The sequence below is a fragment of the Deltaproteobacteria bacterium genome (assembly GCA_013151235.1).
Classification (GTDB): Bacteria; CG2-30-53-67; CG2-30-53-67; order CG2-30-53-67; family CG2-30-53-67; genus JAADIO01.
The window spans coordinates 1-57,671 of the sequence record JAADIO010000022.1; the positions used below are offsets into that span (position 1 = coordinate 1).

Genomic DNA, 57,671 nt, shown 5'->3' on the forward strand with positions numbered 1-57,671 from the left:
TCGTCCCGATATTGACGTGGGGCTTCGTCCGCTCATATTTTGCCTTTGCCATCGGTCTTCCTCCTTATTCAAATCAAACCGTTCAAACCGTTTAAACGGCTTGAACTATCTTAATGGTTATGGAGCCCACGACCGGGATCGAACCGGTGAACCTCATCCTTACCAAGGATGCGCTCTACCGACTGAGCTACGTGGGCCGGAAAAGTCAGAAACCGGAAATCCGGAATTGGAAATTCATCTAAAAGATCTCCTGTTGCCGATGCCTTCCGGAGCCAGCGTTCTCCTGTTCGCTGTTTCCCAAACACCCCATTTCCAAATTCCATTTTCTGATTCCCAATGACTGTCTGCTATCTGGAGCGGGAGACGGGATTCGAACCCGCGACCCTCAGCTTGGAAGGCTGACGCTCTAGCCAACTGAGCTACTCCCGCAATTCATTGTGAAAACGGTTCAAATATTTTTGACCCGTTTTCACAATGAATAATGGTGGGGAGGGGAGGATTCGAACCTCCGTAGGCTTCGCCGACAGATTTACAGTCTGTTCCCTTTGGCCGCTCGGGAACCTCCCCGACGATCATTTAGAAATTGGAAATCAGGAATTAAGAAGATAGCGGAACCTTTTCTTAACTGCGAATTTGTCTCTCCGCATTTATCAGACGAATGTCCCGTCTCACAGGTTTCTAATTTCTATTTTCCAGTTTCCAATCACCCGATTACCTGGAGCCGATGGCCGGAATTGAACCGACAACCTACTGATTACAAATCAGTTGCTCTACCGGGTTGAGCTACATCGGCAATCGACACTTGCCTTACGTGGCCCTCTTCATATTACGGCAGGTTGCAATCCGATCGCAGCAGGCGGTCGGATCACCCCGGCATTTCGGTGCCGCAACGCTGCCTCCTTTGAAAACATGCCTCCCTTGGAGACAATTTCTCAAAGTAAATTGGTAAAATAGACTAATTCAAGTTCGATTTCAAGGAAAAAATCAAAGAATACTCATTTTTTTTCCAGCCGGTTCCGGCACACCTCATAGAGCATCAATCCCGCCGCAACAGAGAGATTCAACGATTCGACTCCCGCTTCCATCGGGATTGAGACCACCCGGTCACAGACATCGAGAACCAGCCTGCGCACCCCTCGTTCCCCGCCAACCACCAGCGCCACGGGCCCGGAAAGATCGACATCACGGTAGCACTCCTGCCCGGCCGCGCCCGTTCCGATCACCCAAACCCCCTGTTTTTTAAGGACTTCAATCGTTCGAACAAGATTGGTAACCCTCGTCACGGCGAGCCGTTCCAGGGCGCCGGCCGATCGTTTGAAGGCCACACCACCCAGGGGAGCCGCCCCTTTTTTCGGCACGATCAGACCGTGCACACCCGCGGCCACGGCCGTCCGGGCCACGGCACCCAAATTCCCGGGATCTTCCACGCTGTCCAGAATCAGAAAAAAAGGGTCTTCCCCTTTCCGGGCAGGGAGTGCAAGCAGATCTTCCAGAGGAAGTGTCGTCTTTTCACCACAGCGGGCGATCACCCCTTGGTGTATCCCTCCGGGGACAAGACGATCGAGACGAGTCCGTTCTTCGTAATGGAGTTTCAGGGAGCGTCGGCGCGCCTCCTCCCCGATCCGCCGGATCTTCGGGTTTCTCGACCCCTTCCGGATCCAGACCTCTTCAATGGCCCGATCCGGCAAGCAATTCTTCCACGGGATGAATCCCGAAGATATATTCCACCATTTACCGTTCCCACTCCCAGTCCGTTGTCCCGTCGGGCCGATCCTTCAGCCGAACCCCCCGGGCCGCCAACTCATCCCGAATCCGGTCCGCAGCCGCCCAGTCCCTGTTCTTCCGGGCCGCAAGACGCTCTTCGATCATCGTCTCGATCCGGTGGGAGGATTCGTCGGCGTTCCCTTTCAGAACGGATTCGGGCGCCTCCCGGAAGAGGCCGAGTACCGCGCCGATCTTTTCCATGTTTTCCCGGAAGTTGCGGAGCAAAGGCATCAGGGCCGTACCCTGTAAAGAAGTGAGGTCCTGCACGGCCCCGTTCAGCACCCGGACCACTTCGAAGAGATTTCCCAGGGCTTTGGCCGTATTAAAATCGTCGTCCATGGCCTCCTCGAACCGGGGGAACATCGCCTCCACCTCCCGGCGCACCTCGGCTGTACCGTCGTCCCTTTCTGCCGTGCATTCCTTCCCCCCATCGGCCAGAAGGCGATCCACGGTCTGAAGCAAATTATAGATCCGGCGGCGGGCCCGATCGGCATCCTGGAGGTTCCGGTCGGAAAAATCGATCGGGCTCCGGTAGTGGGTGGTCAGCAGGAAGAGGCGGACCGCCTCGGGATTGAACTTCTCCAGAACCTCCTTGATCGTGAAGAAGTTCCCTAACGATTTCGACATCTTCTCCTGGTCGATATTGACAAAACCGTTATGGAGCCAGTAGCGGACAAAGGGTTTCCCCGTGGCCGCCTCGCTTTGGGCGATTTCGTTCTCGTGGTGGGGAAAAATCAGGTCCTTGCCGCCGCCGTGAATGTCGATCGACTCCCCGAGGTGGGCCTGGCTCATGGCCGAACATTCGATATGCCAACCGGGGCGGCCCGGCCCCCAGGGACTCTCCCAGGCGGGCTCCCCCTCCTTCGAGGCCTTCCAGAGGACAAAATCGAGGGGACTTCTCTTTTTCTCGTCCACCTCGACACGGGCACCGGCCTGGAGTTCGTCGAGTTTCCGCTTCGAAAGTTTCCCGTAGGCAGGAAGGGTTGCAACCTCGAAGAGGACATCGCCCCCGGCCTCGTAAGCATGTCCCTTCTCCACCAGCTTCTTCACCAGATCAATGATCTCCTTGATATGCTCCGTTGCCTTCGGCTCGATGTCGGCCCGTTCCACTCCCAGGGCCGCCATATCCTTCCGGTACTCTTCAATATACCGCTCGGCGATCTCTCCGGCGGCAACCCCTTCCTCGTTGGATCGTTTAATGATCTTATCGTCCACGTCGGTAAAGTTGCGGACATAGGTCACGGAAAACCCACGGTAGGCCAGATAACGGCGGATCATGTCGAAGACCACCGCCCCCCGGGCATGGCCGATATGGCTGTGATCGTAGACCGTAACACCACAGGCGTACATCTTCACTTCCCCGGGATGGATCGGCCGGAACTCCTCCTTGCCGTCGGTCAGGGTATTATAGACGCGGAGCATCTTTTTCTTCCTCCGTTACGATGATCGCCCCCACGGCGCAGACACCAAGACAGGCGCCACATTCGATGCAGGCATCAAGGACCCGGAAGACCTCCCCCTCCTCGATGGCATCAACGGGACAGGTGGCCTGACAGGCACCGCAACCGACGCATTCCGTGGTGATGATAAAAGACATAACAAGTTTACGGCTTCACAAAAAATCCATCCACTGCGTTGATCAGGTTTTGAGTTCGCTACGGCACACAAGCCAGAACGCCTCTCTCGTCGTCAAAACCTTCGCGCCTTGTATCCGGATACTGTTTACTTCGCCGTTCATGAGATCCGCAAAATTTACTTTCAAAAAATTCCAACATATGATAATGATTGAAAAAATAATATAACATCCTGAAAATCCGGAAGGCAAGGATTAAAAATGCAACTGTTCCTGAACACCTTATTCGTCGGTTTCGGCGGCTTTTTCGGTGCCATCCTCCGCTATCTCGCGAGCGCCTGGATCGGTCAGCGCTGGGGCAGAGCCTTCCCCCTCGGAACCTTCTTCGTTAATGTGGCCGGCTGCTTCCTCATCGGCCTGCTCATGACCCTGTTCGCGGAGAGGGTCATGGCCAGTCCGCAACTCCGGTTCTTCCTGACCGTCGGATTCTTAGGCGCTTTTACGACCTTCTCTACATTCGAATACGAAACGGGGGCGCTTCTCTTCGACGGAGAGTTTATACTGGCCTCGCTGAATGTCTTCCTGAGCCTGATCATCGGCTTCGGCGCCCTCAAGTTAGGCGAATCACTGGCACGGAAACTTTAAGCATGGAGAAATTATGGTTAAAAAAGGTCCGGCAAAGAAACTGACCATCTACGTGGATGAATCGGACAGTCATGGCAACAAACCGGTCCACGAAGCGGTGGTCGACATTCTTCACCGAAAGAAGGTAGCCGGCGTGAGCGTCTTCCGTGGATCGGCAGGCTTCGGAAGCAAGGGGGTCTATCATTCGTCCAAGATGCTCACCCTTTCCGGGGATATGCCGGTCAAGATCGAGGTCGTCGATTCGGAGGAGATGATCAACCGGGTTCTCCCGGACATCTACCAGATCGTTGAAAAAGGTCTCGTCGAAATCAGCGACACGGAAGTAATCAAGTGCTGCAAAAACGCCCAGGAAAGCAACGAGGAGGTAAAAAAACGAATGAAACTTCAAGGCAAGGCGAAGATGCTTCGTGTCATCATCCGGGAGGACCATAAATGGGAGGGGGAACCCCTCTACGAAGCGATCGTGAAACGGTTCATCATGATGGACATCGCCGGCGCCACCGTCTACAAGGCATTCGCAGGCTACGGCCCGCACAAACGCTACCACAAGATCCGGTTTCTCTCCCGCGGGAAGGAGATGCCTGTTCTGATCACCATCATCGATACCGAGGAAACCATCCGGAAGGTCCTTCCCGTCCTGGATGACATGGTCTCCGAAGGAATTGTCGTCCTATCCGACGTGGACGTCATTAAATACACCCACGGTGCGGGCGATCCCGAAATGATTTGAAGACCGTCATCAACAAAGAAACTCCGGGGTAAAACTCATGCACTCCTACCGGAAAGAACGGCCTGATCTCGCTCCCTATGCGGCAAGAAGTGAGCGGTCCCGGGGACGACGTTATCAGGAATCGTTCAAGGACAACCGGACCGCCTTTCAGCGCGACCGGGACCGGATCATCCACTGCGCTGCCTTCCGTCGTCTTGAATACAAAACGCAGGTATTCGTCAACCATGAAGGGGACTACTACCGAACCCGGCTGACCCATTCCCTTGAGGTGGCCCAGATCGCACGGGGCACGGCCCGCGCCCTCGGGCTGAATGAAGAACTGGCCGAGGCAATTGCCCTCTCGCACGACCTTGGGCACACCCCCTTCGGCCATTCGGGCGAGCATGTCCTGAACGACTTGATGAAAGAGCACGGCGGGTTCGAACACAACCGGCAGAGCCTCCGGATTGTGGAAGAGCTGGAGGAGCGATACCCGGACTTTTCCGGTCTGAACCTTACCTACGAGACGCGGGAAGGAATCATCAAGCACTCCACCTATCACGACAACCCCTCCATTACGGAGATGCAGGATTATCATCCCGGCGTGGTCCCGACGCTTGAAGCCCAGATCATCAACCTCGCGGACGAGATCGCCTACAACAATCACGATATCGATGACGGACTGACCTCGGGTATGCTGGACCGGAAGGAACTCCGGGACGCCGTCCCCCTCGTCGAACGTGTTTTCACAAAGATCGAGAGGCAATGGCCGCAAATCGACGAAACCCGAAAAAAATATCAGGCCATCAGCCATCTCATCGGATTTCTCATCAATGATCTGGTGGAGCATTCAACGGCCCTTCTGAAGGAACACGACATCCGCTCCCTGGAAGATATGCGGGAGAAGAACGTGATGATTATCTCCTTCAGCCCGGAAACCCACAGAGAGAACACGGAATTGAAACGGTTCCTCTATCACAACCTCTATACGCACTATCGTGTCGAGCGGATGCGAATCAAAGGAAAAATGGTCCTCACCTCCCTGTTTGAGACTTACATGGAGAATCCCACCCTTCTGCCGAAAAAATACTACCGCATGATGGAGAAGGCGGGAAAACAACGGATCATCGCCGATTACATCGCAGGAATGACCGACCGCTACGCCCTGGACGAATACAAGAAGCTCTTTGAACCTTTTGAACGGACGTAAGTCCAGGGCTCGGGAATCAGGAATCGGGGAACCGTTATTCTTTCATCACCACGGTTTAGACAATCGCGATCATCTGCCGCGGATACACTTCAAAGAATCATGCCATGTCAGTCGTAAAGATCATCACCGAATCTTCCCGGCCCGGAAAACGCCGGAGAATCCTCAATGGCATCCTGCCCTATGTACGGTCGAACCGATGTTCCGAACTCCTGATTCTCGTCCCGTCAAACCGGATGGTTGAAGAAATCCGGGAGGCCCTGCTGCAACAGGAATCGGTACCGGGGTTTCTCGGGCTCCGGCTCATGACCTTTCTGGACCTTGCCCGGGACATATTTCAAAACGGTTCTTTTCCCGGTCGGATCGGCAGTACTCCGGCCCGGCAGTGGCGGCTTCATTCCATCCTCTCCACCCTGCCCCCCCTGAAACCGTTCGGGGAGATCCGGGAAACACGGGGAATGCTTTCTCTGACCACGGATTTTATCCGTACGCTCAAGGAAGCGGGAATCCCCCCGGAAGAATTTGAAGCATCTCCGCCCGTCCGGGACAATCCGCATCTACGGGCCTTGGGGGAAATCTACCGGAAATACGAAAAATACCGGACGGCACAAGGAATCCTGGACCGGGAGGACCTCCTCCGCCTGGCGGCGGAGGGGATCCGGAAAGCGCCCTCCCGATCTTTCACATCTCTCCGTGAGATCATCGTAACCGGGTTTTATGACTTTACACCTCTTCAAGCAGGGTTTCTCTCCGCCCTCTCCACCCTTTCGGATTTGAAAGAACTTTCCATTTTTCTGGACGCCCCGCTCTCCTCCCCGGTCACCGTGAGGAGCCTGAAGCGGTTGCAACATTTTCTTCCCGGAGCGGAGATCCGTTCTTCCCAGAGAAAAGAGGAAACCCCGGCGAAGGCCCTGCACCACTTGCAGCAATGCCTTTCGACCCCGGCGGTAAAACCCGAACCGGTCCCCGGTGATGAGAGCATCGAGCTCCTGGAGGTACCCGGAAGGTATCGCGAAGTGGAGGAGATGGCCCGAAGGATCCGGGAACTTCACAAAAAACATGGACTTTCCTTCCATGATATGGCGGTCGTCTTCCGGAACCTCAGCGACTACCGGGAAAAGGTCCGGGAGATCTTCCGCTCTTTCGGAATTCCCCATCAACTGACTTCGGGCCTGCCCCTCAGGAACAATCCTCTGATCAGGACCGTAACGGCACTGCTGGAATGTCCCCGTTCCGGATACCGTCGCGACGCAGTCTTTCGTCTATTGGCTTCTTCCTATCTCCGTTTCGAACCTCTTGAACGGAGCACGATCACACCGGAACGGATCGACACCCTTGCGCGGGAGGCCATGATTCAGGGGGGGCGCGATGAATGGAAGATGCGCCTCAAGTCACGGCTGGATCTACTCACGACCCGAGAACAGTACCTGCAGGAAAGCTACGGAACCGACCGGGACGAAAAAGGACACAAGGAGAGGATCGACCGGTGCCGTTCGAAAATCAAGGATTACAGGAAATGCATGGATGTGCTGGAGAGCTTCTTTGACCTCTTTGCCGATCTTCCGTCGGAAGCCACGATCCCGGAATTCATCGAACAGCTGGAGCATCTCCGGAACACCTTTCACCTGAAAGAACAGATCTACGAAAGAGACGATCTCGATCTGGTTCACCGGGACCAGACCGCCTTCCGAGAGTGGCAGGAACTTCTCGAACAGCTCTCCCGGGAACAGATGGGGTTACAGAGGGTCTCTCTTGCCGACTTCGTCCGGCTCCTCTCTCTCACGCTGGCGGAAAAGAACTACTCCCCCGACCCTCCGCAAGAAGATGCCGTCCTGGTGACGGACGCACTCGGCATCCGGGGGCTTTCCAGACCGGCGGTTCTGATCGGAGGATTGGTGGAAGGAATCTTTCCGCGGAACCATTCCCCAAGTCCCCTTTTCAGCGAATCCGACCGGCAACGGCTCAACAAGCATTTCGGCCCCAACCGATGGATCCCCCTGCGCTCCCAGCAGCGGGAGGAAGAGGACCTCTTTTTCCGTTTTGCCGTCGGCGCCGCCGAACATTTCCTGATCCTCTCCCGTCCGAGGACCGACGGGGAAGGACACCCCCTCCTCCCCTCCAGCTACCTCGACATCCTCGGTGCCCTTTTCTCCCAAAGGATCAAGGTCACTTGCCGCTACTTGAACGATCCTTTACCCTCGGAAGACCCTCTCACGAACGAAAAGCCGCTATACCGTCCCGGCGAACTGCTCGAGTATACCTTCCGGGCCCTCTCCCGTCCCGTCACGGAGGAACCGGATTTTCCCTCCCTCCTGAAGCTCCTTCTCCGGGAGCGGTGGGAGACCTGTCGTTCCCTCTGCCACGGCCTTACAGTGCAACAGGCTCGCAAAGAAGTAAACGGAAGCTATCTGGGACATCTCGGCCCCGACGCAGCCCGCGGAATCCGGCAGGGAGAAGGAAATTACTCCGTCACGGCCCTGGAACGATACGCCGCCTGTCCCTTTCAATACTTCTGTGAACGGGAACTCAAACTTCGCCCCGTGGAGGAAGTGGAGGAAGAGGTGGGAGCCCTTGATCTGGGAAGTCTCTATCACCGGATCCTGGAACGTTTTTTCCGTGAGATGGAGGGGCCGGTCACGAAATCCGCCCTTGCCGCCGCCCGAAAGAGGCTGGACCGGATCGAGAAAGAAGAACTGGCCCGGGTGGAAAAAGGGGGAATCCCCGGCCACCGGAAAATCTGGGAGATTCGGCAGACAGAGATCCGGGATGTCCTGGACCGTTTTCTTCTGGATGAAATAGAGGCCTTTGAATCAACGGGAGAAATCCCCTCCCATTTCGAAGTAACTTTCGGGATGAAGGATGTCTCCCGGAGAGATCCCCTCTCCTCGCCGGATCCGCTGATCCTTCCTTCGGAATCGGGCGAAATCCGGATGGAGGGAAAGATCGACCGGATTGATCTGAAGGACGGGGAACCGCCGCACTTTTCCATCCTCGACTACAAGACGGGCGGCAGTAAACCGCCGGGGCCATCGGGAATCGAAAAGGGGGAAACCCTCCAACTCCCGGTCTATGCCGCGTGGGCGCTGGGGGCCTTCGCCGACGGCCGGGAACTCGGTCATGCCTCCTTTGTCCTGCTCCGCAAAGGGAGCAGGAAATGCCTGATCAATCCGGCCGGGCAAGGCCGGCAGGAGTGGAAAGAAATCTCCGAACGGTATGTCCGAAACTATGTCGAAGAGATCCGGCATGGACGCTTCCCCCCGGGAGAGAAAAACTGTCCCCCTTACTGTCGATACGGAGAGATCTGCCGGAAAGGTGAAAAGGGTCGGCCATGATCCAGTGGATGAAATTACACGAAGTCGTCCTGCTTTGGATGGGCTTTGTGTCGATCCTCACCTTCGCGGGAACCCTCTTTACGATCCCGCTGCTGCTTGTCCGGATTCCGGAAGACTATTTTACCCGCACCGCCGGACCGCACAACCGTCGGCAATATCGTCATCCGGCAATCAGGATCTTCGTACTCGTGATCAAGAATCTCCTGGGAATTCTCTTCATTGCGGGGGGAATCGCCATGCTCTTTCTCCCGGGCCAGGGGATCCTGACGATCCTCATCGGAATCATTCTGACGAATTTCCCTGGAAAACCGGCCCTGGAACGGTGGCTGATCCGTCACAGCGCCGTCTATCATCCCGTGAACCGGCTTCGTAGATGGGCACATCACCCACCCCTGCAGATCCCCCATCGGGATAAAAAATAGCCTCCCGCCGGAATGTTACGGCGAGATCAATCCTCTCTTTCTCCCTCCTTTCATGAATTCTTCTAAACTTCCTCCCTCTTTCTGCCGATATGAGAGATAACGATCTTCACATTTTCAGCACATCACGGATCATCATTTCAGGAAGGTAAGACAATGCCAATGGTTGCCGCGGGAAACGACCTGTGTAAAAGATTGCAGAAAAACTTCAGGTTTTTCAGTACTCTCCGGGAGGAAGAGGTGGAAGATTTTATGGAGTTTTGTGATTACCGGAAAAAACCTGCGGGAACAATGATCTGGCGGGAGGGAGATGAAGACAACTCGGCGGCATTCATCGTATCCGGACGGTTGGGAATCAAGAAGAAGACCGAATTCGAGGGAAAGCACGTCATCGTCGGGACCTATGGACAGGGTTCCGTCGTGGGGGAACTCTGTCTGTTAACCGATAACGCCCGATCCGTCAGTGCGGAAATTATCGAACCGGCGGAGATCGTGATTCTCTCCAACCGGAATTTTGAGAAACTCCTTTCCAAACACCCCATGCTGGGACTGAAGCTTCTCAAACACATTTTTCTCACCACCAGCGCCAGACTTCGGCGAACCTACGATCGGATCGCTTCAATCTTCTGAAAGCCTTCCCTGACTCGGGCCGACTCGAGAACCGTCCGGTCATGCTCTGCGATCAGGACGGCACCGGCCGACTGAACCCACAATAGAACCGACAAGAAAAACAGTAATCGGTGAGTGCAAGATCTATCTTCTTCCGCACCTGATAGATAAAACCGCGCCGGAAATAACCGTCGGGGGCGTCCGGTCTCAGCTTGATCATCTTCTCTGCGCTGATATGGCCCCCGCTGTATCACCGGTCATCCGGGCGGTCTCTTCCTGCACGAGATAGGCCGCGAAAAAATCCGGATGTTTCTTGATCAACTTATTCACCAGTTCCCGGGCATTAGCATACTTCTTTGCCTTGAGGTAATAACCGGCAAGGGCCATCCTCGTCTTGACAATCTCCGGCTTGAGCTGCAAGGCCTTTTTTAATGACTCCTCTCCCAAGAGCGGCTCGTTGTTGAACAGGTGCGCTAGGCCCACCCGCAGGTAGAGATCAGGATCGTCAGACCGGTCCTTCAGTACGACACAATACTCGTCGATCGCCGCACCGGGGCCCTTCCGCTTCATATCAAGGTGCGCCTTCTTCAGCGAGGCATCAATCCGGTGGGCAATGAGCAGAATCTCGCCGATCGCAATCTGGGCGTCAAGGCGGTCGGGATCGAGTTCCACCGTCTTCAGCAGGCTTCCGTAGGCCTGCCAGGGTTGCTGCAGTTTGAGATATGTCAGGGCCATCTGATAATAGCCCTCCGCGTATTTCGGGTCAATCTGGAGGACATTCTTGAACTCAATCAGGACCTCCTTGTATTTCTCTTCGCTATAGTATTTTTTACTCCGATTGAGATAGTTCGTTTTTTTCTTTGATGGTTCCGCAGGCAACGGACAGGATCAGTCAAACGAAAATCAGGAGGAGGAACGGAGAAAAGGGCATCCTTCGACGTGACATGAGCACCTCTCTCTTACGGGATTGATGTTCTTCCGTCCCCCCTCTGGACGAACCGGGAGCCGGAGAAGATAGATGAGAGGCAAACTCCATCCGAAGCAACAACTAAGAGGACTTCCGTTCCAGCCGATTCATGGCCGCCATGAGGAAACCGAGCATGAAAAAAGCACCGGGGGGGAGGATCATCAAAAGCATCGGGAGATATCCCTTCCCGAAGAGGGCAACCCCTAAGAGCGATCCGTTCCCCAAAACTTCCCGGATACTTCCAAGCAGTGTAAGGGAGAGAGTAAAACCGGCCCCCATCCCGAGACCATCCAGGATGGAATAGAAAACACCATATTGAGAAGCGAAGGCCTCCGCCCGCCCCAGGATGATACAGTTCACAACAATCAGGGGAATAAAGAGCCCCAAAGATTTATGAAGATCGTGGGCAAAGGCATTCATCATGAGATCTACAACCGTCACGAAGGAGGCAATCAGGATGATGAATGCAGGAATCCGGACGCCCCGCGGGATGACCTTCCTCAGAAGGGAGACGGCCGCGTTGGAACAGACCAGGACCGCAAGGGTGGCCGCCCCCATACCGAATCCATTGACTGCGCTCGTCGTCACCGCCAACGTCGGGCACATCCCGAGGACCAGTCGAAAGGTCGGATTCTCTTTCCAGAGACCCTTGGTAAATTCGTGTATCGCTTTCATTAGATCAATTCTCCCGGAATTCCCTCTTATAGAACTCCAGCCCTTTCTTCACGGCTTTGACCACCGCCCGGGGAGAGATGGTGGCACCGGTAATCTGATCAATCTCTCCGCCGTCCCGTTTGACCTTGAGGTTGTTCTTCAGGGATTTCCCGATCAGCCCCCCGGGTCCGCTTCCCCGGCCGGGCCAGGTCTTAACACTTGAGATTTTGGCCCCCAATCCGGGCGTCTCGGAAAGACTGATGATCTCGATCCCCGTGATCACCCCTTTCGGGTTCACCCCCATCATGATCTCGATGGGACCGCCGTAGCCGTCGGGTGCCACAACCAGGAAGGCCCGGCCCACAACGTTGCCGTCCTTCTTTCCGATATAAACCCTCCGTACAATATCGTTTCCCTTTCCGTCCTTGCCGATGATCTTATCGACAAATTCGGCATCGGCCTTGTTGTTGTACGGAGGTAAAACAGCCTTGATGGCCCGGCGGACCTCCTCCGCCTTGGCCTCGGCAATCGGTCCCTTCGTCACATCATAGACCTTTGCCAGAATCCCGGCGGACAGGATACAGAAGAGTCCCAGGACGATCACTAATTTCAGAGTATCACGCATCGCACCATCCGATTCCCGATTTCAATTTCCCAATTCCTGTTTTCCGGTTCCCGATTTCGAATCGCTATTTACAAATTTGATGAAGTCGTAAAAAGTCCGTTCGACCCTTCGACACGCTCAGGGCGAACGGTGTAAGTCATTGATATTCCGTTCGTGTGGTTCGGCCGGCTTCCGAGCATGGTGAGCTTGCCGAACCACATGCTCGGAAGCCTGTCGAACCATGAACGGAATCCGAAAACGACTTTTTACGACACCATCAAATTTCTGATTCCTAATTTCTAATTCCCGTTCCCCCGCGTTCCGAAGGTCCCCGGTTTCACCCATCGGTCGATCAGCGGGGTTGCGGCATTCATCAGGAGAATCGCAAAGGAGACTCCTTCCGGATAGCCGCCCCAGAAACGGATCGTCATCGTGATCAGGCCGCACCCCACGCCGAAGACCAGCATCCCCCGGTGGGTCACCGGGCTGGTAACCAGGTCGGTGGCCATGAAGAAAGCGCCGAGGATCAGTCCGCCCGTGACCAGATGAAACTGCGGCGGAGCATAACGGTTCGGATCGATGCCGTGAAAGAGCGCCGCAATCACCAGAACCGTCCCTAAAAAGCTGAAAGGAATATGCCATGTGATCACCCGTTTCGCAATCAGGTAGAGCCCCCCGATGATCAGGGCCAGGGCCGAGATCTCACCTAAACTCCCGCCGACATGCCCCAGGAAGGGATCGATGAGGGAGAGATGAGCGATTCCGGAAAGGTCATGATGGAGAAGAATGGACTCCTTCATTCTTCCTAATGGCGTGGCCCCCGTTACGGTGTCGACCCCCCGCTGGAAAAAGGGCTGCGCCTTCGGCCAGGTCGTCATCTGGACGGGCCAGGAGATCAGGAGGACCACACGGGCGACAAGAGCCGGGTTGAACAGGTTGTACCCCAGCCCCCCGTAGAGCTGTTTTCCGATGATAATGGCGACACCGCTTCCGACGACGCAGAGCCACCAGGGGGCGCCGGCCGGCAGATTCATGGCCAGCAAAATTCCCGTCAGGGCGGCACTCAGATCACCAACCGTCACGGTACGATGCATGATCCGTTGCAGGAGTACCTCAAACCCGATCGCCGTAACGGTCGTAATCAGGAGGACCCGGAGGGCATCAAAACCGAAAAAATAGAGCCCGACGAGCAGGCCCGGTACCAGCGCCAGGATCACATTGTGCATCAACAGAGGGATCGACTCCCCGCTTGCAATATGGGGAGAAGAGGAAAGGACCAGCGGCTCCGCAGCGGCCTCTTCCTTTTTCTTGACCGGCGCCTTATTCCCTTTCTCATTCGGCGCCGGTTTCGACGTTGTCTCTTTTTTTTCTTCCGCCATAATCCCTGTGACCGATCCTTACGTACCCGGTTTGTTGTTGTCAGGCATTCTTACTCGCAATTTTACTCTTAATCCTAACCAGATGATCTTAAAAATGGATTAAGGTTACGATGAAGATTAAGAGCAATCCCCTGCTCCCCTGTCCCTAAGATTTTCCCCCGTGCTCCCCGTGGTCAATGCTTTTGATCTTGCCTTTGCCCCTCTGTGCCTCTGCCCCTTTGCCCCTCTGCCTGTTACTTCTTCTTCCGGGCCATCACCTCGGCCTTGCCGAACCGGATCAGGTGCACCAGCGGCCGGGCGGCCGGGCAAATAAAGGCACAGGAGCCGCACTCGATACAGTCGAGGATCCGGTTCCCTTCCAGTTCGTCCATGACGCCCGCCTCCACGTAGACACCCAACAGACTCGGGTTGATCCGCATGGGACAGGCTTCCACACATTTTCCACACCGAATGCAGGGGCGGGAATCTTTCAGTTTCAGGTCTTCCTCCCGGAAGACCAGGATCCCCGAAGTACCCTTGATCACCGGGACTTCCAGTGAGTACTGGGTCATTCCCATCATGGGGCCGCCGGAGATGACCTTCCCTCTTTTGCCTTTAAACCCGCCGCAGTAGTCGATCAGCTCCGAGAAGGGGGTCCCGATCCGGACCCGGAGGTTCTTCGGATCCCGGATGCCCGGGCCGGTAACGGTCGTCACCCGTTCAATGAGCGGCATCCCGTCATGAACAGCACAGTAGATGGCAGACGCAGTTCCCACGTTCTGGACCACCACCCCCACATCCATAGGCAGCCCACCCGAAGGGACTTCCCGGTTCAGGATGGCCTTGATCAACTGCTTCTCCGCCCCCTGCGGATATTTCACCTTGAGGGGAACCACCTCAATCCCCGGAAGGGATACAGCCTCCCGGGACATCACCTCGATGGCATCCGGCTTATTCCGTTCGATTCCGACAACCCCTCGCGAGACCCCCAGAACTTTCATGAGAATCGAAAGACCGCCGAGGATCTTCTCCGGCGCCTCCAGCATGAGACGGTGATCGGCCGTCAGGAACGGTTCGCATTCCACGCCATTCACGATGACCGTATCAATCGATTTCTCGGCCGGCGGGGAGAGCTTCACATGGGTCGGGAAGGTCGCCCCGCCCATGCCGACGATCCCCGCGTCCCGGATCTTTGTCTTCAATTCCCCGGGAGAAAGAGAAAGAAAATCCTCACATCCCGAAAGGCCGTCGAATTTCCGGTCTTCCCCGTCGGAGTCGATCACAACGGAAGGAACATCCCGCCCGATTGCGTGCGGCATGGGTGCCACGGCGGTCACGATCCCGGAGATGGAGGCATGGACCGGCGCCGAGACAAACCCCTTTGCACCGCCGATCGGCTGCCCAGCGGAAACGGTTTCTTTTACCTTGACCAGAGCTTCACAGGGAGCTCCGATATGCTGCTGCAGGGGGATGACAACCCGCTTCGGCAGCGGAAGATTTTCGATCGTTTTCCGTTCCGTATAGTGTTTTTCTTCGGGAGGGTGAATCCCCCCTGCCGGAAAGGTAAGTGTCTTCAAATTATCTACCTTGAAAAATTATTTTTCTCCGGACTGCCGCCCCCGGACTTGAATAATCTCCTGCAGTTCATGCATGAAATCTTCGATATCCTTGAAGGAACGATAGACCGAGGCAAACCGGACGTAGGCAACATCATCGGTCTGATGGAGAAGGGACATGATCTCCTCGCCGATCTCCCCGCTTGCAATCTCCTTTTCCATCCGCTCCTGGAACTTCCGCTCGATCTTGTCCACCATCGACTCGATGGTGTCCATACTGACCCCCCGTTTCTGACAGGCCTTGACGATCCCGTCCCGGATCTTCTTCCGGTCGAAAGGTTCCCGGCGGTTGTCTTTCTTGATCACCATCGGAAGGATTTCTTCCACCCGCTCGTGGGTGGTGAAACGGCGTTCGCACTGCAGGCATTCCCGACGTCGACGGATGACATCTCCTTCGCGCCGCAGGCGCGAATCGACGACCTTGTTCTCTTTGTGACCGCAGAACGGACATTTCACGGGAGCCTCCTCAAGGGACTTCCCCCACTTCCGAATCGTGCCATTGGATCAACTCCACACCGGCTTCCGCCAGCATCTCACGGGAGAGTAAATCCGGATAATCACCTTCGTAATAAATCCTGCGAATCCCTGCATTGATAATCATCTTCGAGCAGATCATACAGGGAAGATTGGTACAGTACAGATCGGCGCCTTCGATACTGATCCCATGCTTGGCGGCCTGAATGATGGCGTTCTGTTCCGCATGGAGGGCCCGGCAGAGTTCGTGCCGCTCACCGGAGGGGACATTCATCTGTTCCCGGAGACAGCCGATTTCAAGGCAATGACGAGTCCCCGAAGGGGATCCATTGTAACCGGTCGTCAGGATATTCTTATCCTTGACGATCACCGCACCGATATGACGGCGCAGGCAGGTGGAACGGCTCTTCACCATATGGGTGATGTCCATGAAATATTCTTCCCAGGAGGGACGCTTCATATTCCTGAGGGCTCCGGTAAAGAGATGATCCTTCATTCCGCCAGCCGGTCGGTATAGACGGGGAAATTTTCGTTCAATTGCGCCACCTCCTGACGCACCGACCGGACAACCTCCTCCGAATCGATATTCTGCAAAACCCGATCAATAAAATCGACAATCCTGCGGGCCTCCTCCTCCTTCATTCCCCGGGTCGTAATAATCGGCGTCCCGATCCGGATACCGCTGGTGATGGTCGGCGGCGCCGTATCGAAGGGAATTACATTCTTGTTCAGCGTAATTCCGGCACGATCCAACGCCTTTTCGGCCCGGTCACCGGAAATCCCCGTCTCACTGAGATCAACCAGCATAAGATGGTTGTCGGTCCCCCCGGAGACAATTCTGTACCCCCGATCCTGCAGCTCCTCCGACATGGTCCGGGCATTCTTGATGACCTGCGCCTGGTACTCCCTGAAGGTCGGCAGCATCGCCTCTTTCAGGGCCACGGCCTTTCCCGCGATGGTGTGCATGAGAGGCCCTCCCTGCATGCCGGGAAAAATCGTATGATCCAGAGCCCGACCGAATTTCTCCTTGCAGAAAATCATCCCCCCCCGGGGGCCGCGCAGGGTCTTATGCGTCGTCGTCGTTACGAAATCGGCAAGCGGCGTGGGGTTGGGATGGAGCCCCACCGCGATGAGGCCTGCAATGTGGGCGATATCCACCATGAGATAAGCGCCGACCTCGTCGGCAATACTGCGAAAAGCATCAAAATCTATCGTCCGGGAATAGGCCGATGCGCCGGCAACAATCATCTGCGGACGAAGCGTCCGGGCCGTCTCCCGGACCTCGTCGTAATCGATCCGTCCGGTTTCACGGGAGACCCCGTAGGAATGGGACCCATAGAGTTTGCCTGAAATGTTCACGGAGGCTCCGTGGCTCAGATGCCCCCCGTGAGAGAGCGACATCCCCAGGATCTTATCCCCCGGTTCGAGTACGGTCAGATAAACCGCCAGGTTGGCCGAGGTCCCGGAGTGCGGCTGGACATTCACATGCTCGGCACCGAAGATCTTCTTCGCCCGGTCGATCGCCAACTGTTCCACACGGTCCACGTTCTCGCAGCCGCCGTAGTAGCGATGCCCCGGATACCCCTCAGCGTACTTGTTCGTCATCACCGACCCCTGCACATCGAGGACCGCTTGACTGACGTAGTTCTCCGACGCGATCAGAACAATCTGTTCATTTTCCCGGAGGGCCTCATCCCGCAGGGCATCCGCCACTTCCGGATCCAATTCTCTTAACAATCCAAGACCTTCTCTTTCGTCACTTCGACTCAAAACCACAGATCTTTTCGACACGCCGGGCATGCCGCCCGCCTTCGAAATCCGTTTCCACCCAGACCCGGACCATCTCCTCGGCCAGACCGCTTCCGATCACCCGCTCGCCCATGGTCAGAATGTTGGCATTGTTATGCTCCCGGGAAAGCCGGGCGGTAAAAATATTGTGGCAGAGGGCTGCACGAACACCGGGAAACTTGTTGGCGGCAATCGACATCCCGATCCCGGTGCCGCAGATCAGGATCCCCCGGTCAAAGACCCCTTCCGATACCCCCTGTGCCACCTTTTCGGCATAATCGGGATAGTCCACGGATGCCGCATCACTACAGCCGAAATCGGTCACGTCATGACCGAGTCCCGTCAGGATCTTGCAAATCTGATTCTTCAGCAAATACCCGCCGTGATCCGCTCCCAGGGCGATTCTCATCCCCATTTCCTTCCCGGACCGCATGCGGTCCTCCGTGGTTACAAAAACTTGTGCATCATACTGAATTCCGGTTTCCCGGTCAAGAAAAATCCCGGTTTTTGCTTGGGATATCAGGGAAGGAGTTGCGGAGCGGAAGGCCGCTGCAAACGCTTCGGTACCCACCAATCCTCAAAATTGTACCAGATCCCCGCCTTTTCCTGCCGGATGCCGTGGAATTTCACATTGACAATCGGCAGGGCATCCGGGACATAGAGAAAGCAGTAAGGCTGGTCTTCGGCAAGGATGGCGTGAATCTTCCGGTAGATTTCCTGTCGCTTCTTCCGGTCAAAGGTCTTCCGTCCGAGGACTAAAAGCCGGTCGACCTCCGGATTCCTGTAGGAGACGAAGTTATACTGGCTGGGTCCGGTCTGGGAGGAATGCCACATAATATAATTGTCCGGATCGACCCCGATCGACCAGCCGAGGAGGATCGCTTCGAAGTTCCGTTTGTCGACAAACTGGTTGATGAAGGCCTGCCATTCAACAACCTTGATCTTCACTGCGATTCCGACCTTCCTGAGATTCTGCTGGATGATCTCCGCCGCCTGCTTGCGTTCATCGTTCCCCTGGTTGGTAATGATCGTAAATTGAAACGGTTGTCCGTCACGGTCGAGGATCCCATCACCGTCGGTATCGACCCATCCGGCATCGGCCAACATCCTCCGGGCCTTTTCAGGATCATAGGGATATCGCCGTGCTTTCGGATTGTAGGCCCAGTAGTGGGGAGGATAAGGACCCGTCGCAACGGAACCGAGGCCGAGCCGGACCCCTTTGATGATATCCTCCTTGTTGATGGCATAGGCGAGGGCCTGACGCACCTTCTTCTCGGAAAATTTCGGATCCCTCAGATTGTAGCCGAGATAGGTATAACCGTTTGCGGGATAACGGAACTTCCGGAAATTCTCCCGAAAGAAGGCGGTCTTCGTCTGGCGCTGATACTGCAGGGGGGTGAGTCCCATGGAATCCACCCCTTTCGCTTTCAGTTCAAGGAAGATCGTCGCCGGGTCGGGAATGATCCGGTAGATATATTCGTCGATATTCGGACGTCCCTTGAAGTAGTCATCATTGGCCGTGAGGACGATCTTCTGGCCGGTCAGCCATTCCTTGAACTTGTAGGGGCCGGTCCCCACGGGATGGCGGTTGAAGCGGTCGGTATTGATGTCTTTTCCAGCGAGGAGGTGTTTCGGAATGATCCCGATGCTCCAACTCTCCAGGGCCGGTGCAAAGGGTTCCTTGTAGGTCACCCGAAAGGTCAGGGGATCGAGGACCTCGGCCTTGGCCACCCGTTCATAGTCGGCGCCATAAGGGGTCGCAACGTTGGGATCGATCAGTTTTTGATAGGTGAAGAGGACATCATCAGCCGTAAAGGGAACCCCGTCCTGCCAGCGGACATTGGGACGGAGATGAAAGGTGATGACCAGGCCGTCATCGGAAACGTCCCACGACTCGGCCAGGTCCCCCTCGAAGTGGAGATCCTTGTCGTACTTGATCAGACCGTTAAAAACCTGCCCGTTGATATCACCGGAGGCACTGTCATTGGCAATGACCGGGTTGAGCCGTTTGGCATCGCCGATCGAGGCCACAATGATCGTCCCACCCGTCACCGGATTCTCATCCTGTGCTGCGGAGGCACTCTTCTTTGGAACATCGTCCCGGGAGGAACAACCGGAGAATGCCAGAAGGAGAAGCAGACAACCGACCAACAGTTTTGAACGAACGATATCTGTCCGCCGAAGCAAGGGATCACTCCTTTCCGACGCCGCAGGAAGACCTCCGGCAGTCTCCCCACCGGAGAGTGCTGATGAGCGGATTACTTCCCGGTCGGTACGGATTTTGCCGGGGCCGGAGGAGTCGAAGCAGGCGGTGCACTTGCAGGGTTCGACCCTTTCGATACCGGCGGCAGGGACTGGTTCAGTCCGCCGGGCAACACGGGGAGTTTGGGAACCCTCTGTTCCGTTCGGATGGGAACCTTATCGACAACGGAGGGAGCAACCTTTCCGCTCGAAAAGTAGGCCAGACTCAGGGAGGTCACCATGAAGATGGCCGCCGCCCAGGCAGTCAGTTTCCCTAAAAAATCGGTGGGACCGGCGCTTCCGAAAACCGTCTGACTCGCCCCTCCGAAGGCGGCGCCCATCTCCGCCCCCTTGCCTCCCTGGAGCAGAACGATGATGATCAGAATGATACAGACGATGACATGTACAACTACGAGCAATGGGACCATGAATTTGACTCCTTTCAATCATCTATTGATCGTAGATTATTATCACAAATCGGGGGGAAGATACAAGATAGAAAACGGGAAAATAGAAATCAGGCCCCGGAATCGGAAAACAAAAACCGGAACTGCCGCCGACAAAGAGAGGGGAACTGAACCGTCACCGGGAACCTTCCGGCAGGATCTACCGATTGGCCGTCACCGCCAGAACCAGGAACCCGTGCCGGTAAGGCGGACCGCCGAGGATCACCGTCCCGTGATCCTCAATCCGCAAACGGGTCGTCAGAATCGAGGATTCGCCTTGATTGATTCTGACACGGAGCAGGATTTTCCCCTTCGAGAAACGCTCAGGCGTTACTTCCATCACCCGCCCGCCGGGCACCTGCAGCCGACCGGTTTCCCCCCGCTCCACGGCAAGCCCTTGACTGTCCAGGAGTTGGAAGGAGATATAATTCAAGGCCAGCAAATCCTTTTTCAAGGCAAGGAGACGGGGGTCGAATCCCTCATCCGAATTGGAGGCAAGAATGACCTGTACGTCAATATGAAAAACCCCGGCATCGGCCGGAACCACCGCAGCCCCCCACATCAGGATCAGAGCGACCCCGAAGAAGATCCCCCCGTACCGTTTCATGTTCCACCCCATTTCCCAGGCGCCTCCTCAGAAAATGTATCAATTGCTTGGAAGAATAACGGCCCCGCCTCTCCCGGCAGGGAATGGATCACATTGTGTCATACATCCCGATTTCCTGTGACCCAGATGACCGTCATATCGGATCCGTGGGTCTTGAAAAGGAGGATCGTCCGGTCCCCGCTTTCGACATCCTCGACAATACAGTCATTTACCGAGCTTGTTTTTATCACAGTCGGCGCCGGTTTGTAAACGACAAAGAAAACCGCCGATACGAGCAGGACCGTCACCGTCAGGGTGAGAGTCACGGGCCGGAACCGGAGGATGGGAGTCCAAAACCTCGTTCTCTCCGGCCCCCTTGTGTCGCCCCCTTTCACGAACGGGATCTGCCGCATGATTCGTTCATGGAGGGAAGAAAGCGCCCCGTCCTCCACGGCCACCGCAGCGGAAAAGCCCTCCCGCAGCAGGTTCCGGACCGCCCGGATCCGGTCGACTTCCGCCCGGCAGACCGGGCAGGACTCCAGATGTTCCGCAATCCGTCCCGCTTTGCGCTTCGGGAGTTCCCCGTCCAGCCAGGCACCGAGAAGGTAATGGATCCCTTGACACTTATCCTTCACCGATCTCACCTTCTTTCAGATAGGGCCGCAGGATCTCCTGAAGCCTCTGCCGTGCATAATGGAGGCGCGACATGACCGTCCCCTTGCGGATCCCGAGCGAGGCTGCGATCTCCTCATAGGCAAGCCCCTCGATCTCCCGCAGAAGGATCACCGCCCGCTGTTGTTCCGGCAGCGACTGAACGGCATCGGTGATCACCCGCCCCAGCTCCTTCTTCTCCAGTTCCCGCCCCGGGTTGAAATACGAGGAGGGAGGAGTACGGATACTCTCTTCGTCGGAGGGGAGATAGGTATCGTCATATTCCACGTGCCGTTTCCGCCCTTCCTTCCGATAGTGGTCGATGACCCGATTGTAGGCGATACGGTACAACCAGGTATAAAAATCGCTCCCGCCCCGGAACCCCGGAAGGGAGCGATAGGCCTTTAAAAAGGTCTCCTGCGTCATATCGAGGGCATCTTCCCGGTTCCCCAACATCCCGTAGGTCAGGCCGTAGATCCTTTTGCGGTATCGTTCGACCAGCCGGGAGAAGGCCTCTTTGTCTCCCTTCCGGGACCGGCGTACCCACTCCAGCTCTTCCGGCACCGGGGCTCTCTTTCTTCTCATTAGACGATCCGATCCCTGAAATATTCTATTTCATGTCAGGGAGATGGAGTTTTGAGTTGCGTCGAAAGGATCAGGAAGGAGTGCCGGCAAGGACGATACCGACAAAGGATTCCACCGCCAGGCTGGCCCCACCCACCAGTGCTCCGTCAATATCAGTACATCCCAGCAGTTCCCGTGCATTGGAAGGTTTGACGCTTCCCCCGTAAAGAATCCGGATCCGTGCCGCCACCTCCGTATCGTAGAGTTCGGAAAGAAGATTCCGGACACGGGAATGGACCTCGTTCGCCTGCTCCGGCGTCGCCGTTTTCCCGGTTCCGATGGCCCAGATCGGTTCGTAAGCGATAACGATTCGGGAGATCTCCTGGTCGGAAATCCCCGCCAGACCTTGCCGGAGTTGATCCCCGACGACTTCCATGGTTTTCCCTTCCTCCCGTTCGGACAGGGATTCCCCGGCACAGAGGATCGGCATCAGGCCTGCGTCCAGGGCCGACCGCACCTTCCGGTTCACCGTCTCACTGGACTCGCCGAAGATCCCGCGCCGCTCCGAATGTCCCAGGATTACGTAACGGCATCCCGCGCTCCGGACCATCACCGGGGAGACCTCTCCGGTGAAGGCCCCTTCCTTTTCATAATGGAGATTCTGGGCCGCAAGAGCAATCCGGCTCCCCTTCAGTACCTGATGAACCGCCGTAAGGGCCGTGAAAGGGGGGGCCACAGCAACTTCAACCGCCTCGGCATCACCGACCTTCTCTTTCAGTCCCTCCACAAGCGCAACGGCCTCGGGAACGGTTTTGTGCATCTTCCAGTTCCCGGCAATCATGATTTTGCGCATCATTTTCCCTCCTCACGGATTGTCGGATTCGTATGGAAAAGGCTTTGCATCAGCCGTCTATATCGGAAAGACCTTCAATCCCCGGCAGGTTCTTCCCCTCCAGGAGTCTCAGGGAAGCCCCGCCCCCCGTGGAAATAAAGGTCATATTATCCGCCTCTCCGGCACGGTTGACCGCATCGGCCGTATCACCGCCGCCGATAATCGTCGTGGCAAAACAGTCCGCCACAGAGCGTGCAATATAGGTCGTTCCACGGCTGAAGGGATCGAGTTCATACATCCCCATGGGGCCGTTCCAGACGACCGTTTTCACCCCCTGCAGGGCGAGGGAAAAATAACGGCAGGTGGCCGGTCCGATATCAAGGCCGTACCAGTCGGAAGGGATCTCCTGGAAGGTCACCGTTTTGGTATTCGCTTTGGCATCAATCCGGTCGGCCACGACCACATCGATCGGGAGATAGAACATGACCTTCTTTTCCCGGGCCCTTCGCTGCACCTCCCGGGAGAGATCGATCATCTCCTCTTCGACAATCGATCTGCCCACCTCGTAACCGGCCGCTTTGAGGAAGGTAAACATCATCCCACCACCGACAAAGATTTTATCCACCCGGTCAATCAGGTTCCGGATCACCCCGATCTTCCCGGAAACCTTGGACCCCCCGAGAATTGCCGCAAAGGGCCGGACCGGATCGGAAATCACTTTCTCGAAATAGTCGATCTCCCGCTTCATGAGAAAACCGGCCACCGATACGGGGACAAAACGGGTGATCCCATAGGTCGAGGCATGCGCCCGATGCGCCGTACCGAAGGCATTGTTCACATAGATGTCAACCCCCTCCGCCAGCGCTCCGGCAAAGGCTTCGTCGTTCGCCTCCTCCCCGGGATAAAAACGGAGATTTTCCAGGAGGAGGACATCGCCGGGCTCCAGGGCATCAATCATCGAACGGGTCTTCTCCCCCACGCAATCGGGGGCGAATGCAACCTCCTTGTTCAGGAGCCTCCCCAGTCGCCGGGAAACGGGAGCCAGGGAAAACTCCTTCCGCACCTTTCCTTTGGGACGTCCCAGGTGGGAGGCCAGAACGACCTTCGCTCCATGGTCGATACAGTAGTTGATGGAGGAGAGGGTCGACCGGATGCGGCGATCATCGGAAATATTCCCGTCCTCATCCATGGGAACATTAAAATCAACCCGGATAAAAACCCGTTTTCCCTTCATCTGCACATCTTCAATCGTCTTCTTGTCCACTCTTCACTCCTCGAAAGAACCACCTGGATTCATGCAGTAATTCACATATCGTAATCGACCGAACAGTGGTTGTCAAGATACAAAGCCCTTCAAAACCGGCTCGCCGCAACGGACTGAGCCCGGCCGGCACGTATCGGATTTCGCTGCTCCATCGTTTCCAGGGCATCCCGGATCAGCTTGCAGTTCGGATACTCCCGAAGGTATTTTCTGCCCAGCCGGATCCCTTCGGCATCCGTCCCTTCCCGTTCCGCCAACATGACCAGGGCGATCTTGGCGGCCGGCACGGCATAGTGTCCCTGTTCAAGCGCCTGCCGGATCTCCGCCAGCCCCTCCTCGCGCCGGTCCCCGACAAAGGGGAGAAACCATAGATAGCGGGTCTTGACACTCCGATAATATTTATAGAGCCCCGTGGCGAAGGCAATATCGTGGATTCCCGGATCGAGTGCGGCAACCTTGTGGATCTGTGAAAGGGCGCGCATCCCGTGCAGGAAGGCTGAAAAGTATCGTCGGTGATTCAACTCATAAAGCCCCCGCACCCCGAGGGACCCTCCCAGCAGAAAATGATCCCAGGCATTTAAGTTCCCCCGCCGTTCCAGTTCCTTCATCCGAGCTTGATTCTTCGGAAATTCGGCGGCAAACTCCTCTTCCAGCCGGGCCTTCGGGGCCCCCTTCTCCAGGGATTGCACCATGAGACTGAGCAGCCGTCCCATGCTCGGAAGGAGGGAGCCGGGATCGTTCTTTTCCATCCGGTCAAAGAGTGCATCCGCCTCCCGGTAGCGCCGGTCCATGACCATCGACTCCGCCGTCAGGATGGTCCGATCCTGTTCCGGGGAGAGATAAGGAGCGGGGAAAGTCCCGCCGAAAGAGACGGAAGGGAATACGAGAAGCAGGAGGATAAGTACCCCGACCGACCGGCCGGACACTCTTCTCCAAGCCGCACATTTTCCGGCCGACTTATCCACATATTGTATATAAAATGTGGAAAAACACCATATATAGGAGAACCTCTTGAGGAAAAGTCGAACGATATTCAGGGGTTGGAGAAAGAAAAAACTTATCCACATATTGTATATGATTTGTTGAGAACCCTACATATAGTGTTTAAAAACGTTCATGACGATCCAGATATACCACTCCCCCATGGATATCTCCATCATCAATTTCAAGAAACCCAACGGAAAGGGACCGGCCGTCGCGCATATTCCCTGCCGTACCGGGATTAAAAAAGAGGATCCCGCCGATCCGCTCATTGCAGGGATGGTGGGTATGGCCGAAGACAACCACATCGGGCCGGACCTGCTGCAAACGCTCTTTCAACAACCGGGGGGGGTGCTTCGGGTTCCCGACCCGGTGGGTCACCAAAACCCTTTTCCCCTCCAGAGGCACCATACGAAAGCGGGGCAGAGGGTCCGGGGTAAAGGGGGGATCCATATTCCCTCGTACGGCTATGACTGGCGCGACCTTTTGCAACCGCATCAGCAGTTGCGGCGACTCGATGTCGCCGGCATGAAGGATCAGATCAACCCCGTCGAAGAGTGCCGGAATCGAGTCGGGGAGATTGTTGTGAGTATCCGATAAAACACCGATCCTCATCATGGCGGGCCCCTCTTTTTGAAAAAAACCTCAGTGTCCAAATACAACAGCCCCCACACCGATACCGAAATGAACGTCCGGTTTCACTACCAGCGTTCAGAGGTGATCATACTCCCGGAGGAGTACCGGATTGCCGGAAGAGCCGCCCATGGGCCTCGGCCACAACGGTACCGTCCGGATCTTCGGCATGGGCCTCGGCCAGGAGAATCCGGCGGTCCTCCCGAAGGATCCGGCCGACGATTTCGACCTCTTCTTCCGTGGACAGGGGTGCCGGAAACCGGACGGTGATCTCTCCCGTAACTGCGGGGAGCCCCAGTTCCCAGGCCAGTTTGACCATCGCCTCATCCAGGAGCAGGGCAAGCACACCGCCATGAATGATCCCCGCATATCCTTGATAGGCAGCGGAAAGACGATAGCGTGCCTTAATCGTCTTCGCCTTCCGATTTACCTCAAAAGACACCTGCAACCCCTGAGGATTCTCCCGGCCGCAGACAAAACATTTCCCGTCGGAAAGCAGTTTCATGAAGTTCTCATTCCTTTGCCGAAATCCGACAAAACAGATCTCACCTTGACATCACCTCGTGAACGTACTATAAATCGGTCTGTTTATTTCTGCAACCCATAAGGAATTCTCCGCATGCAAAATAATGAAACGTCCTTTTCTTCCCTCGATCTCCCGGAGCAGGTCCTCCAGGGAGTCGAGGCGGCCGGGTTTACCCATTGCACCCCGATTCAGGCCAAGGTTTTTCCCCTGGCGCTGGAAGGGAGGGATGTGGCCGCGAAGGCCCAGACGGGGACGGGCAAGACCGCTGCCTTCCTCATCACGATCCTGACCCGGCTCCTTCGGAGCAAGAATCAAAAACGGGCCGGTTCCTCGCCGCGGGCCTTCATCGTCGCCCCCACTCGGGAACTGGCCGTCCAGATTTATGAAGAAGCCAAACTGCTCGGGCAGGGGACCAGTTTTTCCATGCTGGCCGTTTACGGCGGCGTCGACTACCAGAAGCAGCGGGACCGGCTCAAACTCGGTGTCGACATTCTGGTGGGGACACCGGGCCGACTCATCGACTATTACAAACAACGGGTCTTCGACCTGAAGGGGGTGGAGATCGTTGTCGTTGACGAAGCCGACCGGATGTTTGACATGGGCTTCATCAAGGATCTCCGTTACATGATGCGTCGTCTCCCCCACTACACCAAACGGCAGTCAATGCTCTTTTCCGCCACCCTCTCCTACCGGGTGATGGAACTCGGCTACGAACACATGAACCTTCCCGTCCAACTCTCCGTTTCGGAAGAGAAAATCACCGCCGATAAGGTGGACCAGGTCCTCTATCATACGGGGATGGAGGAAAAGCCCCCTCTCCTGCTGGGACTCCTGAAACGGGAAGGGGGGAAAAGGGTCCTCCTCTTTGTCAACACCAAAGTCGTGGCCGACCGGGTCACCCGGCTCCTGAACGCCAACGGGTACAAGACCCGGGCCATCACGGGGGACATCCCCCAGACCAAGCGGCAGAAAATCCTTGAATCATTCAAGGCGGGAACCCTGCCGATTCTCGTCGCCACCGATGTGGCGTCGAGGGGACTTCATATCGAGGGAGTCACCCACGTTATTAACTATGACCTACCCCAGGACGCAGAGGACTATGTTCACCGGATCGGAAGAACGGCCCGTGCCGGCGCTTCGGGCAAGGCGATCAGCCTCGCCTGCGAACGGTATGTCTATTCATTGGAAGAGATTGAGGCCCTGATCGGGGGAAAAATCCCCACGCGAATGCCGGACGAAGAACTCCTGGTCAAGGAGTATCAGGCCGCCCCGCCCCGGAAACATCGCAGACCCTCCCCCACAAAAAGAGGAGCGAAATCTTCATATTCCAAAGGACGGTCCCGACAGAAAAGAGGACAACCGTCGAGGAGGCCGCACCAAGGCAGAAGCTCCTGATCTCCCCAGGAACGTCAACCACTCTCTTTTCATAACAACATAACGAGTATTATCTTCCGCATATATACGTCGTTACATCCTTCGGAAAAATTTCCTTCTTCTGTTGATCATTTGATACAATATTATGAGAGGAACGTTTCGATCCATTTCAGAAGGGAGTAAAAGAATGAAAGGTTTTTTTTTGGTAATGATGACAATCAGTCTTCTGATCGTCTGCCTGTTAGTGGTGAAAGACCTTTCCAGACAGGAGACGCAGGATGGAGGGAAAACACGAATCACTGCGATCGACCGTGCCGAAGAAGCGGCAAGCACAGTAAATCAAAGGACGGATGAAATAAACAAAAAACTGCAACAGGCCCTGGAAGAATAGCCGGAAAGCCAAGAGCCTGCCTTACCGGTTTGCAGTCATGCGGGAGACCTTCTCCCGGGTCAGCGCCCGTTTCAACCGAAGCTCGGCTCTTTGAAAACGGCTTTCGTCTTCCTCCCGCATTTCCCGGAGGCTCTTTTCCGCCCGCTCTTGCGAGGCATGGGCTCGAGCGACATCAATCTCGTCGGAACGCTCCGCCGTCTCGGCTAAGACAATAACATGGTCCTCATGGACTTCGATGAACCCTCCGCTCACAGCGTAATAGATCTCGCTTCCCTCCCGCCGGGTCGAAATGATCCCGATCTGCAGGGTACTGAGAAAGGGGACATGACCGGGAAGGACCCCGAACTCTCCCACGGAACCGGGAAGGGTCACTTCATCCACTTCCTCCGAGAAGGCAAGCCGTTCCGGAGTCACGATTTCAAAGAGAAGTTTGCCTGCCATAGTATAATCCTGTTCCCCTTTTATTCTGCCGTCGAGGTAGGAGCACTTTCCATCATCTTCGTATGATGTTGCTCTGTGTCTCAGGCTTTCCCCGTGCTTCCCCGTGGTTAATTGCTTTTGATTTTGCGTTGTGCCTCTGCCCCTTTGTGCCTTTGTATCTCTGTGCCTGATCCGCTTATGCCGTACCGGCGGCAATCTGCTCCGACTTTTCGGCTGCTTCCTCTATGGAACCGACCATATAGAAGGCCTGTTCCGGCAGATCGTCATGTTTTCCTTCGACGATCTCCTTGAAGCCCCGCACCGTGTCTTCCAGCTTGACGAACTTCCCGGGCATGCCGGTAAAAGTCTCGGCCACAAAGAACGGCTGAGAAAGGAAACGCTGCATCTTCCGGGCCCGGCTGACGACCAGTTTGTCCTCTTCGGAAAGTTCGTCCATTCCCAGGATAGCGATGATGTCCTGCAGGTCCTTGTATTTCTGCAGCACAAGCTGCACCTCACGTGCCACCTGATAGTGTTCTTCTCCGACGATCCTCGGATCAAGAATCCGGGAGGTCGAATCGAGGGGATCCACAGCCGGATAGATACCGAGTTCGGCAATCTGCCGGGAAAGAACGGTTGTGGCATCAAGGTGGGCGAAGGTCGTGGCCGGCGCCGGATCGGTCAGGTCGTCGGCAGGAACGTAAACAGCCTGGATCGAGGTGATCGAGCCTTTCTTGGTCGTCGCAATCCGCTCCTGAAGATCCCCCATCTCCGTTGCCAGGGTCGGCTGGTACCCCACGGCGGAGGGCATCCGACCCATCAGGGCGGACACTTCGGAACCCGCCTGGGTAAAACGGAACATATTGTCAATGAAGAGAAGCACATCCTGGCCTTCCTGGTCACGGAAGTATTCCGCGACGGTCAGGGCGGACAGTGCAACACGGAGACGGGCACCCGGAGGCTCGTTCATCTGCCCGTAGATAAGGGCCGTCTTGTCGAGAACGCCGGACTCTTTCATTTCAAGGTAAAGGTCGTTTCCTTCTCGGGTCCGCTCCCCCACACCGGCGAAGCAGGAGTACCCGCCGTGGGTCGTCGCCACGGCATGAATCAGCTCCATAATCAAGACGGTCTTCCCCACACCGGCACCACCGAAAAGGCCCGTCTTGCCTCCCTTCGAATAAGGCGCCAGCAGGTCGATCACCTTGATCCCCGTCTCAAAGATCTGGAGCGTCGGATCAAGAGTGTCAAAGGGGGGAGAAGGACGATGGATCGGCCACCGCTCCTCGCATTTGATCTTGCCCCGATTGTCAACCGGTTCCCCGATCACGTTCATAATCCGCCCCAGGGCGCCCTTGCCGACTGGAACGGAGATCGGATGTCCCGTATCCTTGACCACCATTCCCCGGATCAGGCCATCGGTCCCGTCCATGGCAATACAACGGACGGTACTCTCGCCCAAGTGCTGCTGCACCTCCAGGGTGATATTGATTTCCCCCGCTTCAATCTTCAGGGCATTCATGAGGGAGGGGACCTTCCCCACCTCAAACTCGACGTCCACCACGGCGCCCAGTACCTGTGTGATCTTTCCTTCGTTCATGAGACTGGTTCCCCTTTCCCGAATATTCACGGATCCTCTAAAATCTATTTGAGAGCTTCCGCCCCCCCCACGATTTCCGAAATTTCCTTGGTAATCTGGGCCTGCCGCGCCTTATTCATGGAGAGCGTCAACTGATGAATCAGGTCGGTGGCATTATTCGTCGCCGAATCCATGGCCGTCATCCGGGCACCCTGTTCACTCGCCTCGGACTCCAGCAGCGCCCGGAAAATCTGGGTCTCCACATACTGCGGCAGGATGCGGGCCAGGACCTCTTCCTCCGACGGCTCAAAAAGATAATCCACGGCATTCGTTTCTTCCGTCAGCTCCAGCGGTTGGATCGGAAGGAGTTGTTCCACGATCACTTTCTGTGAGATGGCCGACTTGAATTCGTTATAGACCAGATAGATGACATCCAGTTCCTCCCGGGCAAAGGGTTCAACAAGATCGTGAGCGATCTCTGAAGCCTTGCCGTAATCCATCTTCCCGGAAAGTTCCGTATAGACCTTTTCCATCGGGATTTCACGGTTCTTGAAGAAGCTCTGCCCCTTCTTGCCGATCACGGAGAGGGTCACCGGATTCCGTTTCTGCTGCTGTTCCTGCAGAAAATGAAGTGCCCGGCGGGAGAGATTTGAATTGAAGCCGCCGCAGAGCCCCCGATCGGAGGTCAGGACCAGGAGACCTACGCGATACTCCTCCCGCACATGAAGGAGAGGATGCGCCGCTCTACCGGTTCGTGCCGCCAAGCTCGAAAGGACGAGATGCATCTTCTGCGCATAGGGCCGCGCCGCCAGGACCGCATCCTGTGCCTTTTTCATCTTCGCAGCGGCCACCATCTTCATCGCCTTGGTGATCTGCTGGGTATTCTTAACGGAGGCAATCCGCTGCCGAATGTCACGTAAACTTGCCATGCGTTATCCTGTCTAAAAGTCTATGCCGAGAAACCGGCCTTTACATCTTCGATGATTTTTTTGATCTTGGCCTCCAAATCATCATCGATTTTCCCTTTTTCCCGGATATCTTTTCTGAGATCTCCGTGACTCTCTTCCAGCGACTTGTGGAGTTCCTGTTCAAATTTCAGAATCCGGTCCGTCGGAATGTCATCAAGATATCCCCGGGTCGCTGCAATAATACTGACAATCTGCAGATCGACCGGCATCGGAACATATTGCCCCTGTTTCAGAATTTCCACGGTCTTTTCCCCGCGGTTCAACTGCTGCTGTGTCGCCTTATCGAGATCGCTCCCGAACTGGGCGAAGGCCGCCAGTTCCCGGTACTGGGCCAGATCGAGACGGATCCGGCCGGCAACCTGCTTCATCGCCTTCACCTGCGCGGCACCGCCGACCCGGGAGACGGAGAGCCCCACGTTTACGGCGGGCCGGATTCCGGAATAGAAAAGGTTGGATTCAAGAAAGATCTGACCATCCGTAATGGAAATTACGTTCGTCGGGATATAGGCCGAAACATCATTGGCCTGGGTTTCGATGATGGGCAGCGCCGTCAGGGAACCGCCTCCCTTTTCGTCGCTCATCTTTGCGGCCCGCTCTAAAAGACGGGAATGGAGATAAAAGACATCCCCGGGATAGGCCTCACGTCCCGGCGGACGACGGAGCAGAAGCGAAACCTGCCGGTAGGCAACGGCCTGTTTGGAAAGATCATCGTAGAAGATGACGGCGTGGCGACCGGAATCACGATAATATTCCCCGATGGTACAACCCATGTAGGGGGCAATATACTGCAGCGGCGCCGGGTCACTGGCCGTCGCGGCCACAACGATGGTGTATTCCATGGCACCATGCTCTTCAAGACGTTCCACCACCTGGGCCACGGTGGAGCGTTTCTGGCCGATGGCGACATAGATGCAGAAGACATCGGTATTCTTCTGGTTGATGATCGTGTCGACGGCAATGGCCGTCTTGCCCGTCTGGCGGTCGCCGATGATCAGTTCCCGCTGTCCCCGCCCGATCGGAATCATCGAATCGATGGCCTTGATCCCCGTCTGAAGCGGCTCACTCACAGGCTGACGGTCGATAATGCCCGGCGCCTTGATCTCCATCTTCCGGGTCTCTTTGGCCTCGATCGGCCCCTTACCGTCAATCGGTTCCCCCAGGGCGTTGACCACCCGTCCGACCATGGCCTCCCCGACGGGGGCCTCCACGATCCGGCCGGTCCGTTTGACGATATCCCCTTCCTTGATCTGCGTGTCTCCGCCTAAGATCACGGCACCCACATTGTCCTGCTCGAGATTGAGAGCGATGCCCATGATCCCCCCGGGAAACTCCAGGTACTCACCGGACATGCAGTTTTCGAGACCGAAGATACGGGCGATCCCGTCCCCCACGCTGATTACGGTCCCGACCTCGGCGACATCGACGCCGGACTCAAACTCGGAGATCTGCTTCTTGATCAGTTCACTGATCTCAGCGGCCTTGATTTCCATATGCTACCCCTTTACAAGTTGTTCCTTTAACTTGATCATCGAAGACTTGATACTTCCGTCATAGACTACGCTTCCGATCCGGGTCACGGCCCCGCCGATCAATGCCGGGTCTTCTTTCACTTTCAGATAGATACGTTTCCCGGAAAGGGCCTCCAGTTTCGCCTGCAGGTTTTTCTTATCCTCTTCCTTCAAGGGCAAGGCCGTCGTAACTTCCGCCTTGGCCCGGTTGTGAATCTCATCGGCAAAACGGACATATTCCCGGTAGATCTCCCTGATTATGGGAAATCGGTCTTTCCCGATCAGAAGGCGCAAAAACCGCTTGAGAAGACCGCTGACCCGGATCTCGTCAACCACCATGTCAAGAAGCTTTCCTTTGTCTTCATTATTAAAGACCGGATTGAAAAAGAAGTTCTTCAACTTTCGATTTTCGACAACCGTCTTGACGATTGTACCGAATTCTTTTTCCACCTGATCGGCTATCCCTTCCTGCGTGGCAAGATCGATCAGTGCCTTGGCATACCTTCTGGAAACGACGCTGCTCACAAAGGTCTCCTATTTCAGCCCGGCGATATATTCATCCATGAACCGCCGATGGTCCCCGGGGGTCAGTTCCTGAACCAGTTTCTCTTCGGAGAGCTTCAGGGCCAGTTCGACGGCTTCCCGTTTTAAGGTCTCGCGGGCCTTCTTCATCTCCTGTTCAATCGACTCCTTCGCTTTCTCCTCCATCCGTTTTGCCTTCTCATGGGCCTCGGCGATCAAACGCTCCTTCAGCTTTTCCGCATTCTCTATCGCCTTCTTCCGGATATCGGCAAACTCTTCGTCCCGGTTGGCAAGGCGATCGGAAAGCTCCCGATACTTCGCTTCAGCCTCTTCCTTGCTCTTCTTCGCCTCTTCCAGGCTTTTCAGGATCGCCTCCCGCCGACCGGCAAAGAAGTCCCGCATCGGCTGGGCAAGAAACTTGTAAAGCAGAATTGCGAGGACGGCAAAATTGACCACCCGCCAGAACATTTCCATAGAGAGAATAGGAACTACCTTTTCCGCCCCCCCTTCGCCGGCAGCCCATAGAACGGACGCGGTCCCGACCATCATCAGACCTGCGATCAGGATTTTTGCTGCAACACGCATCTTCGGCATCTTCATCCAACGGCAAATCATGAGAGGGTCCTTCCCAATATCTTCGAAGAAATTTCCAGAGAGAGAGTCTTCACGGATTTTTCCAATTCAATTTTTGCAGCATCAACGCTCTTCTCCAGTTCCCCCATCCCCCGATCAATGATCTTTCCCACCTCCTTCTGCGCGGCGGAAAGGATTTCCTTCTCCCCGGCAAGAGCGGCGTCATATGCCTCGTTGAAGGCAACCTTGGCATCCCGCTTCGCCTCCTGAAGGGCACGGGCATATTCTTCGTTCAGCTTTTCCATATTTCGTACGGCACCGGCTGCATCACCGGCCGCACCCTCAATGATACCCTTCCGGTCGTCCAGGACCTTCAGTATGGGTCGATAAAGAAGAGAATTCAGGATCGCCATCAGGATCAGGATCAGGATAACGGCAGGAACAATCACATGAAGATTCAGTTCAATCACGTTCGATTCCTTTGTTCAGGATGATCTTCTGGGTTTGCATGATCGCCCGGTAACGCTGGTAAGGGGCCAAACTGAAAAAAGCTTTGGGACATTAGCATATTCTAAAATGGATTGTCAAGGGCATTTAACGAAAAAAACAATACCGCTGATTTGGCAAGCTAAACAACACGGAAACAATAAATTTCATCTTTCGTTTTTCGCAACCTTTACCTTTCTGAAGTTACTAACTCAGACGACAGATGCGTTTTTTGCTGAACCGTTCTTCTTGACAGGGAAGGAAATCGGTAGCTTGACGGAATCGCGCCCTTTTCGGAGGGTACGGAATTAATCATCCTCAAGAAAAAAGCCCTCGATACGATCGTCCGGAAATACCCCGAAATCGGCATCAAAATTATCCGGAAAATCAGCCGCGTGGTCTCGATCCGGGCACGAACCTCCGGAGACCGTCTTACAAAAATATTTTAAGTTTCAAGATGTTCGGAAAAAGCAAAAAAAAGTTGACAGCGCAATCCGAATTTGATAAAAAACCATTCATATATTAGAATTTGTGAAAATTTGTTTGTCCTCATCCGTTACTTATAATCAAACCGGTTCGTTACGTCAAAGATATTCGAGCAGGCAGTAAGGAGAAAAGATATGTACGATTCGGGTAAGGTTCTCTTGGGAATTATTATCTTTCTGGTCATGGTAACTTTTCCGCTTTACTACAACATCGGAAGAGCCGATATCAAACCGGAGCCCGACCTGAACACCCTCGCCATACGGAAAATGGCGGTCAAACAGTGCATCGAAAAAACCCCGTACATGCGATCCAACCATATGAAGCTTCTGAAAGGTTGGATGGATGGCTTTCTCAAGGACGGAACCATGGAGTACAAGGCCGGTAACGGCAAAACATACGAAACCTCTTTCGACACCTGCATGGAATGTCATGCAAGCCGGAAAAAGTTCTGTGACACCTGCCACAGCTATGCCGGGGTACAGCCATACTGCTGGAAATGCCATTCCCTGGATGACGAGGGGTGAACCGGGTTATCCTTTCACTCTTTCGGCAGTTCCGGCTGACGACTTCACATCAATTCTTCGAATCCGTTCGGGGGTGTCGTAGTGAATCGGCATTCACGTAATAACGATCGTCGCCCCGGATCGAAACCCGGTTGACAATCCTTTCCTGATTCAATAGAATCAATTCCGTCTCGTAAACCGTTATGAAAATCCGTGTAGACGGCAGACCGGCTGGTTGGATGGAAAAGATTCTCCCGCACTTCAATACAAAGACAAGAATCCGAAAGATAAATATATGAAAATTCTGGTGACCGGTTCAGGCGGCAGGGAACATGCTCTGGTCTGGAAAATCGCTCAGAGCCCGAAGGTTGAGAAGATCTACTGTGCGCCGGGGAACGGCGGGATCGAGGCTCTGGCGGAATGCGTTCCGATCGGGGCGGAAGAGATTGATCAACTCCTCGCTTTCGCCCGGAAAAAGGAAATCGATCTGACCGTAACCGGCCCGGAAGCACCGCTCACTCACGGGATCGTCAATCGCTTTGAGGAGGCCGGGCTTCCCATCTTCGGCCCCCGGAAAGAGGCGGCGATCCTGGAAGGAAGCAAAAAGTTCACGAAGGACTTCCTGAAACGTCATCACATCCCGACGGCGGCCTACGCATGTTTTCAGGATGCACAAGCCGCCATCGACTACATTCATCAACAGGGCATCCCGATCGTGGTCAAGGCAGACGGCCTGGCCGCAGGCAAGGGGGTCTTCGTCGCGCAGAACGAAGAGGAGGCAATCGCCGCCGTCCGGACGGTGATGGAAGACAAAAAATTCGGCGATGCCGGAGAAACCCTCGTGGTGGAGGAGTGTCTCGTCGGGGAGGAGGCCTCTTTCATGGTCTTCTCCGACGGGAAGACGGTCGTCCCCATGGTCTCTTCCCAGGACCACAAACAGATCTTTGACGGAGATACCGGACCGAACACGGGTGGTATGGGCGCCTATTCCCCGGCACCGGTGATCCAGGGCCGGACCTCGGAGATCATGGAAAACATCATGATCCCCACGATCCGGGGAATGGAAGAAGAAGGTCGTCCCTTCCGGGGTGTCCTTTACGCGGGCCTGATGATGACCGATACCGGCCCCCAGGTCCTGGAATTTAACGTTCGCTTCGGAGATCCCGAGGCACAACCGATCCTCTTTCGCCTGAAGACGGACCTGATCGAGATCATGGAAGCAATCGGGAAAAAACGGCTCCATGAATGCCGGATCGAGTGGAGCAACGATTCCACCGCATGTGTTGTCCTGGCCTCGGACGGCTATCCCGGCACCTACGAAAAGGGAAAGGTGATTACCGGCCTGTCCGATCTTCCGGACTCCTCCGACCTTTTTGTCTTCCATGCCGGGACCGAAAGAGCGGGAGAACGGATTCTGACCGCAGGCGGCCGGGTTCTCAGCGTAACAGCCTCGGGGCAGGACCTCCCTGCGGCGCTGGGCCGTGCCTACGACACCGTCCACCGAATTGATTTTCCAGGGAAATATTTCCGTACCGACATCGGCCGGAAAGGACTGGACCGGCAAACCGATTGAAAGGAAACTAATGACCCAGCCACTGGTCGCCATTGTCATGGGGAGTGATTCGGACCTCCCGGTTGTGAAAGAAACCATCTCCATCCTGAAGGCCTTTGAGGTTCCCTGCGAGGTGCGGGTCATTTCCGCCCACCGCACACCGGATCTTGCCACCGATTTTGCCGGGAAGGCCGCCGGTCGGGGAATTCAGGTCATTATCGCAGCAGCCGGCGGTGCGGCCCATCTTGCCGGAGTCCTGGCGGCAGGCACTCTGCTTCCCGTGATCGGCGTCCCTATCCCCTCCTCTTCCCTGCAAGGGCTGGATGCCCTGCTTTCCACGGTCCAGATGCCGGGCGGAGTCCCGGTGGCTACCATGGGAATCGGGAACGGCGGGGCAAAGAACGCCGGTCTGCTGGCCATTCGTATTCTTGCCCTGGAAAACGGAGATCTACGCGAAGCATTGAAGGAATACCGGGCGACACAGCATAAAAAGGTGGAAGAAGCCGACCAACGTGTAAGGGACCTGGGATGAAGGGCGGACTGCTGCTCTCTTTTCTTTTCCTGCTCCTCTTTCCGGTTACCGCCTCCGGCGCAGATGCGGTGGTTTCAGGAGAGGAGGCGCTCCTTTCCCCGGATCGTATCCAACAACTCCTGAAACAGAATGAAGTTCCCCTCTCCCTGCAGGCCTGTCTGCAACTTGCCCTGAAGAACAACCTGGAAATCGCCATTGAACGCATTAACCCGGCCATGAGCCGGCAACGGGTCGAGCAGGCAAAATCAGACTTTGATCCGGTTGTTTCTCTGACTTTATCGAAGGACCGATCCGTCCGGCAGGTCGGCTCCGCCCTGGCCCTTCCTTCTCAAAATGAACGGGAAGATCTCAAAATGGATGCCGGGATTTCCGGGAAGTGGGTCACCGGAACGGAAACGGAACTGCATTTTACCAGTAACCGCAACATAACCAACTCCATCTTTGCCGGCCTTAACCCCTCCTACTCCTCGGAATTGATCCTCTCCCTGACGCAGCCGCTGCTGAAGGACTTCGGGATCTCCGCCAACACAACCGCTCTCCGGATCGCCTCGAACAATGAGACGATCTCCCAATACCGGTTCGCCGATCAGGTCATGCGGATTCTTTACAATGTGGAATCGGCCTATTGGGAACTGGTCTATGCAAAAGATGCCCTGCAGGTCGCTGAGAAATCGTTGAAACGATCGGAAGATTTCCTGAAATTAACGGAAGGGAAGGTGAACGTCGGGCTGCTCCCCAAGGTGGAGGTCCTGTATGCCGAAGCGGAACAAGCCGCCCGGAAGGAGGGAGTCATCTCCGCCCGGGACAGACTGCAGGATGACGAGGATCTGCTCCGCAGACTTCTGAACCTTTCAGACATGGAAAACTACTGGGAAATTCATCTGGTGCCCACCGATTCGCCCCGGATCGAACCGGTCAAATCCAATCTGACGAGAGAACTGCAGGAGGGTCTGAAACACCGTCCGGACCTGAATCAGGCCCGGATGGACCTGGAGAACCGGAAGATCCGGTTTCGCTATACCCGGAATCAACTCCTCCCCAGAGTTGACCTGATCGGCTCCCTCGGTCTCAGCGGGCTGGCCGGCAAAGCACTGCCGCAGCAGGATTTTCAGGACCCGACAAAGACCGTCCTCAGCCCCTTCAACGGCAACTACAACGATTCTCTGAAAGAATTGGAAAGCGGCGGCAACTACTCTTACTCCCTCGGGATTCAGGTCACCTACCCCCTGGGAAACCGGGAGGCCAAAAGCAAAATGGTCCTGGCCCGGTTGAAAAAACGGCAGGCCCTTTTCGGCCTCAGGGATCTGGAAAACCGGGTGATACAGGAGATACGGGAGGCCTACCGGCAGATCCGGACAAACCGGAAAAGGATCGCCGCAACGGAAGCGGCACGGAAGCTCGCCGGGGAACGGCTCAAAAGCGAAACCCGCCGCTTCAAATTAGGGATGGCCACCAGTCATGATGTTCTGGAAGATCAGGAGAAATTCGCCCTCGCCCAACGCAATGAACTCCAGGCTCGAATCGATTACCGAACCTCCCGTGTCAACCTCGAACGGGTCAAGGGAACGCTGCTTGCGTACAAGGGGATCATCCTGGAGCCGGGCGGCTCACGATGACAGACGTCTTCCTTCCCGGTTGAAGAGTGCGTTTCGCAGAAGGCCGATACGGTGGAGACGAAACAGGATCCCGGTCTTCAGGACGCCCAGACCATAGGTGACGCTCCGGGAGAAATTGATCGATGAGGCCTCTTCAAAATATTTTGTGGGACAGGTAATCTCGGCAATCGAATAGCCGAAATAGATGATCTGGGCCAGCATCTGATTATCGAAAACAAAATCGTCGGAATTCTCCGCCAGGGGAAGGGTCTCCAAAACCTCACGGGAGAAGGCCCGGTAGCCGGTATGATATTCCGAGAGCTTGTGGGAGACCAGGAGATTCTCTACCGCCGTCAGGAAACGGTTGCTCATGTATTTGTAGAGCGGCATCCCCCCCCGGAGCGCACCAACGCCCAGGATGCGTGATCCCAGGACGACATCATAAAGCCCCTCGGCAATCAGGGAAGACATGGCCGTGATCAGCTTGGGGGTATACTGGTAATCGGGATGAAGCATTACCACGATATCCGCACCCAACTTCAGCGCCTCGGTGTAGCAGGTCTTCTGGTTTCCCCCGTAACCGAGGTTCGCGTGATGCTGAAAGGTCCGGATCCCCAGACGCTTCGCCACCTCCAGGGTCCGGTCCGAACTCTTGTCGTCCACCAGGAGGACTTCATCCACAATATCGTGGGGGATCTCATCATAGGTCGCCTCCAATGTCTTTTCAGCGTTATAGGCCGGCAGGACCACGACAATTTTTTTATGATTCAGCAAGGTCGCCTCCTTTCAGTGATTGATACACAAAAACTAAGTGGTCGCGTTCATGGCTGTACTTCATGGTTGTGTTCCTTGATTCAAGATTGATGGTGTCGTAAAAAGTCACGAAGCCCTTCGACCCTTCGGCCGGCTCAGGACAGGCCCGCTCAGGGCGAACGGTGTAAGTTATTGATATTCCGTTCGTGTGGTTCGGCCGACTCACCATGCTCGGTAGCCTGTCGAACCATGAACGGAATCCGGAAAATGACTTTTTACGACTTCATCAAGATTATTCATGGCCGAGATTTTCCCGGCACCTTATTCCACGATCGCTCCTACGAGATCATAGGTATGGGCGTCGGTGATCCGGACATCATAGAACTCTCCCACCTCGGCATTCCCCTCGTTGATCAGTACCTGCCCGTCGATCTCCGGCGCCTGTCCATAGTATCGGCCGGCAAGGAGCAGATCGGTCTCGGAAGAATGTCCTTCCACGAGGACTTCGAGAGTCCGGCCGATCCGTTCCTCATTCCGTTCTCCGGAGATCCCCGCCTGTATCTCCATCAGGATTCCCCGGCGCTCTTTTCGCACTTCCGGCGGGACCGGGTCGGGGAGCAATGCCGCGGAAGTTCCTTCTTCCCGGGAATATTCAAAGACCCCTACATGATGGAAGCGAACCTCCCGGACAAAATCGCAGAGAGTATGAAAATCCCCTTCTCCCTCGCCGGGAAATCCGACGATCAGGCTGGTTCGCAGAACCACGTCGGGAAGGATCTCCCGCACCTTCCCGATCCGACGGTACAAATCCTCCGCCGTTACCTTCCGGTGCATCTTCTTGAGGATCGGGTCGCTGATGTGCTGAACCGGCAGATCGAGATAGGGCAGAACCTTCTTCTCCGAGGCAACGAACCCGATCAGTTCATCCGAGAGATGGTCGGGGTGGAGATACATGAGACGGATCCACCGCACTCCCTCGATGCCGGAAAGTTCCTGCAGCAGGACCGGCAAAGCATTCGGTTCACCCCGGTCGGACCCGAACCGGGTGATGTCCTGACCGATCACGATCAGTTCCCGCACCCCCTGATCGACCAACCCCTTCGCCTCTTCGATCAATTCCGAGCGATCCCGGCTCCGGTGGGGTCCCCGGATCAAGGGAATCGTGCAGTAACTGCACCGATGGCTGCACCCCTCGGAGATCTTCAGGTAGGCGGTATAAAAAGGGGTCAGGAGGGTCCGTGCAACGGGAGCATGATCCGGCTCCTCCGTCATACCGCTTCCCTCTTCGTGTAGAATCCGGTCGATCCCGGCCACAATCCGACTTTCCTCGGAAAGAGTCAGAAAGGCATCGACCTCGGGGATCTCCTTTTCCAGTTCCGCCCGGTACCGCTCCGCCAGGCAGCCGGTCACAATCACCCCCTCAAGATCCCCCGCCTCTTTCCGGCGGCAGTATTCAAGGATCGTGTCGATCGACTCCTCCCGGGCGGATTCAATAAAACCGCAGGTGTTGATCAGGATCAGATCCGCTTCACGCTCATCTCCCGTCAGTCTATAGCCGGCTTTGCGCAGACGGCCCGCCATCTCCTCACTGTCAACCAGATTTTTCGGGCAGCCCAGAGAGATCAGGCCGATTTTTTTTACACTCATGGCTGCTCGATCACCATCACACCATCGGGGACCTTGAACCGGAAAAAGGAATCAGCCAGCCCCTGGTTGATCTTCACGTTCCGAAAGTAGAGTTCCGTGACATTGCCGTAGAGGTCGTATTGATCAATCCGGCCGACATGAAAATCCTTCTTGTCGACGAAGAGGAGGATCCGGGCCAGTCCCACGGCCTTCGAATCCCTGGGCGTCAGTTGCAGGATATCCCGGGTCGACCGGTCAAAAGCGGGGTCTTTGTTGAATGAGATGGAATAATCCTTTTCGGCGGACTTCAACCCTTCAAAAAAAACCAGGGGAGAACGGACGCCCCCCTTCCCCGAGAGTTTCACCTTCCGGGCCTGGCGGATCTCCGGAGAATACTGGATCACCTCGTCACCGTCGATAAAATACTGATCCTTCGAGGGGCTGGAATAATCCCAACGCATCTTCCTTTTGCGCTTGAGGTAGACACGTCCCTCGGAACGCTGATCTTCCGGATAAGAAAGGATCCGCGCCACCTGAACAAAGTCGGCCTGAAAATCCTTGAGCGACCGGTAATGGGCTTCGACCCCGGCAATTACGGAAGAGAGTAACTTTCCTGCATTCCCCTCGGCAGCAACAACCCTGGGGAGGACAACGGTCCACAACAGGATGAAGAGGAAAACCCGACAGCCTGTCTTTGAGAATCCCTTCAAAACCCGTTTCATTAACGAACTCCTTTTCCCCGGCTATAAACGAATGATCTCATCTTCCATTCAATTAAAATCCTTGCCGACAAGAACATCCCGGGGCCGGGCCCCGTCGGCGGGACCGACCACTCCTTCCCGTTCCATCCGCTCGATCATCCGGGCCGCCCGGTTGTAGCCGACGCGGAGCCTCCGCTGAAGCATGGAGATCGAGGCCTGCCGGCTTTCGATCACCAGGTTGACGGCCGAATCGTAAAATTCATCATAAGGCTCTTCCTCCTCCTTCTCACCCCCGGAACGAAGTTCCGCGTTGAGGACCTCCTCGTCATATTCCGGTTTCCCCTGCCGTTTCACGAACTCCACCACCCGGCTGATATCGTCATCGGAGAGAAATGAACCGTGCAGCCGGATCAACTGCGATGAGGCCGGCGGGAGAAAGAGCATGTCCCCCTTGCCGAGGAGATGTTCTGAACCGACGGTGTCGAGAATGGTCCGGGCATCATACTTCGAGGAAACCTGGAAAGAGATCCGGGCGGGAAAGTTGGCCTTGATCACCCCGGTAATGACATCCGTTGAAGGACGCTGTGTCGCCATGATCAGGTGAATTCCCGCCGCCCGGGCCATCTGGGAAAGACGGGTAATCGCCTCCTCCACATCCCGGCCGGCGACCATCATCAGGTCGGCCAGTTCATCAATCACGATCACCAGGTAGGGCAGACGCATCGGTTTTTCCCCGGCATCCTCTGCTTCGTCCGTGTTGAGGGAGAGGGTCGACTTCTTCTTGGACCACTCTTTGATCTCCTTGTCGATGGCCCGATTAAAACCGATAATATTCCGTACCCCCTTCTCCGACAGGAGCTGATAGCGCCGTTCCATCTCTTTCACCGCCCAGAAGAGTGCCCCCGCCGCCTTCCGGGAATCGGTTACCACCGGAGCGATGAGGTGGGGGATCCCATCGTAGATTGAAAGCTCGAGCATCTTGGGATCGACCATAATCAGCCGGACCTCCTCCGGCTTGGCATTAAAAAGAATGCTCAGGATCATCGAGTTAACGGCCACCGACTTGCCCGAGCCGGTCGCCCCGGCCACTAAAAGGTGGGGCATCCGGGCCAGGTCGTAGTGAAAGGGGTCCCCGAAAATGTTTTTGCCCATGGCGAGATTGAGGAGGCTCTTCGTTTTCCGATAAGACTCGCTGGTGAGGATATCTTTCATGTAGACATCCTCCCGATTGTTGTTGGGGATCTCAATTCCGACGGCGGGCTTTCCCGGCAGGGGCGCCACGATCCGGACCCGTATGGCCCGCATGGCCATGGCAAGGTCGTCGGCCAGATTCACGATCTTGCTCACCTTGATCCCCGGCGCAGGCTGATATTCGTACATGGTGACCACCGGCCCGGGATGGACCTCCGTCACCTGTCCATGGACCCCGAAATCGGCCAGCTTCTTTTCGAGAATCTCGGAATTCATCAGCAGCTCGTCCCGGCTCGCCTTCTTCTCCGGCTCGGGAGGATCGGCAAGGAGGGTGACCGGAGGAAGTCGATAAACCCCGTCGGTGGCATGAAAGTCAAGCTCCTCCTGGAAGGCCTCTACCCCCTTCTTGGGTTCCTTTTTTTTCGCGACCTTCGGTTTCGGCCGGTGGTTTTTGATCTCGATCTTTTTCTTCAAGACCTGGGTTTTCTGTTCCTTCTCTTTTTTGTAGAGATATTGGGTCTTCCCCTTTTCATAGAGGATCTTGAGGGTCTCTCCCCCCTTCACGGCCAGGGTCAAAAGAGAGAGGCCGGTGGTAATCATCAGTGAAATCAAAAAGAGCGTCATTAGGATCAGATAGGTCCCGGTCTTGGCGAAAAGATGCAGCATCCCCTTCGACAGAATCGTACCGATCCACCCCCCTGCTCTGTAGAGGGTCTGCGAAAAAAAAGAGATCGAGGAGAAATGAAGACCGAGGAGGGTGGCAAGGGAAAGAACCAGGATTACGCCGCCTGTAAGGTGGAGAAGAATCTTCTGCCGCGTCCATTCCATGCTTCGGATGAGAGAAGCGGCAAAGAGGAGCATAAAAAGGGGAATCAGAAAAGCCGCCCCGCCGATAAGATTAAAAAAGAGGTCGGAGAGGTAGGAACCGACCAAACCGCCGTAATTTTGGATCTCGCCATTTCCGGGAGTACTGAAGGAAGGATCAAAATTGTGATAGGTCAGAAGGCTGATGAGGAGAAAGACCGATGCCACCGTGCAGACGATCCCCAACCCCTCCCGAACCTTCGGGTGGTTCCGCCAGTCCTTCAGGGGTCTTCCCTCTTTTTTTGAGCCATTCTTCACCAGGCGTCTTCCTCAGACAATCCAGAAAAAGGTGATCGCCGCAACCCCCCAGCAATAGAGGGCAAACCCCGTCAGTCCCCTGCGTACAAGAAGCGCCATCAGGATCCGTATCGCCAGCCATCCGCTGACGGCGGCCGTCATGAACCCGACGAAAAAGGCCGCTCCGGAGCCGCCTACCGTATGTCCGAGAATATCTTTTCCTTCCAGTACCACGGCACCCAGAATCGCCGGAATCGACAGGAGGAAGGAAAACCGCGCGGCCGCACGAGCCTCGATCCTTCGATAGAGTCCGGTGGCGATGGTGGAGCCTGACCGGGAGATCCCCGGGATCACCGAGATCCCCTGCACCACTCCGATCAGGATGGCGTCCTTCACTCCGATCCCGGAAAGGGGTCGATCCGCCCTTTTCACCCGGTCGGCGGTAAAAAGGAGGAGCCCCGTCACGGCCAGCGTCCAGACCACCGTCTCAGGGGATGAGAAGAGACGCTCAAAAACATCCTTGAAAAGAACGCCGATCACCCCCGTCGGGACCGTCCCCAGCAGAATCAGCAGCCCCACCCTTCGCCATTTGGAGTCCCCTTTCCCCAAAGAGGCGGACAGAATCTTCCGGAGGTCCGCCCCGAAATAGATAAAAACCGCAAGAAGGGTCCCCAAGTGCAGAACCACATCAAAGGCAAGATTCGGATCTGTAAAATGGAGCAGGTGCTGCACGATCACCAGGTGCCCGGAACTGCTCACCGGAAGAAACTCCGTCAGTCCTTGCACCAGTCCGAGAATAGCCGCATTGAGGAGCGTCATGTCAATCTCCTGATTATCAAAAGGGCCTGAACCCTCATTGCTGCAAAATTGGAGGAATCGACTCGCCGGCCATCAATTCCTCCACCGTCTCCCGCTTCCGGACGATATGGTATTGCCCCCCTGAAACGAGGACCTCCGGCACGCGGGGCCGCGTATTGTAGTTCGAGGACATGACGAAACCGTATCCCCCGACGGACATGACAGCCATGAGGTCGCCCTGCTCATAGGGCTGAATCTCCCGATCCTGTGCGAGGAAATCCCCGGACTCGCAGATCGGGCCGACCACATCGGCGGTAATGTTTTCCGTAATCTTTCGTTCCACCGCCTGGAGCCGGTGATAGGCCTGATACAGGCTCGGCCGGGCCAGATCGTTCATCCCGGCATCGACGATGATGAACTTCCGGCCGAGATTCTCCTTGGTATAACGAACCCGGGTCACCAGAATCCCGGCATTGCCGACAATCACCCGGCCCGGCTCAAAGATCATCGTACAGTCCAGCTCCTGCGTATGCCGGATCAACGCCCGGCCGTACTCCGTGGGATGGGGCGGCTCCTCTTCGTCGTAACTGATCCCGAGCCCCCCGCCCAGATCGAAGTAGCGGATCGCGATCCCCTCGGCCTTCAGCGCCCCGATCAACCCCTTTACCCTCTCCACGGCGGCGAGAAAAGGGGCCATCTCCGTCAGTTGGGAACCGATATGACAATCAACGCCGATCGGCTCCACATGGTCAAGCTCCACCGCCAGCCGATAGGCCGAACCCGCCTCTTCGATGGGAATACCGAACTTGTTCCGTTTCAATCCCGTCGAGATGTAGGGGTGGGTTTTCGGATCGACATCGGGATTCACCCGGAAAGCAACGGGCGCCGTCTTGCCCATCGATCCGGCAACCCGGTCAATCTCACGCAACTCCGGAAGGGATTCGACATTGAAGAGGAGGATCCCCGCCTCAAGGGCCGCCCGGATCTCCTCCGTCCCCTTACCGACACCGGAAAAAACAACCTTGCCCGGATCTCCTCCGGCCCGGAGAACCCGGATCAATTCCCCGCCGGAGACAATATCGAAACCGCTCCCTAACCGGGCAAAAAGAGCAAGGACCGCCAGGTTGGAATTCGCCTTCACGGAATAACAGATCCGATGCGGCGTCCCCTTGAGTGCCTTTTCAAAGGCCAGATAGTGCCGCTCCAGGGTGGCCGTACTGTATAGATAGAACGGGGTGCCGACCGCCTCTGCGATCTCGCGGACCGGGACATCCTCACAATAGAACTGATCCCCCCGATACTTGAAATGATGCATGAAATCCCTTTTGAATTTGATTCAACACCGGCTTTTTTCGAAGCCGGTTTCTTTATTGTGCAACCACAGTCACCTTGCGCGAAGGCGCGCTTTCATTCGGTTCCGGGGCATGGTCAAAGGCCGTGACCGAATATTCATAACGTACCCCGGCGCTTACCGAAGAATCGGTGAAGGCCGTCCCCGGGGTTTTCACTTCTCCGATAAAGCGGGCATTCTTCTCTTTTTTCGTCCGCCGATAAACCCGGTAACCGGCCAGGTCCGTTTCTTTGTTTTCCTCCCAGAAGAGCCTGACCCGCCCCGGACCCGCGATCGCCTCTATCCCTATAGGGGACGCCGGGGCCTTCCGGTCCAGGGGAATGACCGAAACCTCGGGCGAAGACACACTTTCGATCCAGGGTGGCCCCCCGGCGGCAATGCTCCGTACGGCATAATGATAGGTCGTTCCGTTCCGCAGTCCCCCCTCTTCAAAGTGGGGCTTCCCGAGGGGAACGGCATTCACCGGATGAAGCGGAAAGGCGGCCTTCCCGCTTCGCCGGTAAACAAGGTAGCGTACACTCTCACCCGGCGGCGATTTCCATTGCAGGGTCGCCGTCCGATCCCCCGGCACCGCCGTCAGAGAAGACGGTGGCGGAGGAGACGGCTCCCAGAGAACAACCTCTTCCTCCGATTCCGCCCCGGCAAACCCCTTGCGGCTTACCGGAACCACGAGATAGCTGTAGAGCTTTCCCATCCACACTGGATCGATATCAAGTTTCAGTTGCAGGCGACCATCCACGATCTCCGAAGACACCGGATCGACAAAAGCCAGGTCGTGAAAACGGCGGCAGTTGCATCCCCGCTGCCGGTCCGCCAGAAGATCCTCGTAGAAGAGCCGGTATCCACTGATCTCTTCCCGATGCTTCCCGTCCGGCGCCGGCCAGGTAAAAAGGACCGTCTTGCCCCGGATGATGACCTCAAACCCGCCCACCGCCTTTGGGAGTTCAAGATCGGGAGAGACAAGAGGGGTCTTTACACCACAGGCCGTCCAGAGCAGTCCGAGGAGAAGAAAAACCCCGACCCGACATCCTGCCATCCTAACCACTCCGGCCGCGGCGGGGAGAAGGGGAAACCTTACGCCGGATCGCCGCAATCCGTTTTTTGACCCGGGCCGGTGCCGTTCCACCGGGAATGTCCCGGGAGGCAACGGACGCCTTCGGCGTAAGCACACCATAGATGTCCTTTTCAATGGAGGGGTGAAAGCTCTGCATCTCCTGCAGGGAGAGGGATTCAAGCCCCCGACCCGCGTCCATACAGAACCGGACGATTTTCCCCGTCACTTCATGAGCCGTGCGAAAGGGAAGTCCCTTCCGGACCAGGTAATCCGCCAGATCGGTGGCCGTGGAAAACCCCTTCGTTGCACACGACTCCATCCTCTCCCGCCGGATGGTCAGACTCTTGATCATCCCGGCGAATACCGTGAGCGACCCAACGACGGTATCGACGGTATCAAAGAGGGGCTCCTTGTCCTCCTGGAGATCCCGGTTATACGTGAGGGGCAGCCCCTTCAGGTTCGTCAGCATCGCCATGAGGTGGCCGTAAACCCGGCCCGTCTTTCCCCGGACCAGTTCCGGCACATCGGGATTCTTTTTCTGAGGCATGATACTGCTCCCCGTGGCGTAGTCGTCCCCCATCTCGACGAAAGAGAAGGGCTCACTCGACCAGAGGATCAGCTCTTCGCTGAAACGGGAAAGATGCATCATGATCAGGGAGGCCGCTGTGAAGAATTCGACCAGGTAATCCCGGTCGCTCACGGCATCCATACTGTTCTCCGTAACCCCCTCGAAACCGAGCTGATCGGCCACAAACTCCCGGTCGATCGGGAAAGGGGTCCCGGCAAGGGCCCCGGATCCAAGGGGGAGGCGGTTGACCCGCTTCGCGCATTCGGTCAGGCGCTCCCGATCCCGGAGGAACATCTCACAGTAGGCCAGAAGATGATGGGCGAACAACACCGGCTGGGCGATCTGAAGATGAGTAAAACCCGGCATGATCACCCCCTCCCCGGCCTTCGCCTTCTCTATGAGAATGAGGATCAGACCCCGGATGAGATCATCAATCCCCCCGATGGCATCCCGGAGAAAGAGGCGGGTATCGAGGGCCACCTGGTCGTTCCGGCTCCGGGCCGTGTGGAGCCTGCCGCCCACGTCACCGATCTTCTCAATGAGCCGCCCTTCGATATTCATGTGGATATCTTCCAGCTCAGGACGGAAGGGAAAGGTCCCCCCCTCAATCTCCCGGGCGATGGAACGAAGCCCCTGCAGGATCTTCTTTGCATCCGCGGAGGGGATAATCTTCTGCCGGGCCAGCATCCGGCAGTGGGCCATGCTCCCTTCAATATCGTAGGGGGCCAGCCGTTTGTCGTAATGGACCGACGCGGTAAAGGCCTCCACGCCCTTATCCATTGCTTTCGTAAAGCGCCCGCCCCAAGGTTTCTTCTTCAAAGATCACTCCTTTACGGATCATCAAAGGGGGTCTATCTATTTGAAAGTATTGACAAACAGATCTATCACATCTTGGCCGGACATCTTATCAACCGGCCGATTCGATGTCAAGGAGGGAATCATACCCATCCGTCAACCGTCATGGTTTCTTCAAAGGGCTCTGAAGGAAGATGTAACAGGCGGGCAGATCCACCTGAATGGATGTCTAACCGGAAAATCGACAGTCGGCGTGGATTCGCGGCGGTCAAAGTTTTCGCCGCAGACAAGGCAACCCGGCGAGAGGAAACCGATCACTCCGCAACGGGATTGTTCGATGCCGCTCCCCGGGCGATAATACGGAACGTGACAACCGGCACCTGAGGAAGGTCCGTACGGATCAGGGCAAGGCCGGAAAAATCCGGTTGTTCGGCCTTGCCGACGAACGCCACCGACACCTTGATCTCACCACCGGCAGGCACGGCAGGATCGTCGACAGAGATCCTGAGGCGGGTATCGAAGGGTTTTACGACCTCAAGATGGATCGGCTTCGCCGAGTGATTCGACAGAGTCACCGACCGGGAGACCACCTTCCCCGGAGGAACCAGGCCGAAGTTACAAATCAGGGGATTCACGGTAACGGGTTCCAGGACATTCCCTTTGATCCGGAGCAGGAATCGCCCGTCCGGCGCGTTGGTCAGGAGGGAAATCCCCTTCGACTGGGGACCCCTTTTGTGCCGGGAGTTAAAAACCACGAGAAGTTCGCCGCTCTTCCCCGGGGCGATCTCACGCGGGTAGTCACGGGCAACGGTGCAACCGCAGGTGGTTTCCACCTTGTAAATCTCCAGCGTCTCGTCCCCCCGATTTTCCAGTTCAAAGCGGTGTACCACCTGGGTCCCCTGGAGAATCGTTCCAAAGTCAAAGACCGGCGAAGAGACCGCCACTCGCGGCCCCACGGCCGCTGAAACCGCAGCACAGAGCATCATCATAAGAACAACGGCCAGGATCTTTCGTATCATGGCGCCGCCCTCTCTTCCAGGAGGGATTTGCACCGCGTGTGGCTCATGCTTTTGGGCTTGACTTTTGACTTTGTTTCTCTCCGTGGTTAATGCTGTGGTTGCCGTTACTCCGCGTCCTTTGCACACCGAAAGCCGACGTCGTTGTGGTGATAACCTTCGATGGCAATCGCCTGCCGTCGGGTAATCCGCAACAGCGCGGCATTTGAACTCCATGCCCCCCCCCGGATCACGTGGATCCCCTTGCCGTACAGTCTGTTCGACATCTCATTGCCGGGGTACGGGGTATAGACACCCGCTGTCCATTCGGAGACGTTCCCGGCCATGTTGCGAACCCCGTAGGGCGAACTATCGGTCGCATAGAAGTCCCCGGGAACGGTGCGGGTGTAGATGGGGTTGTGGAAGAGGGTCGCGGAGTAGCATGCCCAATAGCGGCCCCCGTGGTAGGGCGGCTCATTACCCCACGGATAGCGGCGCCCGTCGGTGCCCCGTGCGGCCTTTTCCCATTCCGCCTCCGTGGGGAGACGCTTTCCCGCCCACTTCGCATAGGCATCCGCATCCTTCCAGGTCACCTCGACCACCGGCAGTTCGTCCTTGCCCATCACCGGGTTCTTCAGTTCCACCGGCAGGGTCCGTCCGGTCGCCTCGGCAAATTTGCGGTACTCGCCCACGGTCACCTCATGAGTATCAATATAGTAGGCGGGCAGATCCACGAGATGAGCGGGCGCCTCATCGTCGTACGAGTCGTCCGCTCCCATCCGGAAGGAGCCGGCGGGGATATAGGTCATTCCCGGGATCACCGCCGGCGGCTTTGCAGACTGCTGCTCGGCATGCTGCGCCACCTCTTTCGCCGCATGCTGCTCCGGCTTCCCGCTACAGCCGGAACCGAAGGAGATCAAAACAAGAAGGAGAAAAACCATTCTGTAAGGGGACATAATAAAATCTCCAATTCTTATGGATATCGACCGGCAGATCACCGATCGGCATGAGCCCAGGCAACGGCACGGTCGTAGTCCTTACCGATCGGCGTGCCGCGATAGTTGATGTTACGAGCGAGCAACGGAACGCCGGCAGGCGTGGTGCGATGGCACGCGCTGCACTCCACGGGTCCGGTGGAACCATCCGGGTTGTACTGGACCGCCTGCTGCGGCGACACCTCGTCATTGCCCAGGGGATTGACCGGGAAAAGGCCGTGGGCCGCCTGATGGCACCCCTGGCAGGTGATCCCGGCATGGGCACTCGAAAAACGCATCAGACTGTATTTCTGTGGTTGATCGACGGGGAAAAAACCACCCCCCATCGATTCCACAAAGGGCGGAGCGTGACAGTCGGCGCAATGCGGCAGACCCGCTGAAAACCAGTAATCCTTGCTGCCGGAGACATCACCATAAGAGACAGGAACGGCACCGTCCACTGCCGTTGCCGACACCGTGCCGTCTTTCTTCCGGTACCCGAGCGGTGCCCCTTTGCCCCGCTCCCAGGTAGCTTCGTTCCTGTCCCGCCCCTTCACTACCTTCGGGTCCAGGTAGCGGTCGATAAGCTGCTGCACGTCACCGCCGGTGAGTACCGCAGCAATTTCCGGGATCGTTTTATTCCGCAATCCCGCTCCCGCGCCCGTCGCCGTATCGGTCAGCCGGTCCGCCCGGTAAAGGGCAATGGAAAGTCGGTTGTGACAGTGCGTGCAATAGAGCCCCCGGTCCTTGCCCTCCTCATCCCAGACGGTATCAAGGTACCATTTCCCGATCGCGTTCAGGTGACTCTTTGTGTGCAGTTCGGCCGCCCGGTACGGGTTTGAGTGGACGTCGCGGCCGGTGTAACTGCCTGCGGCATCCCGGTTGTCCCCCTTCGCGTACCGGTTGGCGCCATCCCGGGTAACGGGGAAACGATCGAACCGACCCGCATCCGAGTGGGCCGGGTGGCACATCTGACAGTTCCCGGGCCGCCCCCCGGCGTCCGGAGCGGGCATCACCTCGGCATGTTTTCTGTGTATCGCCTCGGTCAGCGACAACCGCGCCCGCACCTTCGAGTCGGCAATATTGGTCATGGGGCTGTCGTTCATCCGGAGACGACCGATGACGTTATCCGCGTGGCACGAGGGACAGAAAACCGTCTGGCGACCCAGGCGGTTGAGGCTCGAGTTGTTGCTGTAGTTCCAGGTAAAATGGGTCTGCTCGTCCTTGTCGTGAAGTTCGAGGATGGAAATGGCCGCCGCCTGGGTGGTGGAGAAATGCTCGGTAGAATCACTGTAGGTCTTCAGCCAATAGCTGTATTCCGCTCGGTACTTCTTCGCCCGGTCGCCGTTCGCACGCTTCGTGCCATGGCACCGATCACAGGAGGGAGCATCGACGGGGATTACCCCCATGGCGGTCATGACACTGCCGTCACGATCCATCACGAAACGGCCGGCTTTGTCCCGCAAGGTGATGATCACCCGCTGATAGGGCTGGTACTCCACCTCCTTGCCCGAACGGAGGCTTTTGTTTCCGCGCGAGTAGTCGAGGTAGGGAGTAAGCGGTAACCCTACGGCATCCCACAGATCAGGCGGAGCGAGGGGGATCGGGATATCGGTCGTGTCGTTTTCTCCGTCAACGAAAAAGCGTACGCCGCTCTCGCCGGTATAGTGAAGACTACGATCACGCTTCAGAATCGGCGGCCAATCAGTAATGCGCCGGCCGGTGATCCCATGGTCGTCATCGGGAGGGTGGGTATTCCAGACGTAAATGCGATCCTTCGCCGTCGCCCCGGCCGGTCGGACGCCATCGGGCCGACCGTAGGTATAATAGGGACGGATGAACTCGACCGGTGGCTGGTCGAAGGGATCGAGCCGCTCCCCGTTCCGGTCAACATCATACTTGACCCCCCAGTAGGAAAGCTTGTTGCCGGAGGAATAGGAATTTCCCTGAAAACCGAACTCGGGCTGCACACCGTCCGTCGGGGTCATCAGTTTCGGCGGCGTCCCGTCCGATCCTTCCGTACGGATTACCTGTACCTGCACGCTGTTAAAGGGAGGCAGGGCGGCCGTATATTTGAAATCGAAGCTGGTGATGTGCATCCCCAATTCCGAATGGATCAGGATTACATAACGGTGCTGGGGCTCATGGAACTCTTCCAGGGCAGGTGCCCTAACCGGAAACAACGCAACCATGCCCAGGAACAGCAGGACAATCCTCGTGCAATAAGCGCTCACTTTTGACCTCCGGAGGATGCCGGCGGCAACGCCTTACCCCGTTTTGCCGTCGGCAGGGTCACCCGGCCGAACCAGTCCGGATCGATAACGACCTTGTGCTTTTTGCGCAGCTCCGCCAGATAGGGTCCCATATTCTTCTTGAAGAAGAATTCATTGTAGTGTTCGCGCTTGTCGCTGTTATTGATCCGTTTCAGGGAAAGCTGCTCCGGTGCGACTCGCTCCAGGGTGCGAATGAGATGCCACCCGAGCGGCGATTTCACCGGCCGACTGACCTCTTTTACCTTCAAGGCAAAGGCCGCCTTTTCCAACTCGGGAAGGATCTTCCCCCTCCCTTTTGTGATCCATCCCAAGACCCCCGAAGTCCGCCCGGCGGACGGATCGATGGAGCGCTCCTGGGCGAGCTTGTAGAAAGGATCGTAGTCCTCGGTAGTCTCCTTGAGGATCTGCTTGCGCAACGCTTTCGCCTCGGCCCTGGTCTTCACCACGATCTGCTGCAGACGCCGCCGTTCGGGAATGGTAAAGTCCTTCGGATGTTCCTTGTAGTATTCGGCAAAAGCCTTATCCGTGGGGATATACTTTTTACGCAATTTCGTCACGAGCTGCGCTGCGGTGAGGTCGCGCACAAAGTCGTCGTGGCGGTGCCGGTAGGTGGGGTCCCGATCGAGGCCGAGGCCGCGTGCCTTGCGTGCCTTGAGAATCTCAACTCCCATGGCAAGAAGTTCGGCACGCCGTTCCCCCGTACTTTTCTTGTTCTTAAGGCGAGGCCGTGCCCATCGCCAGGTCACCGGCTCGCCTGCAACCGTGGCGATTACCTGCCCCGGCTGTCGCTTATCGTCATCGTTCAGTGCAATATCGGCATCCTTCACCTCCACCCGGAGCGTCTTTCCCAAACTCTCCGCAAGTTCCTTACGTACCTCGTCGAAACGGCGGGCGGCAAGCTTGTTACGCATAACCCGGCGCATCTCGGCATCAAGTTTGTTGGCACCATGTTTGGTGTTCTTCTCCTTCTTCCACGCAGCCTCCACCTCTGCATCGGTAATCTTGCTGCGTCGGTTGTAGAAGTCACGGGTATAGAGGTCGGCGAGGGTTTGAATCTCCCACGCCTTCAGGCGGGTACGGAATTTTTCGCTCTGATCCAGCCCTTCCGACTTTGCCTCAAGATAGAGAAGACGCTGGTTGATGAGATTCGTAAGAAAAGCCTGTTTCACCCGCCGTCCCTGACCGGAGGAGTTAAGTTGATCCGCGTACGCCTGCAGCGGGGTGGAGTCAATCGCCTGGATCACCTCCCAGTCGTGGATGGCAAGGCCGTCCACGGTGGCGACGACGCCGGATTCCCCTGCGGGTTTCCCCTTCGCCGCATCGGCTGCAAGGGTCGTGCCGGCAAGGAGTACCAGAAAGGAGAAAAGAAGAGAAACGACGACCGAAAGCTTCTTCATAAATAACCTCCAACATCCGCTTTAATGAGTGTTTCGCAAAGTACCCGAAAAACCGTATACTGTCAAGGGGTTAAGACCCGCATTTTTCGAACCTGCAAATCCCCCCTACCCCCCCTTTCCGGCGCCTCCCCCTTTTTAAAGGGGGACTGAGGGGGATTCCGCGCTTGTCTTTGATTTTCCTTGCGCCCTTGGCGTCCTTTGCGAGAAGGCGCTTTCCGCTTTTAGCCTTTGACCGGGGCGGTTTGTAAACCGCCCCCTACATCGATTTGTTTTTCTTTGCGGCCTCTGCGTCTCTGCGGTGAGATCACCTCTTGATGGTTTCATAATAGACCAAAGGGGGTGGACCGTAAGGCCCACCCCCTTTGTGCTGTGGCGGATTGGGACCCGCCGGGTTCATAATGTTTACGGGTTCGACAAGGCACCCACATGGCAATAACCGCACGAGTTTGTCATCCCCGCAGGCGTGGTATCTCCCGCAGGATCGGGGTCACCGTTTGCAGCCAGATCGGTCCTCATGGCATCTACGAACTCCGTGGTCACCACGTCGAAGGTATGGGAGTGGATATCCCCCTCACGGTACTGGTTCGAACCATCCGTGAGGGAGTTCTCCCACCGCGCCGTTTTGGCCGTCTTCGGCATATGGCAGTTGGTGCATCGCCCCATACCGCTACCCACCGGATCATAGGTCATGTAACTCATAGTACTGTTCACCCACTTCCCTATGTGACGCATCACCTCGGAGGCGATCGTGGCCTCATCGGTCGGGGTCGTGGTCCCGGCGGCAAGATCATCCGCCATCGACTGGGTAACAAACTGGAAGTTCGCAGGATCGGCGCCTTCCAGGCTTTCGTCCGGAGTCGTTTCACCCGCACCCGGTGCTCTGAGGGAACTGTTGTGACAACCCAGGCAGAGAGCGTTGTTATCACCGTTGGCAGTGAGCTGATGCTCTTCGACCACACCGGCGGCACTGGGACCGCCATGAGCGTCATGACAGTCGATACAGGTCACCATCTCCATGTCGTTCTTGTACATCGTCGTACGCACCACGTCGTAGTACTGCTGGTGGTGGCCCTTCGAATGGTTGAAGGAACCGGTCACCTGCGTTACATTCCCCGCCGCAGTAGAAGTCACGAAGGGGTTGGCCGACTCATAACCGATATCCTGCCAGCTATGGTGATCGGTGGTATAGTCGATCGCCTCCCAGTATCCGCCGACGGTCCCGAAGTCGGGAGCCAGGCCGGTGCCGTCTGCGGTGCCGTAGTACTCGGCGGGACTCATCCCCGGCTTGAAGACCGTAATCGCCGGATCGACAGTGAGATCTCCCACGGAAGCGAAGCCCGCATGAGCGCCGCTTGAATCAAGGACGCTGTGACCGTGACCGCGCTGGTGACAGGTGCCGCAAACCATCGTCAGACGTCCCGGAGTCAGAAGATCCGGCTGGACGATATTGTAGCCCTCGCCGCCGTTTGCCACATGTTCGGAACCCGGACCGTGACAGCGCTCGCAGCCGATGTTGCCGGCGTAGACGTTGGACGCGACCTGGTCAATGTACTGGGTGATGAAATTGCCGTTGCTATCCTTGGTAATGCCGACACCGCCGTGGCAGCCGGCGCAGTCAACACCAAAGGACTCGGTGGGTGCACCCGTAGGCGTCGTACCAAGGCCTGCGGGTGTAAAAACGTCGGCACCCATGGTGGTCGGTGTGGACCACTTACCGGAGAACTCACCGTTCTCCCCGAAGGCAGCGGGGTCGGATCCGGACTCGTTCCACTGGAACGGAGCCGGATAATAATAGGAGGAACCGCCGGCCTGCACGTGCGCCGTTCCCGGCTCTCCATTGGCGCCGACAAGAAGCATGTAGCGCTGCTTGGCAACTCCCTCACCGCCATAGGTGAAAGCAACGTTGTACGTAGCCGAAAGGTTCCCGCTGCATGTGGCGTTATCCGCCATCTGCATTGTGGGCGTACCCCCCGAGTAACCCAGCTTGGCGTAATGGGTGTTGCCCTGGGCGGAGAAGCTAATGCAGTCGCCATTGGCGAATGCCGCCAAGCCACCATCAGCGTTGGCTGCCCAACTCGTCATATCCTGCAGACTGTTGGCCATCGTATAGCCGGGGTTGGACGGATCCGGAACGCGGAATCCGAGGAAGTGAAGGGTGTGCTTCAGCGAACCCTTCGCATGGCACCCAAGACAGGTAGACGAACCGACGTAGGTCGCCGAGGTGGACGGTGTCATCGAAATCGTGATGTCACCGAAGGCCGGCATGTTGACTACGTGGCCGTTGACCACCTTGAGAGTTTCACGCCGAGCCCACGGCAGGTGTGCCGTATCGCTCCCCGCAGGGATGACGCAGGCATAGTAATCACCGTCGGCCAGCGGCACACCATTAAAATTGTAGCTGCCATCAGCTGCGGTGGTCGCAAAACCGCCGTTGGAATTGGACCCGCCGATCACTGCGTTGGCGACATCCTCAATCGGCTGAATGGAACTGCTCGCCTCCACATCGGCAGCAGAAACAAAGACCACGGAGGCATTGGCAACCTTCGCCGTGGAGGTATCAACGACCGTACCGTGAAGTGCAAGACCGGTCATATTATTGTGATTGGCGCAATCGTCGTTGGCCGGGGCTTCCGGAATCATCGTGCGCCCGTAGCCGAGCGGCAGGCCCAACCCGTTGTCGGTTGCGTTTCGTTCGACCGTCGGCAGGGTACTCCTCGCGTCCCGCACGGTATGCATGTAGATCACCGCCAGGTCATAGTTGGTGCCGATCGTTACGCCGTTCACCTTCTTCTTCGCCGCGACTGTCGGTACACCGCCGTTGTTGGTCACGTGACATGCGCCACAGGTAACGGGACCGTGCGAACCGTTGGCATTATACTGGAGCGCAGCGTTGCGGGTCGTCGGATCGTTCAGCGGCGACACCGGGTAGAGCCCGTGGGTCGACTCGTGACACGACTGACAGGCGATCCTCTCGTGACCCTTGGAGTGGCGCATGAGGGCGTACTTGCCGGGCTCGGCCCAGGGCGGATTCATCCCCTGGGACTCGACAAATGGATACGCGTGACAGTCGGCGCAGTGCGGCTCACCCGCAGAGGCCCAGAAGTCACTCCCGTCGGTCACCACACCGTAGGGGACACCGGGGACAACTTCGCCGCCCATCCCCTTGTA

Annotated in this window: 54 protein-coding genes and 4 tRNA genes (1 of these 58 running past the window's edge); 12 read left to right on the forward strand and 46 right to left on the reverse strand. The window is 56.5% G+C overall.

Annotated features, from left to right (window positions below; genetic code table 11):
- Positions 1-120: 120 nt before the first annotated feature.
- The 7 genes from GXP58_03820 to GXP58_03850 all read right to left on the reverse strand — a co-directional run bounded on the left by GXP58_03820 (position 121) and on the right by GXP58_03850 (position 3,361).
- A tRNA-Thr gene (locus tag GXP58_03820) sits at positions 121-197 on the reverse strand.
- A gap of 155 nt (positions 198-352) precedes the next feature.
- Positions 353-429, reverse strand: a tRNA-Gly gene (locus GXP58_03825).
- Positions 430-482: 53 nt separating this feature from the next.
- A tRNA-Tyr gene (locus GXP58_03830) sits at positions 483-567 on the reverse strand.
- 149 nt (positions 568-716) lie between these two features.
- Positions 717-793, reverse strand: a tRNA-Thr gene (locus tag GXP58_03835).
- A gap of 202 nt (positions 794-995) precedes the next feature.
- The gene (gene rlmB / locus GXP58_03840; protein ID NOY52732.1) at positions 996-1,688 is read right to left on the reverse strand and encodes a 23S rRNA (guanosine(2251)-2'-O)-methyltransferase RlmB; all 693 of its coding nucleotides are present in this window, start codon (positions 1,686-1,688) and stop codon (positions 996-998) included.
- A gap of 43 nt (positions 1,689-1,731) precedes the next feature.
- Positions 1,732-3,186 carry a cysteine--tRNA ligase gene (locus GXP58_03845; GenBank protein ID NOY52733.1) on the reverse strand — a complete coding sequence of 485 codons (1,455 nt, stop codon included), beginning with the start codon at positions 3,184-3,186 and terminating at the stop codon, positions 1,732-1,734.
- Positions 3,170-3,361: a 4Fe-4S dicluster domain-containing protein gene (locus GXP58_03850; protein NOY52734.1), complete on the reverse strand. Its 192-nt coding sequence runs from the start codon at positions 3,359-3,361 to the stop codon at positions 3,170-3,172. Before GXP58_03850 ends, GXP58_03845 begins: the two co-directional genes overlap by 17 nt.
- 237 nt (positions 3,362-3,598) lie before the next feature.
- Between GXP58_03850 and crcB the strand changes: the two genes are divergently transcribed.
- The 6 genes from crcB (at position 3,599) to GXP58_03880 (ending at position 10,279) form a co-directional block, all read left to right on the forward strand.
- Positions 3,599-3,982: a fluoride efflux transporter CrcB gene (gene crcB / locus GXP58_03855; GenBank protein ID NOY52735.1), complete on the forward strand. Its 384-nt coding sequence runs from the start codon at positions 3,599-3,601 to the stop codon at positions 3,980-3,982.
- Between the two features lie 13 nt (positions 3,983-3,995).
- Entirely contained in the window at positions 3,996-4,712 is a 717-nt protein-coding gene (locus tag GXP58_03860) for a DUF190 domain-containing protein (GenBank protein ID NOY52736.1), read from the forward strand.
- Between the two features lie 37 nt (positions 4,713-4,749).
- Positions 4,750-5,901, forward strand: a complete 1,152-nt coding sequence (locus GXP58_03865) for a deoxyguanosinetriphosphate triphosphohydrolase (GenBank protein ID NOY52737.1) — start codon at positions 4,750-4,752, stop codon at positions 5,899-5,901.
- Between the two features lie 104 nt (positions 5,902-6,005).
- On the forward strand, positions 6,006-9,230 hold the full coding sequence (locus GXP58_03870; protein ID NOY52738.1) for a hypothetical protein: 3,225 nt from the start codon (positions 6,006-6,008) through the stop codon (positions 9,228-9,230).
- An 8-nt stretch (positions 9,231-9,238) separates the two neighbouring features.
- Positions 9,239-9,652, forward strand: a complete 414-nt coding sequence (locus GXP58_03875) for a hypothetical protein (GenBank protein ID NOY52739.1) — start codon at positions 9,239-9,241, stop codon at positions 9,650-9,652.
- Between the two features lie 153 nt (positions 9,653-9,805).
- Positions 9,806-10,279 (forward strand): cyclic nucleotide-binding domain-containing protein, encoded by a 474-nt coding sequence (locus GXP58_03880; GenBank protein NOY52740.1) that lies wholly within the window; start codon positions 9,806-9,808, stop codon positions 10,277-10,279.
- Between the two features lie 195 nt (positions 10,280-10,474).
- Here the strand turns inward: GXP58_03880 and GXP58_03885 are convergent, their stop codons facing one another.
- From GXP58_03885 to GXP58_03975, 19 genes are all read right to left on the reverse strand, one after another.
- Positions 10,475-11,137: a tetratricopeptide repeat protein gene (locus GXP58_03885; protein NOY52741.1), complete on the reverse strand. Its 663-nt coding sequence runs from the start codon at positions 11,135-11,137 to the stop codon at positions 10,475-10,477.
- A 169-nt stretch (positions 11,138-11,306) separates the two neighbouring features.
- Positions 11,307-11,900 (reverse strand): electron transport complex subunit E, encoded by a 594-nt coding sequence (locus GXP58_03890; protein NOY52742.1) that lies wholly within the window; start codon positions 11,898-11,900, stop codon positions 11,307-11,309.
- 4 nt (positions 11,901-11,904) lie between these two features.
- Positions 11,905-12,504, reverse strand: coding sequence for an RnfABCDGE type electron transport complex subunit G (locus tag GXP58_03895; protein NOY52743.1), 600 nt, complete (start codon positions 12,502-12,504; stop codon positions 11,905-11,907).
- A 278-nt stretch (positions 12,505-12,782) separates the two neighbouring features.
- Positions 12,783-13,862 carry an RnfABCDGE type electron transport complex subunit D gene (locus GXP58_03900; GenBank protein ID NOY52744.1) on the reverse strand — a complete coding sequence of 360 codons (1,080 nt, stop codon included), beginning with the start codon at positions 13,860-13,862 and terminating at the stop codon, positions 12,783-12,785.
- Positions 13,863-14,095: 233 nt separating this feature from the next.
- Positions 14,096-15,418, reverse strand: a complete 1,323-nt coding sequence (gene rsxC, locus GXP58_03905; GenBank protein NOY52745.1) for an electron transport complex subunit RsxC — start codon at positions 15,416-15,418, stop codon at positions 14,096-14,098.
- An 18-nt stretch (positions 15,419-15,436) separates the two neighbouring features.
- Positions 15,437-15,913: a transcriptional repressor NrdR gene (gene nrdR, locus GXP58_03910; protein NOY52746.1), complete on the reverse strand. Its 477-nt coding sequence runs from the start codon at positions 15,911-15,913 to the stop codon at positions 15,437-15,439.
- A gap of 10 nt (positions 15,914-15,923) precedes the next feature.
- Positions 15,924-16,391 (reverse strand): cytidine deaminase, encoded by a 468-nt coding sequence (locus GXP58_03915; protein ID NOY52747.1) that lies wholly within the window; start codon positions 16,389-16,391, stop codon positions 15,924-15,926.
- A 32-nt stretch (positions 16,392-16,423) separates the two neighbouring features.
- Positions 16,424-17,731, reverse strand: a complete 1,308-nt coding sequence (locus GXP58_03920) for a serine hydroxymethyltransferase (protein NOY52748.1) — start codon at positions 17,729-17,731, stop codon at positions 16,424-16,426.
- Complete coding sequence (gene rpiB, locus GXP58_03925) at positions 17,688-18,128, reverse strand: ribose 5-phosphate isomerase B (protein ID NOY52749.1); 441 nt, start codon at positions 18,126-18,128, stop codon at positions 17,688-17,690. The genes GXP58_03920 and rpiB overlap by 44 nt, the downstream gene beginning before the upstream one ends.
- A 110-nt stretch (positions 18,129-18,238) precedes the next feature.
- The gene (locus GXP58_03930) at positions 18,239-19,888 is read right to left on the reverse strand and encodes a peptide-binding protein (GenBank protein ID NOY52750.1); all 1,650 of its coding nucleotides are present in this window, start codon (positions 19,886-19,888) and stop codon (positions 18,239-18,241) included.
- An 89-nt stretch (positions 19,889-19,977) separates the two neighbouring features.
- On the reverse strand, positions 19,978-20,388 hold the full coding sequence (gene secG / locus GXP58_03935; protein ID NOY52751.1) for a preprotein translocase subunit SecG: 411 nt from the start codon (positions 20,386-20,388) through the stop codon (positions 19,978-19,980).
- A 178-nt stretch (positions 20,389-20,566) separates the two neighbouring features.
- On the reverse strand, positions 20,567-21,025 hold the full coding sequence (locus tag GXP58_03940; protein ID NOY52752.1) for a hypothetical protein: 459 nt from the start codon (positions 21,023-21,025) through the stop codon (positions 20,567-20,569).
- Between the two features lie 86 nt (positions 21,026-21,111).
- Positions 21,112-21,627 carry a hypothetical protein gene (locus tag GXP58_03945; GenBank protein ID NOY52753.1) on the reverse strand — a complete coding sequence of 172 codons (516 nt, stop codon included), beginning with the start codon at positions 21,625-21,627 and terminating at the stop codon, positions 21,112-21,114.
- Positions 21,617-22,228 (reverse strand): sigma-70 family RNA polymerase sigma factor, encoded by a 612-nt coding sequence (locus tag GXP58_03950; protein ID NOY52754.1) that lies wholly within the window; start codon positions 22,226-22,228, stop codon positions 21,617-21,619. The genes GXP58_03945 and GXP58_03950 overlap by 11 nt, the downstream gene beginning before the upstream one ends.
- Before the next feature lie 70 nt (positions 22,229-22,298).
- Complete coding sequence (locus tag GXP58_03955; protein NOY52755.1) at positions 22,299-23,060, reverse strand: triose-phosphate isomerase; 762 nt, start codon at positions 23,058-23,060, stop codon at positions 22,299-22,301.
- 49 nt (positions 23,061-23,109) lie between these two features.
- On the reverse strand, positions 23,110-24,303 hold the full coding sequence (locus tag GXP58_03960; protein ID NOY52756.1) for a phosphoglycerate kinase: 1,194 nt from the start codon (positions 24,301-24,303) through the stop codon (positions 23,110-23,112).
- 89 nt (positions 24,304-24,392) lie between these two features.
- Positions 24,393-25,226: a flagellar biosynthesis anti-sigma factor FlgM gene (locus GXP58_03965; GenBank protein ID NOY52757.1), complete on the reverse strand. Its 834-nt coding sequence runs from the start codon at positions 25,224-25,226 to the stop codon at positions 24,393-24,395.
- A gap of 178 nt (positions 25,227-25,404) precedes the next feature.
- On the reverse strand, positions 25,405-25,899 hold the full coding sequence (locus GXP58_03970; GenBank protein NOY52758.1) for a metallophosphoesterase family protein: 495 nt from the start codon (positions 25,897-25,899) through the stop codon (positions 25,405-25,407).
- A 103-nt stretch (positions 25,900-26,002) separates the two neighbouring features.
- Complete coding sequence (locus tag GXP58_03975) at positions 26,003-26,419, reverse strand: PaaI family thioesterase (GenBank protein ID NOY52759.1); 417 nt, start codon at positions 26,417-26,419, stop codon at positions 26,003-26,005.
- A 114-nt stretch (positions 26,420-26,533) separates the two neighbouring features.
- Between GXP58_03975 and GXP58_03980 the strand changes: the two genes are divergently transcribed.
- Both GXP58_03980 and GXP58_03985 read left to right on the forward strand, forming a co-directional pair.
- Positions 26,534-27,835 (forward strand): DEAD/DEAH box helicase, encoded by a 1,302-nt coding sequence (locus GXP58_03980; protein NOY52760.1) that lies wholly within the window; start codon positions 26,534-26,536, stop codon positions 27,833-27,835.
- Between the two features lie 166 nt (positions 27,836-28,001).
- Complete coding sequence (locus GXP58_03985; protein ID NOY52761.1) at positions 28,002-28,205, forward strand: hypothetical protein; 204 nt, start codon at positions 28,002-28,004, stop codon at positions 28,203-28,205.
- 21 nt (positions 28,206-28,226) lie between these two features.
- Here GXP58_03985 and GXP58_03990 read toward each other — a convergent pair whose 3' ends face one another.
- The 7 genes from GXP58_03990 to atpF (GXP58_04020) all read right to left on the reverse strand — a co-directional run bounded on the left by GXP58_03990 (position 28,227) and on the right by atpF (GXP58_04020) (position 34,242).
- Positions 28,227-28,646: a F0F1 ATP synthase subunit epsilon gene (locus tag GXP58_03990; protein NOY52762.1), complete on the reverse strand. Its 420-nt coding sequence runs from the start codon at positions 28,644-28,646 to the stop codon at positions 28,227-28,229.
- Between the two features lie 175 nt (positions 28,647-28,821).
- Complete coding sequence (atpD, locus tag GXP58_03995) at positions 28,822-30,222, reverse strand: F0F1 ATP synthase subunit beta (GenBank protein NOY52763.1); 1,401 nt, start codon at positions 30,220-30,222, stop codon at positions 28,822-28,824.
- 44 nt (positions 30,223-30,266) lie between these two features.
- Complete coding sequence (gene atpG, locus GXP58_04000; GenBank protein NOY52764.1) at positions 30,267-31,130, reverse strand: ATP synthase F1 subunit gamma; 864 nt, start codon at positions 31,128-31,130, stop codon at positions 30,267-30,269.
- 20 nt (positions 31,131-31,150) lie between these two features.
- Entirely contained in the window at positions 31,151-32,659 is a 1,509-nt protein-coding gene (locus GXP58_04005; protein ID NOY52765.1) for a F0F1 ATP synthase subunit alpha, read from the reverse strand.
- 3 nt (positions 32,660-32,662) lie between these two features.
- Positions 32,663-33,202, reverse strand: coding sequence for an ATP synthase F1 subunit delta (gene atpH / locus GXP58_04010; protein NOY52766.1), 540 nt, complete (start codon positions 33,200-33,202; stop codon positions 32,663-32,665).
- A 9-nt stretch (positions 33,203-33,211) separates the two neighbouring features.
- Positions 33,212-33,814: a F0F1 ATP synthase subunit B gene (gene atpF, locus GXP58_04015; GenBank protein NOY52767.1), complete on the reverse strand. Its 603-nt coding sequence runs from the start codon at positions 33,812-33,814 to the stop codon at positions 33,212-33,214.
- Positions 33,811-34,242 carry a F0F1 ATP synthase subunit B gene (atpF, locus tag GXP58_04020; protein ID NOY52768.1) on the reverse strand — a complete coding sequence of 144 codons (432 nt, stop codon included), beginning with the start codon at positions 34,240-34,242 and terminating at the stop codon, positions 33,811-33,813. The genes atpF (GXP58_04015) and atpF (GXP58_04020) overlap by 4 nt, the downstream gene beginning before the upstream one ends.
- 636 nt (positions 34,243-34,878) lie before the next feature.
- Between atpF (GXP58_04020) and GXP58_04025 the strand changes: the two genes are divergently transcribed.
- The 4 genes from GXP58_04025 to GXP58_04040 all read left to right on the forward strand — a co-directional run bounded on the left by GXP58_04025 (position 34,879) and on the right by GXP58_04040 (position 38,947).
- Entirely contained in the window at positions 34,879-35,268 is a 390-nt protein-coding gene (locus tag GXP58_04025; protein NOY52769.1) for a menaquinol oxidoreductase, read from the forward strand.
- 274 nt (positions 35,269-35,542) lie between these two features.
- Positions 35,543-36,820 (forward strand): phosphoribosylamine--glycine ligase, encoded by a 1,278-nt coding sequence (purD, locus tag GXP58_04030; GenBank protein ID NOY52770.1) that lies wholly within the window; start codon positions 35,543-35,545, stop codon positions 36,818-36,820.
- 10 nt (positions 36,821-36,830) lie between these two features.
- Complete coding sequence (gene purE / locus GXP58_04035; protein ID NOY52771.1) at positions 36,831-37,331, forward strand: 5-(carboxyamino)imidazole ribonucleotide mutase; 501 nt, start codon at positions 36,831-36,833, stop codon at positions 37,329-37,331.
- Complete coding sequence (locus GXP58_04040; GenBank protein ID NOY52772.1) at positions 37,328-38,947, forward strand: TolC family protein; 1,620 nt, start codon at positions 37,328-37,330, stop codon at positions 38,945-38,947. The genes purE and GXP58_04040 overlap by 4 nt, the downstream gene beginning before the upstream one ends.
- Here the strand turns inward: GXP58_04040 and GXP58_04045 are convergent.
- The 13 genes from GXP58_04045 to GXP58_04105 form a co-directional block, all read right to left on the reverse strand.
- Entirely contained in the window at positions 38,939-39,700 is a 762-nt protein-coding gene (locus GXP58_04045) for a glycosyltransferase family 2 protein (GenBank protein ID NOY52773.1), read from the reverse strand. The genes GXP58_04040 and GXP58_04045 overlap by 9 nt on opposite strands.
- Positions 39,701-40,000: 300 nt before the next feature.
- Positions 40,001-41,326, reverse strand: a complete 1,326-nt coding sequence (gene rimO, locus GXP58_04050) for a 30S ribosomal protein S12 methylthiotransferase RimO (protein ID NOY52774.1) — start codon at positions 41,324-41,326, stop codon at positions 40,001-40,003.
- Positions 41,323-42,027, reverse strand: coding sequence for an outer membrane lipoprotein carrier protein LolA (locus tag GXP58_04055; protein NOY52775.1), 705 nt, complete (start codon positions 42,025-42,027; stop codon positions 41,323-41,325). Before GXP58_04055 ends, rimO begins: the two co-directional genes overlap by 4 nt.
- Positions 42,028-42,075: 48 nt before the next feature.
- Positions 42,076-44,286, reverse strand: a complete 2,211-nt coding sequence (locus GXP58_04060) for a DNA translocase FtsK (protein ID NOY52776.1) — start codon at positions 44,284-44,286, stop codon at positions 42,076-42,078.
- A gap of 45 nt (positions 44,287-44,331) precedes the next feature.
- On the reverse strand, positions 44,332-45,117 hold the full coding sequence (gene uppP, locus GXP58_04065) for an undecaprenyl-diphosphatase UppP (GenBank protein ID NOY52777.1): 786 nt from the start codon (positions 45,115-45,117) through the stop codon (positions 44,332-44,334).
- Positions 45,118-45,151: 34 nt separating this feature from the next.
- Entirely contained in the window at positions 45,152-46,411 is a 1,260-nt protein-coding gene (lysA, locus tag GXP58_04070) for a diaminopimelate decarboxylase (GenBank protein ID NOY52778.1), read from the reverse strand.
- A gap of 52 nt (positions 46,412-46,463) precedes the next feature.
- Complete coding sequence (locus GXP58_04075; protein NOY52779.1) at positions 46,464-47,483, reverse strand: fibronectin type III domain-containing protein; 1,020 nt, start codon at positions 47,481-47,483, stop codon at positions 46,464-46,466.
- A gap of 1 nt (position 47,484) precedes the next feature.
- Positions 47,485-48,849, reverse strand: coding sequence for an argininosuccinate lyase (argH, locus tag GXP58_04080; protein NOY52780.1), 1,365 nt, complete (start codon positions 48,847-48,849; stop codon positions 47,485-47,487).
- 329 nt (positions 48,850-49,178) lie between these two features.
- Positions 49,179-49,883 carry a DUF1573 domain-containing protein gene (locus tag GXP58_04085; GenBank protein NOY52781.1) on the reverse strand — a complete coding sequence of 235 codons (705 nt, stop codon included), beginning with the start codon at positions 49,881-49,883 and terminating at the stop codon, positions 49,179-49,181.
- A 104-nt stretch (positions 49,884-49,987) separates the two neighbouring features.
- Entirely contained in the window at positions 49,988-50,815 is an 828-nt protein-coding gene (locus GXP58_04090; GenBank protein ID NOY52782.1) for a formylglycine-generating enzyme family protein, read from the reverse strand.
- Between the two features lie 38 nt (positions 50,816-50,853).
- A complete protein-coding gene (locus GXP58_04095; GenBank protein ID NOY52783.1) occupies positions 50,854-53,067 on the reverse strand; it encodes a hypothetical protein in 2,214 nt (737 codons plus the stop codon).
- Complete coding sequence (locus tag GXP58_04100; GenBank protein ID NOY52784.1) at positions 53,064-54,503, reverse strand: hypothetical protein; 1,440 nt, start codon at positions 54,501-54,503, stop codon at positions 53,064-53,066. The genes GXP58_04095 and GXP58_04100 overlap by 4 nt, the downstream gene beginning before the upstream one ends.
- Positions 54,504-54,905: 402 nt before the next feature.
- On the reverse strand, positions 54,906-57,671 hold the 3' portion of the coding sequence (locus GXP58_04105) for a hypothetical protein (GenBank protein ID NOY52785.1). The gene runs 2,223 nt beyond the window's last position; only the last 2,766 of its 4,989 coding nucleotides appear in the window; its start codon lies off the right edge, out of view; it ends in the stop codon at positions 54,906-54,908.

Bases quoted from the DNA above. Each gene is read 5' to 3' on its own strand.
- GXP58_03845 (NOY52733.1), bottom strand. From the start codon at position 3,186: ATGCTCCGCGTCTATAATACCCTGACCGACGGCAAGGAGGAGTTCCGG.
- GXP58_03850 (NOY52734.1), bottom strand. From the start codon at position 3,361: ATGTCTTTTATCATCACCACGGAATGCGTCGGTTGCGGTGCCTGTCAG.
- crcB (NOY52735.1), top strand. From the start codon at position 3,599: ATGCAACTGTTCCTGAACACCTTATTCGTCGGTTTCGGCGGCTTTTTC.
- GXP58_03860 (NOY52736.1), top strand. From the start codon at position 3,996: ATGGTTAAAAAAGGTCCGGCAAAGAAACTGACCATCTACGTGGATGAA.
- GXP58_03865 (NOY52737.1), top strand. From the start codon at position 4,750: ATGCACTCCTACCGGAAAGAACGGCCTGATCTCGCTCCCTATGCGGCA.
- GXP58_03870 (NOY52738.1), top strand. From the start codon at position 6,006: ATGTCAGTCGTAAAGATCATCACCGAATCTTCCCGGCCCGGAAAACGC.
- GXP58_03875 (NOY52739.1), top strand. From the start codon at position 9,239: ATGAAATTACACGAAGTCGTCCTGCTTTGGATGGGCTTTGTGTCGATC.
- GXP58_03880 (NOY52740.1), top strand. From the start codon at position 9,806: ATGCCAATGGTTGCCGCGGGAAACGACCTGTGTAAAAGATTGCAGAAA.
- GXP58_03890 (NOY52742.1), bottom strand. From the start codon at position 11,900: ATGAAAGCGATACACGAATTTACCAAGGGTCTCTGGAAAGAGAATCCG.
- GXP58_03895 (NOY52743.1), bottom strand. From the start codon at position 12,504: ATGCGTGATACTCTGAAATTAGTGATCGTCCTGGGACTCTTCTGTATC.
- GXP58_03900 (NOY52744.1), bottom strand. From the start codon at position 13,862: ATGGCGGAAGAAAAAAAAGAGACAACGTCGAAACCGGCGCCGAATGAG.
- GXP58_03915 (NOY52747.1), bottom strand. From the start codon at position 16,391: ATGAAGCGTCCCTCCTGGGAAGAATATTTCATGGACATCACCCATATG.
- GXP58_03920 (NOY52748.1), bottom strand. From the start codon at position 17,731: ATGCCCGGCGTGTCGAAAAGATCTGTGGTTTTGAGTCGAAGTGACGAA.
- rpiB (NOY52749.1), bottom strand. From the start codon at position 18,128: ATGAGAATCGCCCTGGGAGCGGATCACGGCGGGTATTTGCTGAAGAAT.
- secG (NOY52751.1), bottom strand. From the start codon at position 20,388: ATGGTCCCATTGCTCGTAGTTGTACATGTCATCGTCTGTATCATTCTG.
- GXP58_03940 (NOY52752.1), bottom strand. From the start codon at position 21,025: ATGGGGTGGAACATGAAACGGTACGGGGGGATCTTCTTCGGGGTCGCT.
- GXP58_03950 (NOY52754.1), bottom strand. From the start codon at position 22,228: ATGAGAAGAAAGAGAGCCCCGGTGCCGGAAGAGCTGGAGTGGGTACGC.
- GXP58_03955 (NOY52755.1), bottom strand. From the start codon at position 23,060: ATGCGCAAAATCATGATTGCCGGGAACTGGAAGATGCACAAAACCGTT.
- GXP58_03970 (NOY52758.1), bottom strand. From the start codon at position 25,899: ATGATGAGGATCGGTGTTTTATCGGATACTCACAACAATCTCCCCGAC.
- GXP58_03975 (NOY52759.1), bottom strand. From the start codon at position 26,419: ATGAAACTGCTTTCCGACGGGAAATGTTTTGTCTGCGGCCGGGAGAAT.
- GXP58_03980 (NOY52760.1), top strand. From the start codon at position 26,534: ATGCAAAATAATGAAACGTCCTTTTCTTCCCTCGATCTCCCGGAGCAG.
- GXP58_03985 (NOY52761.1), top strand. From the start codon at position 28,002: ATGAAAGGTTTTTTTTTGGTAATGATGACAATCAGTCTTCTGATCGTC.
- GXP58_03990 (NOY52762.1), bottom strand. From the start codon at position 28,646: ATGGCAGGCAAACTTCTCTTTGAAATCGTGACTCCGGAACGGCTTGCC.
- atpD (NOY52763.1), bottom strand. From the start codon at position 30,222: ATGAACGAAGGAAAGATCACACAGGTACTGGGCGCCGTGGTGGACGTC.
- atpG (NOY52764.1), bottom strand. From the start codon at position 31,130: ATGGCAAGTTTACGTGACATTCGGCAGCGGATTGCCTCCGTTAAGAAT.
- GXP58_04005 (NOY52765.1), bottom strand. From the start codon at position 32,659: ATGGAAATCAAGGCCGCTGAGATCAGTGAACTGATCAAGAAGCAGATC.
- atpF (NOY52767.1), bottom strand. From the start codon at position 33,814: ATGATTTGCCGTTGGATGAAGATGCCGAAGATGCGTGTTGCAGCAAAA.
- GXP58_04025 (NOY52769.1), top strand. From the start codon at position 34,879: ATGTACGATTCGGGTAAGGTTCTCTTGGGAATTATTATCTTTCTGGTC.
- purD (NOY52770.1), top strand. From the start codon at position 35,543: ATGAAAATTCTGGTGACCGGTTCAGGCGGCAGGGAACATGCTCTGGTC.
- purE (NOY52771.1), top strand. From the start codon at position 36,831: ATGACCCAGCCACTGGTCGCCATTGTCATGGGGAGTGATTCGGACCTC.
- GXP58_04040 (NOY52772.1), top strand. From the start codon at position 37,328: ATGAAGGGCGGACTGCTGCTCTCTTTTCTTTTCCTGCTCCTCTTTCCG.
- rimO (NOY52774.1), bottom strand. From the start codon at position 41,326: ATGAGTGTAAAAAAAATCGGCCTGATCTCTCTGGGCTGCCCGAAAAAT.
- GXP58_04055 (NOY52775.1), bottom strand. From the start codon at position 42,027: ATGAAACGGGTTTTGAAGGGATTCTCAAAGACAGGCTGTCGGGTTTTC.
- uppP (NOY52777.1), bottom strand. From the start codon at position 45,117: ATGACGCTCCTCAATGCGGCTATTCTCGGACTGGTGCAAGGACTGACG.
- lysA (NOY52778.1), bottom strand. From the start codon at position 46,411: ATGCATCATTTCAAGTATCGGGGGGATCAGTTCTATTGTGAGGATGTC.
- GXP58_04075 (NOY52779.1), bottom strand. From the start codon at position 47,483: ATGGCAGGATGTCGGGTCGGGGTTTTTCTTCTCCTCGGACTGCTCTGG.
- argH (NOY52780.1), bottom strand. From the start codon at position 48,849: ATGGATAAGGGCGTGGAGGCCTTTACCGCGTCGGTCCATTACGACAAA.
- GXP58_04085 (NOY52781.1), bottom strand. From the start codon at position 49,883: ATGATACGAAAGATCCTGGCCGTTGTTCTTATGATGATGCTCTGTGCT.
- GXP58_04090 (NOY52782.1), bottom strand. From the start codon at position 50,815: ATGTCCCCTTACAGAATGGTTTTTCTCCTTCTTGTTTTGATCTCCTTC.
- GXP58_04100 (NOY52784.1), bottom strand. From the start codon at position 54,503: ATGAAGAAGCTTTCGGTCGTCGTTTCTCTTCTTTTCTCCTTTCTGGTA.